At 61.5% G+C, this 57671-nt stretch carries 53 protein-coding genes and 4 tRNA genes (1 of these 57 running past the window's edge); 41 read left to right on the plus strand and 16 right to left on the minus strand.

Annotation, left to right across the window (positions count from 1 at the left end):
- Positions 1-306 precede the first annotated feature (306 nt).
- The 7 genes from BC443_RS01770 to BC443_RS01800 all read left to right on the plus strand — a co-directional run bounded on the left by BC443_RS01770 (position 307) and on the right by BC443_RS01800 (position 7339).
- Positions 307-1404 carry an ABC transporter ATP-binding protein gene (locus BC443_RS01770; protein ID WP_071230129.1) on the plus strand — a complete coding sequence of 366 codons (1098 nt, stop codon included), beginning with the start codon at positions 307-309 and terminating at the stop codon, positions 1402-1404.
- Between the two features lie 12 nt (positions 1405-1416).
- Positions 1417-2520 carry an ABC transporter ATP-binding protein gene (locus tag BC443_RS01775; protein ID WP_071230130.1) on the plus strand — a complete coding sequence of 368 codons (1104 nt, stop codon included), beginning with the start codon at positions 1417-1419 and terminating at the stop codon, positions 2518-2520.
- The gene (locus BC443_RS01780) at positions 2517-3380 is read left to right on the plus strand and encodes a sugar ABC transporter permease (protein WP_071230131.1); all 864 of its coding nucleotides are present in this window, start codon (positions 2517-2519) and stop codon (positions 3378-3380) included. The genes BC443_RS01775 and BC443_RS01780 overlap by 4 nt, the downstream gene beginning before the upstream one ends.
- Positions 3381-3387: 7 nt before the next feature.
- A complete protein-coding gene (locus tag BC443_RS01785; protein ID WP_071230132.1) occupies positions 3388-4188 on the plus strand; it encodes a carbohydrate ABC transporter permease in 801 nt (266 codons plus the stop codon).
- Between the two features lie 29 nt (positions 4189-4217).
- Complete coding sequence (locus tag BC443_RS01790; RefSeq protein ID WP_071230133.1) at positions 4218-4490, plus strand: DUF2160 domain-containing protein; 273 nt, start codon at positions 4218-4220, stop codon at positions 4488-4490.
- A 157-nt stretch (positions 4491-4647) separates the two neighbouring features.
- Complete coding sequence (locus BC443_RS01795) at positions 4648-6324, plus strand: ABC transporter substrate-binding protein (RefSeq protein ID WP_210766228.1); 1677 nt, start codon at positions 4648-4650, stop codon at positions 6322-6324.
- Positions 6325-6505: 181 nt separating this feature from the next.
- Positions 6506-7339, plus strand: coding sequence for an HDOD domain-containing protein (locus BC443_RS01800; protein WP_071230135.1), 834 nt, complete (start codon positions 6506-6508; stop codon positions 7337-7339).
- 36 nt (positions 7340-7375) lie between these two features.
- Here BC443_RS01800 and BC443_RS01805 read toward each other — a convergent pair whose 3' ends face one another.
- From BC443_RS01805 to BC443_RS01820, 4 genes are all read right to left on the minus strand, one after another.
- The gene (locus BC443_RS01805; RefSeq protein ID WP_071230136.1) at positions 7376-7849 is read right to left on the minus strand and encodes a GAF domain-containing protein; all 474 of its coding nucleotides are present in this window, start codon (positions 7847-7849) and stop codon (positions 7376-7378) included.
- Positions 7850-7981: 132 nt separating this feature from the next.
- Positions 7982-8782, minus strand: a complete 801-nt coding sequence (locus BC443_RS01810; protein ID WP_071230137.1) for a MetQ/NlpA family ABC transporter substrate-binding protein — start codon at positions 8780-8782, stop codon at positions 7982-7984.
- 150 nt (positions 8783-8932) lie between these two features.
- Positions 8933-9586: a methionine ABC transporter permease gene (locus BC443_RS01815; protein ID WP_071230138.1), complete on the minus strand. Its 654-nt coding sequence runs from the start codon at positions 9584-9586 to the stop codon at positions 8933-8935.
- On the minus strand, positions 9567-10610 hold the full coding sequence (locus BC443_RS01820) for a methionine ABC transporter ATP-binding protein (RefSeq protein WP_071230139.1): 1044 nt from the start codon (positions 10608-10610) through the stop codon (positions 9567-9569). The genes BC443_RS01815 and BC443_RS01820 overlap by 20 nt, the downstream gene beginning before the upstream one ends.
- A 277-nt stretch (positions 10611-10887) precedes the next feature.
- On the opposite strand from BC443_RS01820, the gene BC443_RS01825 reads away from it, so the two are divergent.
- Positions 10888-11478: a malonic semialdehyde reductase gene (locus BC443_RS01825; protein ID WP_071230140.1), complete on the plus strand. Its 591-nt coding sequence runs from the start codon at positions 10888-10890 to the stop codon at positions 11476-11478.
- Between the two features lie 101 nt (positions 11479-11579).
- On the opposite strand, the gene rutR is transcribed toward BC443_RS01825, so the two are convergent.
- Positions 11580-12236, minus strand: coding sequence for an HTH-type transcriptional regulator RutR (rutR, locus tag BC443_RS01830; protein ID WP_071230141.1), 657 nt, complete (start codon positions 12234-12236; stop codon positions 11580-11582).
- Positions 12237-12629: 393 nt separating this feature from the next.
- On the opposite strand from rutR, the gene rutA reads away from it, so the two are divergent.
- From rutA to BC443_RS01915, 17 genes are all read left to right on the plus strand, one after another.
- Positions 12630-13733, plus strand: a complete 1104-nt coding sequence (gene rutA, locus BC443_RS01835) for a pyrimidine utilization protein A (protein ID WP_071230142.1) — start codon at positions 12630-12632, stop codon at positions 13731-13733.
- Positions 13730-14515: a pyrimidine utilization protein B gene (gene rutB, locus BC443_RS01840; RefSeq protein ID WP_071230143.1), complete on the plus strand. Its 786-nt coding sequence runs from the start codon at positions 13730-13732 to the stop codon at positions 14513-14515. The genes rutA and rutB overlap by 4 nt, the downstream gene beginning before the upstream one ends.
- A gap of 2 nt (positions 14516-14517) precedes the next feature.
- Positions 14518-14904, plus strand: coding sequence for a pyrimidine utilization protein C (gene rutC, locus BC443_RS01845; protein ID WP_071230144.1), 387 nt, complete (start codon positions 14518-14520; stop codon positions 14902-14904).
- A gap of 36 nt (positions 14905-14940) precedes the next feature.
- Entirely contained in the window at positions 14941-15729 is a 789-nt protein-coding gene (gene rutD / locus BC443_RS01850) for a pyrimidine utilization protein D (protein WP_071230145.1), read from the plus strand.
- A 70-nt stretch (positions 15730-15799) separates the two neighbouring features.
- Positions 15800-16309, plus strand: a complete 510-nt coding sequence (locus tag BC443_RS01855; RefSeq protein ID WP_071230146.1) for a flavin reductase — start codon at positions 15800-15802, stop codon at positions 16307-16309.
- 69 nt (positions 16310-16378) lie between these two features.
- Positions 16379-17893 (plus strand): NCS1 family nucleobase:cation symporter-1, encoded by a 1515-nt coding sequence (locus BC443_RS01860; RefSeq protein WP_071230147.1) that lies wholly within the window; start codon positions 16379-16381, stop codon positions 17891-17893.
- Positions 17894-18447: 554 nt separating this feature from the next.
- On the plus strand, positions 18448-19074 hold the full coding sequence (locus tag BC443_RS01865) for a riboflavin synthase (RefSeq protein WP_071230148.1): 627 nt from the start codon (positions 18448-18450) through the stop codon (positions 19072-19074).
- A 134-nt stretch (positions 19075-19208) separates the two neighbouring features.
- The gene (locus tag BC443_RS01870; protein WP_071230149.1) at positions 19209-19760 is read left to right on the plus strand and encodes an adenine phosphoribosyltransferase; all 552 of its coding nucleotides are present in this window, start codon (positions 19209-19211) and stop codon (positions 19758-19760) included.
- Between the two features lie 66 nt (positions 19761-19826).
- A complete protein-coding gene (gpt, locus tag BC443_RS01875) occupies positions 19827-20315 on the plus strand; it encodes a xanthine phosphoribosyltransferase (RefSeq protein ID WP_071230150.1) in 489 nt (162 codons plus the stop codon).
- 18 nt (positions 20316-20333) lie between these two features.
- Positions 20334-21023, plus strand: a complete 690-nt coding sequence (gene ung, locus BC443_RS01880) for a uracil-DNA glycosylase (protein WP_071230151.1) — start codon at positions 20334-20336, stop codon at positions 21021-21023.
- 57 nt (positions 21024-21080) lie between these two features.
- Positions 21081-21710, plus strand: coding sequence for a uracil phosphoribosyltransferase (upp, locus tag BC443_RS01885; protein ID WP_071230152.1), 630 nt, complete (start codon positions 21081-21083; stop codon positions 21708-21710).
- Complete coding sequence (gene mobA, locus BC443_RS01890) at positions 21707-22327, plus strand: molybdenum cofactor guanylyltransferase MobA (protein WP_083387156.1); 621 nt, start codon at positions 21707-21709, stop codon at positions 22325-22327. The genes upp and mobA overlap by 4 nt, the downstream gene beginning before the upstream one ends.
- Positions 22317-22895, plus strand: coding sequence for a molybdopterin-guanine dinucleotide biosynthesis protein B (mobB, locus tag BC443_RS01895; RefSeq protein ID WP_071230153.1), 579 nt, complete (start codon positions 22317-22319; stop codon positions 22893-22895). The genes mobA and mobB overlap by 11 nt, the downstream gene beginning before the upstream one ends.
- Before the next feature lie 131 nt (positions 22896-23026).
- A complete protein-coding gene (moaC, locus tag BC443_RS01900; protein WP_071230154.1) occupies positions 23027-23860 on the plus strand; it encodes a cyclic pyranopterin monophosphate synthase MoaC in 834 nt (277 codons plus the stop codon).
- A 16-nt stretch (positions 23861-23876) separates the two neighbouring features.
- Complete coding sequence (moaE, locus tag BC443_RS01905; protein ID WP_071230155.1) at positions 23877-24338, plus strand: molybdopterin synthase catalytic subunit MoaE; 462 nt, start codon at positions 23877-23879, stop codon at positions 24336-24338.
- A complete protein-coding gene (moaA, locus tag BC443_RS01910) occupies positions 24335-25324 on the plus strand; it encodes a GTP 3',8-cyclase MoaA (RefSeq protein WP_071230156.1) in 990 nt (329 codons plus the stop codon). The genes moaE and moaA overlap by 4 nt, the downstream gene beginning before the upstream one ends.
- A gap of 160 nt (positions 25325-25484) precedes the next feature.
- On the plus strand, positions 25485-25775 hold the full coding sequence (locus tag BC443_RS01915) for an H-NS family nucleoid-associated regulatory protein (RefSeq protein ID WP_071230157.1): 291 nt from the start codon (positions 25485-25487) through the stop codon (positions 25773-25775).
- A 419-nt stretch (positions 25776-26194) separates the two neighbouring features.
- On the opposite strand, the gene BC443_RS01920 is transcribed toward BC443_RS01915, so the two are convergent.
- Positions 26195-27883, minus strand: a complete 1689-nt coding sequence (locus BC443_RS01920) for a ribonuclease J (RefSeq protein ID WP_348769665.1) — start codon at positions 27881-27883, stop codon at positions 26195-26197.
- Positions 27884-28156: 273 nt separating this feature from the next.
- On the opposite strand from BC443_RS01920, the gene purU reads away from it, so the two are divergent.
- A complete protein-coding gene (gene purU, locus BC443_RS01925; protein WP_071230158.1) occupies positions 28157-29005 on the plus strand; it encodes a formyltetrahydrofolate deformylase in 849 nt (282 codons plus the stop codon).
- Between the two features lie 17 nt (positions 29006-29022).
- Here the strand turns inward: purU and dinB are convergent, their stop codons facing one another.
- Positions 29023-30096 (minus strand): DNA polymerase IV, encoded by a 1074-nt coding sequence (gene dinB, locus BC443_RS01930; RefSeq protein ID WP_071230159.1) that lies wholly within the window; start codon positions 30094-30096, stop codon positions 29023-29025.
- Between the two features lie 19 nt (positions 30097-30115).
- Entirely contained in the window at positions 30116-30769 is a 654-nt protein-coding gene (gene lexA, locus BC443_RS01935; protein ID WP_071230160.1) for a transcriptional repressor LexA, read from the minus strand.
- 237 nt (positions 30770-31006) lie between these two features.
- Here lexA and BC443_RS01940 point away from each other — a divergent pair, with 237 nt between their 5' ends.
- From BC443_RS01940 to BC443_RS01950, 3 genes are all read left to right on the plus strand, one after another.
- Positions 31007-31675, plus strand: coding sequence for a TetR/AcrR family transcriptional regulator (locus BC443_RS01940; protein WP_071230161.1), 669 nt, complete (start codon positions 31007-31009; stop codon positions 31673-31675).
- Positions 31676-31762: 87 nt separating this feature from the next.
- Positions 31763-32779 carry a beta-N-acetylhexosaminidase gene (gene nagZ, locus BC443_RS01945; protein WP_071230162.1) on the plus strand — a complete coding sequence of 339 codons (1017 nt, stop codon included), beginning with the start codon at positions 31763-31765 and terminating at the stop codon, positions 32777-32779.
- A gap of 75 nt (positions 32780-32854) precedes the next feature.
- Entirely contained in the window at positions 32855-33427 is a 573-nt protein-coding gene (locus BC443_RS01950) for a hypoxanthine-guanine phosphoribosyltransferase (protein ID WP_071230163.1), read from the plus strand.
- Positions 33428-33515: 88 nt separating this feature from the next.
- On the opposite strand, the gene BC443_RS01955 is transcribed toward BC443_RS01950, so the two are convergent.
- Entirely contained in the window at positions 33516-34349 is an 834-nt protein-coding gene (locus BC443_RS01955) for a pyruvate, water dikinase regulatory protein (RefSeq protein ID WP_071230228.1), read from the minus strand.
- Between the two features lie 277 nt (positions 34350-34626).
- On the opposite strand from BC443_RS01955, the gene ppsA reads away from it, so the two are divergent.
- Positions 34627-36999: a phosphoenolpyruvate synthase gene (gene ppsA, locus BC443_RS01960; protein WP_071230164.1), complete on the plus strand. Its 2373-nt coding sequence runs from the start codon at positions 34627-34629 to the stop codon at positions 36997-36999.
- A gap of 124 nt (positions 37000-37123) precedes the next feature.
- Here the strand turns inward: ppsA and BC443_RS01965 are convergent, their stop codons facing one another.
- Both BC443_RS01965 and BC443_RS01970 read right to left on the minus strand, forming a co-directional pair.
- On the minus strand, positions 37124-38938 hold the full coding sequence (locus BC443_RS01965) for a glycerophosphodiester phosphodiesterase (protein ID WP_071230165.1): 1815 nt from the start codon (positions 38936-38938) through the stop codon (positions 37124-37126).
- 177 nt (positions 38939-39115) lie between these two features.
- On the minus strand, positions 39116-39715 hold the full coding sequence (locus tag BC443_RS01970; protein WP_083387157.1) for a porin family protein: 600 nt from the start codon (positions 39713-39715) through the stop codon (positions 39116-39118).
- 320 nt (positions 39716-40035) lie between these two features.
- On the opposite strand from BC443_RS01970, the gene BC443_RS01975 reads away from it, so the two are divergent.
- Positions 40036-40404, plus strand: coding sequence for a hypothetical protein (locus BC443_RS01975; protein ID WP_139284226.1), 369 nt, complete (start codon positions 40036-40038; stop codon positions 40402-40404).
- Between the two features lie 160 nt (positions 40405-40564).
- Here BC443_RS01975 and acnB read toward each other — a convergent pair whose 3' ends face one another.
- Complete coding sequence (gene acnB / locus BC443_RS01980; protein ID WP_071230230.1) at positions 40565-43168, minus strand: bifunctional aconitate hydratase 2/2-methylisocitrate dehydratase; 2604 nt, start codon at positions 43166-43168, stop codon at positions 40565-40567.
- A 487-nt stretch (positions 43169-43655) separates the two neighbouring features.
- Between acnB and BC443_RS01985 the strand changes: the two genes are divergently transcribed.
- Positions 43656-44318, plus strand: a complete 663-nt coding sequence (locus BC443_RS01985; protein ID WP_247643196.1) for a tRNA-(ms[2]io[6]A)-hydroxylase — start codon at positions 43656-43658, stop codon at positions 44316-44318.
- 101 nt (positions 44319-44419) lie between these two features.
- On the plus strand, positions 44420-48319 hold the full coding sequence (locus tag BC443_RS01990; RefSeq protein WP_071230167.1) for an AAA family ATPase: 3900 nt from the start codon (positions 44420-44422) through the stop codon (positions 48317-48319).
- A 111-nt stretch (positions 48320-48430) separates the two neighbouring features.
- Here BC443_RS01990 and BC443_RS01995 read toward each other — a convergent pair whose 3' ends face one another.
- Positions 48431-49153, minus strand: a complete 723-nt coding sequence (locus BC443_RS01995; protein WP_071230168.1) for a UDP-2,3-diacylglucosamine diphosphatase — start codon at positions 49151-49153, stop codon at positions 48431-48433.
- A 46-nt stretch (positions 49154-49199) separates the two neighbouring features.
- A complete protein-coding gene (locus BC443_RS02000) occupies positions 49200-49694 on the minus strand; it encodes a peptidylprolyl isomerase (protein ID WP_071230169.1) in 495 nt (164 codons plus the stop codon).
- A 184-nt stretch (positions 49695-49878) separates the two neighbouring features.
- Here BC443_RS02000 and BC443_RS02005 point away from each other — a divergent pair, with 184 nt between their 5' ends.
- Together BC443_RS02005 and cysS are read left to right on the plus strand one after the other, a co-directional pair.
- Positions 49879-51618, plus strand: a complete 1740-nt coding sequence (locus BC443_RS02005) for a glutamine--tRNA ligase/YqeY domain fusion protein (RefSeq protein ID WP_083387158.1) — start codon at positions 49879-49881, stop codon at positions 51616-51618.
- Between the two features lie 21 nt (positions 51619-51639).
- Positions 51640-53031 carry a cysteine--tRNA ligase gene (gene cysS / locus BC443_RS02010; protein ID WP_170835837.1) on the plus strand — a complete coding sequence of 464 codons (1392 nt, stop codon included), beginning with the start codon at positions 51640-51642 and terminating at the stop codon, positions 53029-53031.
- Positions 53032-53113: 82 nt separating this feature from the next.
- Here cysS and mtnN read toward each other — a convergent pair whose 3' ends face one another.
- Together mtnN and folD are read right to left on the minus strand one after the other, a co-directional pair.
- On the minus strand, positions 53114-53818 hold the full coding sequence (gene mtnN, locus BC443_RS02015; RefSeq protein WP_071230171.1) for a 5'-methylthioadenosine/S-adenosylhomocysteine nucleosidase: 705 nt from the start codon (positions 53816-53818) through the stop codon (positions 53114-53116).
- A gap of 57 nt (positions 53819-53875) precedes the next feature.
- Positions 53876-54733: a bifunctional methylenetetrahydrofolate dehydrogenase/methenyltetrahydrofolate cyclohydrolase FolD gene (folD, locus tag BC443_RS02020; RefSeq protein ID WP_071230172.1), complete on the minus strand. Its 858-nt coding sequence runs from the start codon at positions 54731-54733 to the stop codon at positions 53876-53878.
- Positions 54734-54979: 246 nt separating this feature from the next.
- Between folD and BC443_RS02025 the strand changes: the two genes are divergently transcribed.
- The 6 genes from BC443_RS02025 to clpP form a co-directional block, all read left to right on the plus strand.
- Positions 54980-55056: transfer RNA gene (locus tag BC443_RS02025), tRNA-Pro, on the plus strand.
- Between the two features lie 45 nt (positions 55057-55101).
- Positions 55102-55178: transfer RNA gene (locus BC443_RS02030), tRNA-Arg, on the plus strand.
- A 46-nt stretch (positions 55179-55224) separates the two neighbouring features.
- Positions 55225-55299: transfer RNA gene (locus BC443_RS02035), tRNA-His, on the plus strand.
- A 22-nt stretch (positions 55300-55321) separates the two neighbouring features.
- Positions 55322-55396, plus strand: a tRNA-His gene (locus tag BC443_RS02040).
- 306 nt (positions 55397-55702) lie between these two features.
- The gene (gene tig, locus BC443_RS02045) at positions 55703-57067 is read left to right on the plus strand and encodes a trigger factor (RefSeq protein ID WP_071230173.1); all 1365 of its coding nucleotides are present in this window, start codon (positions 55703-55705) and stop codon (positions 57065-57067) included.
- 84 nt (positions 57068-57151) lie between these two features.
- A protein-coding gene (clpP, locus tag BC443_RS02050; protein WP_071230174.1) for an ATP-dependent Clp endopeptidase proteolytic subunit ClpP crosses the window boundary here: on the plus strand, positions 57152-57671 show its 5' portion. 101 nt of this gene lie beyond the right edge of the window; the window shows 520 of its 621 coding nt (coding positions 1-520); its start codon is at positions 57152-57154; its stop codon lies off the right edge, out of view.

A 57671-nucleotide genomic window follows, 5' to 3' on the forward strand; every position in this document is an offset into this window, starting at 1 on the left:
CCCGCCATCCGTCGCTGAATAATCGTCACCGATCGCTTAAACGCCATTCGCTCCCGCCAGTCGTGTTGGTTTCCGAACAGGCGATGTTGGAAACTCGGCACTTTTCCCTATCACACCTGCCATGCATCGGTTGCCAGAGATTGGACATTGGTGTTTAAGACTAAGGTGTTAAATATTTTAATGGTTTATAAATCAAGGCGATAAACTTCTTTTCCCGGTGACGGTGCTGGTTTCTTTTTTGGTCGTATAGCTTTATGAAACGGCTGTTCTAGGATGCTCGAAAGAGAACAGGGAACGGCGCCACTCATGTCATTACAACTCGACAATGTGACACTGTCGGTGCGGGGCGAGACCTATATCGACAATGCCTGCCTGACGCTGGAGCCAGGATCGTTCAATGTGCTGCTGGGACATACGCTGGCGGGAAAGACGACGTTGATGCGGCTGATGGCCGGCCTGGATATGCCGGACCGGGGAACGGTGCGTCTCGGGGGGCGGGACATGACTCATGTGCCGGTACGCCAGCGCAACGTCTCGATGGTCTATCAGCAGTTCATCAACTATCCCACGTTGACGGTTTTCGACAATATCGCTTCGCCGCTCAAGCAGGCCAAGGTATCGCGCCAGGAGATCGCCCGGCGGGTCGAGGAGACCGCCGAGATGCTGGGCATCCAGCACCTGCTGGGGCGTTACCCGCAGGAACTCTCCGGCGGCCAGCAGCAGCGTACGGCGATGGCTCGCGCGCTGGTCAAGGATGCCGACCTGGTACTGTTCGACGAGCCACTGGTCAACCTCGACTACAAGCTTCGCGAGGCGCTGCGGGTGGAAATGCGCAAGCTGTTCGAGTCGCGTCATACCATCGCTGTCTACGCCACCACCGAACCCGCGGAGGCGCTGGCGCTGGGCGGCACGACCACGCTGCTGCACCAGGGCCGGATCGTCCAGAGCGGCCCCAGCGACGAGGTCTATCGCCACCCTTGCAACCGGGAAGCGGCGAGCCTGTTCGGCGAGCCGCCCATCAACCTGATGTCGATGACGATACAGGGCGACGAGTGTCGTATCGCCGACTTGCGTCAGCCGCGGCCGGACGTGTGGCGTTCGCTGCCGGCCGGCGAGTACCAGGTCGGTATCCGGCCGCACCACTGGTCGCTGCAGCCGCTCGATGAGCCTGCGTTTCGCCTGCCGGTCGTCGTTCGTGTGGCGGAGATCAGCGGCTCCGAGACGTTCCTGCATCTATCGCATGACCGGATCGACCTGGTGGCGCATTTGATCGGCATTCACGAGTTCGACGTCGACCAGGCTCTGGAGATGCAGGTGGCCTGTCGCCAGCTGTTCGTGTTCGAGCCGGACGGGGATCTGGTGCTGTCGCCATCCTCGCCGCGACCAACGCTTGCCAGCGTGTAAGGAGAGTCGGACATGGCGGAAATTCGCTTGGAGCAATTGGCGCACAGCTATCACGGCACCCCTTCGAAGCCGGCCGATTACGCGCTGAGGCAGATGGATCATGTCTGGGAGCAGGGCGGGGCCTATGCCTTGCTGGGCCCTTCGGGCTGCGGCAAGAGCACGCTGCTCAACATCATCTCCGGGCTGTTGGTGCCATCCGAGGGGCGGGTGCTCTACGACGGCAAGTCGGTCAACGACCTCAGCCCGCAGCAGCGCAACATCGCCCAGGTTTTCCAGTTCCCGGTGGTCTACGACACCATGACGGTGTTCGGCAACCTGGCGTTTCCGCTACGCAACCAGGGCCTTTCCCGTGACCGCATCGACCAGCGTGTGCGCGAGGTGGCCGAGGCGCTGGAGATCGAGCCGCTGTTGAGCCGCAAGGCGCACAATCTGACCGCCGACGAGAAGCAGAAGGTGTCGATGGGGCGCGGTCTGGTGCGCGACGACGTGGCGGCGATCCTGTTCGACGAACCGCTGACGGTGATCGATCCGCAGCTGAAGTGGCGGCTGCGGCGCAAGCTCAAGGAGATCCATCAGCGTTTCAACGTGACGATGGTCTACGTCACCCACGATCAACTTGAGGCTTCCACCTTCGCCGACAAGATCGCGGTGATGTACCAGGGCCAGATCGTCCAGTTCGGCACCCCGCGGGAGCTGTTCGAGAATCCGCAACATCCCTTTGTCGGCTACTTCATCGGCAGCCCCGGCATGAACCTGCTCGACATCGTCCTGGGCTCGTCAGGGGTCGAGCTCGGGGGGCGAACGCTGCCGGTGGATGAATCGGTCGTCGCGCAGCTGCGCCGAGGGGGCGAAGGGCGTCTGCAGCTTGGCATCCGGCCGGAGTTCGTGCAGCTCGTCGCTCCCGAGGTGTCGGCGCTGCACGGCCAGGTGGATCTGGTCCAGGACCAGGGCACCTTCAAGATCGTCGATGTGCGTCTCGACACGCCGTCGGCGCCCGTGATCAAGGCGCGGCTGGGGGAAGAGGAGCCCGTACCGGAAGGGCGTGTCGGGCTGGCATTCCCGGCGGCCTGGCAGCGCTTCTATCGTGATGACCGGCTGGTGGAGATCGCGCCATGAAACCCTACAACAACAAGGCCTGGTGGCTGGTGCTGCCCGTCTTCGTGCTGGTGGCGTTCAGCGCCATCATTCCGATGATGACGGTGGTCAACTACTCCGTGCAGGACATCTTCGACCCGAGCACGCGCTATTTCGTGGGGACGGAGTGGTATCGGGAGATTCTAGCGGATCCGAGGCTGCACGATTCGCTGATGCGACAGTTCATCTACTCGTTCTGTGTGCTGGTCATCGAGGTGCCGCTGGGCATCATCGTCGCGCTGTCCATGCCGAGGCGGGGGCTGGGCGTGCCGGTCAGCCTGATCCTGCTGTCACTGCCGCTGCTTGTGCCGTGGAACGTGGTGGGGACGATCTGGCAGATCATCGGACGGGAGGATATTGGCCTCTATGGCTGGATCCTCAACAGCCTCGGGCTCGACTACAACTACGCCTCCAACCCGCGGGATGCCTGGGCGACGGTGCTGGTGATGGATGTCTGGCACTGGACGTCGCTGGTCGCGCTGCTGTGCTACTCCGGGCTGCGTTCGATTCCGGACGTCTACTACCAGGCGGCGCGGATCGATCGCGCCTCGTCCTGGGCGGTGTTCCGCTACATCCAGCTGCCGAAGCTCAAGAACGTGCTGCTGATCGCGGTGATGCTGCGCTTCATGGACAGCTTCATGATCTACACCGAGCCGTTCGTGCTCACCGGCGGCGGGCCGGGCACGGCGACGACGTTCCTGAGTCAGACCCTGACCCAGATGGCGCTGGGCCAGTTCGACCTGGGCCGGGCCGCGGCGTTTTCGCTGATCTATTTCCTGATCATTTTGCTGGTGACCTGGGTGTTCTATACCGCCATGACGCATAACGACAACAAGGGATGACGCCGCCATGAGATTGCGTAAAAGCCTGGTGATGCTGGTCTATCTGCTGTTCGTGCTGGTGCCGATCTACTGGCTCGTCAACATGTCGTTGAAGTCGAACCGGGAAATTCTCGGCGGCCTCACCCTGTGGCCGGCGGCGCCGACGCTGGACAATTACCGAGTCATCTTCACCGAGCCGACCTGGTACACGAGCTATCTCAATTCCCTCAGCTACGTGTCGATGAACATGCTGATTTCGCTGCTGGTGGCGCTACCGGCCGCCTATGCGTTCTCGCGCTACCGCTTCCTGGGCGACAAGCACATGTTCTTCTGGCTGTTGACCAACCGGATGGCGCCACCGGCGGTTTTCCTGCTGCCGTTCTTCCAGCTCTATTCGGCGGTGGGGCTGTTCGATACGCCGATCGCCGTGGCGCTGGCGCACTGCCTGTTCAACGTGCCGCTGGCGGTGTGGATTCTCGAGGGCTTCATGTCGTCGGTGCCCAAGGAGATCGACGAAATGGCTTATATCGACGGCTATACCTTTCCCAAGTTCTTCGTTCGCATCTTCTTGCCGATGATTCGGCCCGGCATCGGTGTCACCGCGTTTTTCTGCTTCATGTTCTCGTGGGTGGAGCTGCTGCTGGCACGGACCCTGACTTCGGTCGACGCCAAGCCGATCGTGTCGCAGATGACCCGCACGGTATCGGCATCCGGCATCGACTGGGGCGTGCTGGCGGCAGCCGGGGTGGTGGCACTGCTGCCCGGCATCGCCGTGATCTATTTCGTGCGCAATCACGTCGCCAAGGGCTTTGCCCTGGGCCGCGTCTGATCGGCTTGCCGGAAAGGGAGGAGATCATCATGGGCTGGATGGCCTGGACACTACCGACGGCACTGTTCTTTTCGGCGATCGCGCTGATGCTGGTGGCGATGACGGTCTGGCAGACCGTATCGCCCGGGCGCGAACGCAAAGGGTTCCTGCCGCTGGTCACATCGCGCGGCGACCGGCTGTTCATCGGCCTGCTGGCATCGGCATACGTGCATCTGCTGGTGCTGGCATTGACCGACTGGCCGCTCTGGCTCGCCACCGGTCTCTGTATGGCGGGAATGGCAATCATCATGAAATGGGGGTAACGCACCGACCGGGATCATTATCTGCATCGGATAGCGCCACGACAGGAAAAAGCGAAGGATAACAAACGGGGTTAACGCTATGTTCGATATCAAGCACGCCAAATCGTCTCGCCGAACGCCGCTAGGCATCGGCGTCGGGGTCAGTCTCGCGGGGCTGATGGCCGTATCGGGAGTCGCGGTTGCCGATCAGTACCAGGACGCCGCCAAACGCTGGCTGGACGACGAGTTCTCGACCTCGACGCTCACGCCCGAGCAGCAGATGGCGGAGATGCAGTGGTTCATCGACGCCGCCAAGCCGTATCGCGGCATGCAGATTAATGTGGTTTCGGAAACGCTCACGACTCATAAATACGAATCCGAAGTGCTGGCCCGGGCGTTCAGCGAGATTACCGGTATCCAACTGACCCACGATCTGGTTCAGGAAGGGGACGTGATCGAGAAGCTGCAGACGCAGATGCAGTCCGGCCGCAATATCTACGATGCCTATGTCAACGATTCGGACCTGATCGGCACCCACGCGCGCTACGGCAAGGTGGTGCCAATCTCCGACATGATCGAGGGCGACGGGGCCGAGGTCACGTCGCCGACGCTGGATCTCGACGACTTCATCGGGCTCTCGTTCACCACGGGGCCTGACGGCAAGGTCTACCAGCTTCCCGATCAGCAGTTCGCCAATCTCTACTGGTTCCGCGCCGACTGGTTCGATGATCCGGAGATCAAGCAGCAATTCAAGGAGAAGTACGGCTACGAGCTGGGCGTGCCGGTGAACTGGTCTGCCTACGAGGATATCGCCGACTTCTTCACCAACGATGTCCACGATATCGACGGCGTACGCGTCTACGGCCACATGGACTACGGCAAGAAGGATCCCTCGCTGGGCTGGCGCTTCACCGATGCCTGGTTCTCGATGGCGGGAGCGGGCGACAAGGGCATTCCCAACGGTCTGCCGGTCGACGAATGGGGGATTCGCGTCGAGCAGTGCCATCCGGTGGGCTCGAACGTTACTCGTGGCGGCGCGACCAACGGCCCGGCAGCGGTCTTCGCGACCCAGAAGTACATCGACTGGCTGCACGCCTATGCGCCGCCGGAAGCGCAGGGCATGACGTTCTCCGAAGCGGGGCCGGTGCCGGCGCAGGGCAATGTCGCGCAGCAGATCTTCTGGTACACCGGCTTCACCGCCGACATGACACAGCCAGGCCTGCCGGTGGTCAACGAGGACGGCACGCCCAAATGGCGCATGGCGCCGTCACCGGTGGGCCCTTACTGGGAAGACGGCATGAAGAAGGGCTATCAGGACGTGGGGTCCTGGACCTTCATGGAGTCGACGCCCGAGAAGAACCGTCTCGCCGCCTGGCTCTACGCGCAGTTCGTGACGTCGAAGACGGTCTCTCTTCAGAAGACGCTGGTGGGGCTGACGCCGATTCGCGAGTCCGACATCCAGTCCGACGCGATGACCGAAGCCGCGCCCAAGCTGGGCGGGCTGGTCGAGTTCTATCGTAGCCCGGCGCGGCTGCAGTGGTCGCCGACCGGAACCAACGTGCCGGACTATCCCAAGCTGGCGCAGCTGTGGTGGCAGTTCATCTCCCGCGCTGTCAGCGGCGAGACCAGTGCCCAGGAAGCGCTGGACGGTCTGGCGGACGCGCAGGATCGAATCATGGAGCGCCTGGAGCGCGCCAACGTCCAGCCACAGTGCGGGCCGAAACTCAACGAGCCGCGTGATGCCCAGTACTGGCTGGACCAGCCCGGCGCGCCCAAGCCCAAGCTCGATAACGAAAAGCCGCAGGGCAAGACCGTTCCGTATGACGAGATGGTGAAGTCCTGGCAGGAAAGCTGAGCGAATCCTCGGCCCGAGGCTGCAACTCGAGATGTTCGCGTCGCCTGGGCGATGACCTTCCCGCCGGTTGTCCGGCGGGATTCTTTTGCTCCGCTTTCGCCCGCAGCGGCGCTATTGTGCGCCTGACCTCACGACTTTTGACCGGGTGATAGATACCATGGAGGGACAGCAGGAGTAGAACATGTCACTGAATTCGTTGTTCGAGCATATTCATCAGTTACCCAGCGTGCCCGCCGTGGTCACCGAGTTGATCGCCAGTCTGGATAACGACAAGATCAGTATTCACCGCGTCTCGACCACGATTCATAAAGACCCCAACCTGAGTCTGAAGTTGTTGCGCTCCGCCAATTCCGTGCGATACGGCATGGGACGAAACGTGGCGACGATCGACGATGCCTTGTTGTTGCTGGGCTTCGATCGCGTGCGCATGCTGGTCATCGCCTCTGGCATGGTCGGTTTGCTCAAGGAAGTGCCCGGTCTCGACCGTCAGGCGTTCTGGCACGAGTCGTTCATGGTTGCCAATCTCAGCCGTACGATCGTGCGGCATAGCCAGTTGCAAGACCTGGTGCCGGAGACCGCTTTCACCTGTGGCATTCTGCATCATGTGGGGTCGGCGTTGATGCACATCGGCCACCCCGAAACCATGCGGCGGATCGACGCGCTGGTCGCAGAGGGCGCGCCGCGAGCCGAACTGGAGGCCGATCAGTTCGGTTATACCTTCTGCGAGGTAGGGGCCGAACTGGGGCGTCGGTGGCGCTTTCCCGAGGCCATCTGCAACGCGCTGACCTATCAGGGCAAGCCGCTGGAATCCGTGCCGTTCTCGGCGTACGCCGCCGTCGTTCATCTGGCCATCGGCCTCTATCACAATATCGCCAATGGACGGCGTGAAGAGCATGCCCTGGGCGAGATGCCGCGGGACGTTCGTCGGCCGCTCGCACTGGATCTGCTTTCGCTTTACGAGGAGATCCTGCAGGTCATGCGCACGGATAACGAACTGGACGTTTTCCTGGATTGAGCCCTGAGTCGCCGTACGCGCCCCGTGGAGGGGCGATCAGACGATCGAGGCATTGGCGTTCAGATCGCTGGCCTCGGTGAATACGCGGCACAGGCGTTCGATACCGGCCTGATCCTCGGCGCTGAAACGTGCAGGAACGGGGCTGTCGATGTCCAGCACGCCCCATACCTTGTCACCGACGACGATCGGCACGACCAGTTCGGAACGCGACGCCGCATCGCAGGCGATATGATCCGGCACCGCATGGACGTCGTCGACGCGCTGGGTCTGGCGCGAGCGGGCCGCGGCGCCGCAGACGCCCTTGGAAAACGGAATCGGATTGCAGGCCGGCAAGCCCTGGAATGGGCCGAGAACCAGTGTCTCGGGTTGGCGCTGGAGATAGAAGCCGACCCAGTTCAACTCGCCTAGCGTCTGCGTCAAAAAGGCGCTGGTCTGGGCGGCGTTGGTCAACCAGTCGCGAGTATCGAGCAGGGCTTTCAACTGGCGTTCGAGGGAATCGTAGTCGGTCATCACGGGTTTCCTTGTCACGTGAACAGGGTGTCGAAACCAGAAACCAGCGCCCTGGGGCGCTGGTTTCCGATTCGCTACGGTGGCTGGCGAGAACCGGCCAGCGGATTCGCCGACCGGTGTCTGGCGACCGGCTTACTTCCAGCCGGGAACGGCGCCACCTTCGAACAGCGCTTTGGCCTTGTCGGCGACGGCGTCCGACTGGTAGGCCTTGACCAGTTCCTGAATCGCTTCGCGGTCCTGGTCGCCGCCACGCACCACGATCAGGTTGACGTAGGGGGAGTCCGGGCCTTCCTTGATCAGCGCATCATCCAGCGTCAGACCGGCGGGCTGCGTGAAGGTGCTGTTGATGAAGGCCAGGTCGACGTCCTGTAGCACGCGCGGCATCTGGGCGGCCTCGATCTCCTTGAACGAATAATCGTGCGGATTCTCGGTGATGTTGATCGGCGTCGCTTCCAGGTTTTTCGGATCGTCGAGCGTGATCAGTTCGAGGTTGTCCAACAGGATCAGCGCGCGACCTTCGTTGGTCGGATCGTTGGGTACGGCGATGGTCGCACCGTCGGGCAGATCGTCGATGCTGTCGTACTTGGCGGAATAGGCGCCGATCGGATAGACGAACGTCTTGCCGGCAATGGCGAAATCATAGCCGCGGTCGTTGACCATCGAGCGCATGTAGGGCTCGTGCTGATAGGCATTGGCGTCCAGGCTGCCATCGGCGAGCGCCGCATTGGGCGTGACGTAGTCGGTGAACTCGACGATCTCGACATCGAGGCCGTACTTTTCCTTGGCGACCTGCTTGGCCACCTGCATGACATCGGTCTCCGGACCGGCCATGGTGCCGACCTTGATGGTATCGTCGGCGGCGTGCGCGGTGCCGACGGCCAGCCCCAGGCTCAGCGCGGCGGCACTCAGTGTACGTGTCAGTGAAATCGGCATTGGCGAGATTCTCCCTGAAAGATGTGGCAATGCAATCGGAAACGACGTTGGCGCTCTTGTGGCGTCTCATGACCGCCGAAATATAACGGAATAACGGCGATCACGGTAATTCATTCTGGTTATTAGTCTAATCCGCTCTGCGCAAGCCCTTCACTTGTGATCGCTCTTGCGCACCAGATAGTCACCCAGGCTCTGAAACAACTGCACCATCACGACCAGCACCACCACGGTGATCAGCATCACGGTCGGGTTGAAGCGGTTGTAGCCGTAGCGGATGCCCAGGTCGCCGAGCCCGCCACCGCCCACGGCGCCCGCCATGGCGGAGTAGCTGACCAGGGCGACGATGGTGATCGTCAGGCCGTTGATGATGCCGCCACGCGCCTCCGGCAGCAGGACCTTCATGATGATCTGCATCGGCGTCGCGCCCATCGACTGGGCGGCTTCGACCAGGCCGGGAGAGACTTCGTTAAGCGCGCCTTCGACCAGCCGGGCGACGAACGGAATCGCGGCGATCGTCAGCGGCACGGCGGCGGCATTGGTTCCGATGGAACTGCCGACGATCATGCGGGTGAACGGAATGATCGCCACCAGCAGGATGATGAACGGCACCGAGCGCCCGACGTTGGTGACGATGCCGAGTATCGTGTTGACGGCCGGCTGAGCGAGGATCTGGCGCGGCCGGGTCACATACAGCAGCACGCCGAGGGGGACGCCTGCCAGCGCCGACAGAATGCCGGCGACGGCGACCATGTAGAGCGTTTCCAGCGTGGACTGCCAGACGAGATCAATCAGTGCGCTGGACATGACCCATTACCTCCACTTGCAGATCAAAGGATTCGAGCGTCGTCAGTGCCTGCCGTGTCTGCGAAGCACTGCCCATCAGTTCGGCGATCATCAGGCCGAGCGTACGCCCCTGAATGGATTCGACCTTGGCCTGGAGGATGCTGACATCAATGCCGTGTTCCCGGGCCAGGCGCGAGATCAGCGGAGTGGACACGCTGTCGCCGGAGAAGGTCAGCCGCACCACGGGATGGGTGGTTTCGCTGGGCTCGGGTTCGAGCCGCTCGATCAGCGCCTGGGGCGCTTCCAGCTTGAGGAAGTCGTTCAGAAACTCCCGTCCCAGTTGCGTACCCGGCGCCGTGAAGAAGTCGCCGACATCGGCGTCTTCGACCAGGCGGCCATCGGAAATCAGCCCCACGCGATGGCAGATGGTCTTCACCACCTCCATTTCGTGGGTGATCAGCAGGATGGTCAGCCCCAGCTGCCGGTTGATCTCCTGCAGCAGCGTCAGGATCGAGGCGGTCGTCTGCGGGTCGAGTGCCGATGTGGCTTCGTCGCACAGCAGCACCTTGGGGCGGCTGGCCAGCGCGCGGGCGATCGCCACGCGCTGCTTCTGCCCGCCGGAAAGCTGGGCCGGATACTGTTTCGTCTTGTCCGCGAGCCCGGTCATCTCCAGCAGCGGAAGGACGCGCTCGCGAATGGTCTGGCGCGACTGGCCCATCAGTTCGAGCGGCAGGGCGACATTGTCGTAGACGGTGCGGTTGGTCAGCAGATTGAAGTGCTGAAAGATCATGCCGCATTGATGGCGTGCCTGACGCAGCGCGGCGGCATCCATCGCGGTCAGATCCTCTCCATCGATGAGAACCCGGCCGGCGCTCGGGCGCTCGAGCAGGTTGACGCAGCGAATGAGCGTCGACTTGCCGGCGCCGGAGAGGCCGATGACGCCGTGAATCGTGCCTTTGGGCACCTGCAGGTCGATATCTTTCAGCGCCTGCACGGCGCCGGGCCCGCTGCCGTAGGTTTTGGAGACGTTGTCCAGAGTGATCATTAGGCGTGTCGAAAGCGTCTGTCTGGGAATCGGGAGAGCGGGTAGGGTGTCTCGCGCCATAGGGACTGCCGGCGCCAGCCCCGCTTCGATGAGGGCGCTAGTATACGGATCTCGCCGGACCAGAGCGACCGCTGGCGTCGGCATCGGTCGCGAGATACCGTAAGCGACGGCGGCCGGCTTGCCGCCACACAGTTTTCGCTCTCAGTGACAACTCTCTGCCTCAAAGGCTCAAGACTCTGTTTCAAGACACTTTTGAAAGACAACAAGGAGAAAGTCGATGCTGCCGTCACTCGATGATCAGGCCCTGAACCAGCTCTTTCTGGAAGCGCATACCCATAATGCCTGGCAATCGCGGGAAATTAGCGAGGAGACTCTGCGCAAGCTCTACGAGCTGGTCAAGATGGGACCGACCTCGGCCAACTGCTGCCCGGCGCGCTTCGTTTTCGTTCGCTCGGCGGCGGGGAAGGACAAATTGCTGCCGTGCGTCTCTTCCGGTAACGCCGAAAAGACGGCGACGGCTCCCTGCACGGTTATCGTGGCCTACGACAAGCGCTTCTATGATCAGTTGCCGACGCTGTTCCCGCACACCGATGCGCGCAGCTGGTTCACCGGGAGCGAAGCCTTCGCCGAGCAGACGGCGCTACGCAACAGTTCGATGCAGGCCGGCTATCTGATCCTGGCGGCGCGGGCAATGGGGCTGGATACCGGGCCGATGTCCGGCTTCGATGCCAAGGCACTGGATGAAGCGTTTTTCGCCGGTACCGATTGGACGACCAACCTGCTGGTCAATCTGGGTTATGGTGACGTTTCCGGCGTCAAGCCGCGTCTGCCGCGCCTGGCATTCGAAGAAGCTTGCCAACTGGCTTGAGCCAACGGACCAAACGATCGACTTTGCCGTGTAGAACCCCCGCTCGGTCAGTTCCGTCGGGCGGGTTTTATCGCAGCCACCAAAGTGCCGCCGAAGCCGCTTCAGGACTCCTTCGGCCGCGGCAGCAAGCCGCCCAGCACGATGCGCTGAATATTGTCGACCGTGGCTTCGAAGAACTCGGGATCAGCCAGCGTCTTGCCGGAGATCGCTTCGATCTGTACGGCAAAATCGGCGTAATGCTGCGTGGTGCCCCAGAGCAGATAGATCAGATGATGCGGGTCGACCGGCAGTAAGCTGCCGTGCGCTATCCAGCCTTCGATGACTTTCGATTTTTCCTCTACCAGCGCGCGCAGATCACTATGTAGTTCTTCCTTCAGCAGTGGCGCGCCCTGGATCATCTCCAGGCAGAAGAGCCGCGACGCCTGCACATGATCCCTCGACAGCTCGACCTTGATACGAATGTAGTGATTGATGGCCGCTTCCGGGGACTGGTCGGCATCGATGGCGCGTATCGGTTCCAGCCAGGTATTCAGGATTTGCTGCAAGACCGAGATGTAGAGCTTTTCCTTGGAAGGAAAGTAATAGAGCAGATTGGTCTTGGAGACGCCCGCCTGATCGGCGATGGCGTCCAGGCTGGCCCCGCGCAGACCGAACTGGGAAAACAGCGATAGCGCCGCATCTCGAATACGTTGCTTGCGGGCTTCACTGGCAGCGGCGCGGCCAGGGGAGACGGCGGCGCTAGGCGTGAGTGGCGTCATGGACATCCTGGTTGGTAAAGACCTGAATGGCGTGCCAATTCTCTACCCAAAGGCATCGAGCCGTGGCCATTACAGGTCGATAACATTCGCTGGCACTTTACCACGTCGGTTCGGGCCTGGCGCCATCGACCTCGGTCAACGACTCGGTCAGCGACGAGCCTCGCTGCGCACCGAAATTGCGCGAACGTGCCATTCCTTGCGTCATTGCTGAGCGACTTTTCTTTCTGGTTGGACCAAATGGTCTGACAGTCTGGTTGCGTCGCGTCCCAAGTCATTGAAAACGGATACGGTACGACGCGTTGGCACGTCTGTTGTAAAGGGATTGTCAGGTGTCGGGGCCGACAGAGGCCGGCGGCAGATCTCGATAATGAGAGCCGAATGACGAGGTGACTCATGCAACTAGGTGTCTTTATCCCTATCGGTAACAACGGCTGGCTGATTTCCGAAAACGCGCCGCAGTACATGCCGACCTTCGAACTCAACAAGGCTGTGACCCTGAAGGCCGAAAGCTACGGCTTCGAGTTCGTGCTGTCGATGATCAAGTTGCGCGGCTTCGGCGGCAAGACCGAGTTCTGGGAGCACGCGCTGGAGTCCTTCACTCTGATGGCAGGGCTGGCGGCCGTGACCTCGAAGATCAATCTCTACGCTACCGCGGCGACGTTGGTGATGCCGCCGGCGATTACCGCGCGCATGGCGGCGACCATCGACTCGATTGCGCCGGGGCGTTTTGGCATCAATCTGGTGACCGGCTGGCAGAAACCGGAATACAGCCAGATGGGGATGTGGCCGGGAGACGAGTACTTTGCCAAGCGCTACGCCTACCTCGATGAGTACACCACAGTGCTGCGGGATCTGCTGGAGACGGGGCGCAGCGATCTGAAGGGCGACTTTTTCCAGATGGACGACTGTCGCCTGAGTCCGCGCCCCGAACAGGGCGTCAAGATCGTCTGCGCCGGCCAGTCGAGTGCCGGCATGGCCTTCACCGCCAAGCACGCCGACTACAGCTTCTGCTTCGGCAAGGGGCTGAATACGCCGACGGCGTTTGCCGATACCGCCGAGCGTCTCAACGCGGCGGGCAGGGAATCCGGACGCGATATCGCTTGCTACGTGCTGTTCATGGTGATCGCCGACGAGAGTGACGAAGCCGCGATGGCGCGCTGGGAACACTACAAGGCCGGCGCCGATCAGGAGGCCCTCGACTGGATGGCCGACCAGGGCAGCCAGGACAAGAGCTCGGGCAAGGATACCAATGTGCGCCAGATGACCGACCCGACATCGGCGGTCAACTTCAATATGGGGACTCTGGTCGGCTCCTACGCCAACGTCGCGCGGATGCTCGACGAGATCGATACCGTCGAGGGCATCGGCGGCGTGATGCTGACGTTCGATGACTTTCTGGCAGGACTGGATATCTTCGGCGAGCGCGTGCAGCCGCTGATGAAGACCCGGGTCGAGGTTGTCAACGCACCAGCCGAGACAGCGGAGATGGCAGAATGAGCGGGCTCAAGCAGACGCCGGTGGTCCGCCGTGATGATGTCTCCGCCAACGACGAGATCGTGCTGGACGGTCGGCCGGAAGCGATCGCGATGCCGTGCTCCGAGACGGCATTGATCGTCGTCGACATGCAGAACGCCTACGCCACCCTGGGCGGCTATCTCGATCTGGCCGGTTTCGATGTCACCACCACCGGGCCGGTCATCGAGCGAATTGCCAAGGCGATCAAGCTGGCGCGCGCGGCGGGTATCCAGGTGATCTTCTTCCAGAATGGCTGGGATGCCGAGTACGTCGAGGCCGGCGGCCCGGGATCACCCAATTGGCATAAATCCAACGCGCTCAAAACCATGCGTCAGCGCCCCGAACTGCATGGGCAACTGCTGGCCAAGGGGACCTGGGACTACGCACTGGTCGACGATTTGAAGCCTCAGCCTGGCGATATCGTGCTGCCGAAGCCGCGCTATAGCGGGTTCTTCAACACGGCGCTGGACAGCATCCTGCGTTCGCGGGGTATCCACCACCTGCTGTTCACCGGTATTGCCACCAACGTGTGCGTCGAGTCGACGCTGCGTGATGGCTTCTTCCTGGAGTATTTCGGCACCGTGCTGGAGGACGCGACCTATCAAGCCGGTCCGCCGTCGGCGCAGAGCAGCGCCATCTTCAATATCGAAACCTTCTTTGGCTGGGTGTCGAGCGTCGAGGCTTTCGAGGATGCCTGCGCGGCTCGAACCGACGTCCGACAGCCACACGCTTCACCCATGACTTCATCAGCAGCAGGAGAGTGACCGTGCCCAAGACAAGTGTGATCCCCGCCGGTTCCGGTGCGCCTCTGGCCCCGTTCGTCCCGGGTAGCCAGGCCGACAATATCCTTTACGTTTCCGGCACGCTGCCGTTCGACAAGGAAAATAACGTGGTTCACGTCGGTGACGCTGCCGCCCAGACCCGCCACGTGCTGGAAATCATCCAGAGCGTGGTCGAGACCGCTGGTGGCAGCATGAATGACGTCACCTTCAACTCGATCTTCCTGCGCAACTGGGAAGACTACGCGGCGATCAACGCCGTCTATGCGGAATTCTTTCCCGGCGAGAAGCCTGCCCGTTACTGCATCCAGTGCGGGCTGGTGAAGCCGGATGCGCTGATCGAGATCGCTTCGATCGCGCATTTGCCTCACTGAGTCGTTGATTGACGCTTTGCCGGGAGGATCTCGTCAATGCACTACGAAATACTGGGACGCACGGATCCCGACGCCCCGACGATTCTGCTCTCCGCGGGATTGGGTGGCGCCGGTCGTTTCTGGGAGCCGCAGCTGGCTTCGCTGGAGACGACACACCGGGTGGTGATCTATGACCACCTCGGCACAGGCAAGAGCCCGGCCGAGCTACCGATCGGTTACGCGATCGATGACATGGCGCAGGAGGCGCTGGCCCTGCTCGACCGATTGGACATCGAGCGCGTCGATTTCATGGGGCATGCCCTTGGCGGGCTGGTCGGGCTGCAGATGGCGCTGCTGGCGCCGGCCCGGCTCGATCGATTGGTCGTGATCAACGCCTGGAGCCGTGTCGACGTCCAGAGCGAGCGCTGTTTTCGGGTACGCCTGGCGCTGCTCCAGGACAGCGGCGTCGAAGCGTATCTGCACGCGCAGCCGCTGTTCCTGTATCCCGCCGACTGGCTGTCCGCCAATCACGACAGGCTACTGATCGAAGAAGCCCATGCCCTCGAACATTTCCCGGAAAAGCAGAACGTGCTGGCCAGAATCGGCGCACTGTCGGCCTTCGATGTCGATGCTCGGCTAGGAGAGATCGATACGCCCACGCTGGTGATTGCCTCGCGGGACGATCTGCTGGTCCCGTACACGCAATCCCGGCACCTTGCCGAGGCATTGCCCAACGCACGGCTGGAAATGTTCGACTATGGCGGGCACGGCCTGACGGTGACCGTTCCGGCGGCGTTCAACGCTTCGGTAGAGCGATTCCTGACAATCCGATCACCACTCCGATGATGTGATCGTCACCGTTGAGAGACAGGAGGAAGGTTCCATGATGACGTCGTTACGAAAACCTGAATATGCCATGGAAGCACCAAGTACGGTTTCGCCATCGGAGTTTCGCGAGGCAATGTCGCATCTGGCTGCCGCGGTCAATGTGGTAACCACCGATGGCCCCGCCGGGCGCGCCGGCTTCACGGCGTCTGCCGTGTGCAGCGTGACCGACGAGCCGCCGACGCTGCTGGTCTGCATCAATCGCAATGCTTCGGCCTATCTCGCCTTCGCGGACAATTCAACGCTCTGCGTCAACGTCCTGAGCGCCGATCATCAGGACGTCTCCAACGCCTTCGGCGGCAAGACGCCGATGGCGGAACGCTTCGCCCACGCCGAGTGGACGACGCGGGAGACCGGCGCGCCGGTGCTGGCGGATGCATTGGCGCATTTCGAATGTCGGATCAGTCAGCGCGTGCGGGTCGGCACGCATGAGGTGATGTTCTGCGAGATCGTGTCGATGGCGACCTGTGACGAGAGCCAGTGTCTGCTCTACTTCGACCGCCGCTATCACCAACTTCCCAGGCTGGTCGCCAACGGTTGAAAGCCGCCGCGCCACGGGCTGCGGGAGTCTTTTCTCGCATCGCAATAAACAAGAGTGGGGGGTAAAACAATGACAATCTCTACATCCCGCATGGTCGAGCGTGACGGCAAGGTCGAACTTGCGCTCGGCGACGACGTCCGCGACAGCGCCTGTTTTAACCACGACATCGCGCCGACGACAGCCAGCGAGCGAACCTGGTCGAAATGGAACATCGCCGCGCTCTGGGTCGGACTTTCGATCTGCGTGCCGACCTACACCTTGGGTGGGGTGCTCACCGCCTATTTCGGGCTGAGTGTGGGCGAGGCCTTGGTCGCGATTCTGCTGGCCAACGTGATTCTGTTGATTCCGCTGACGTTGAACGCCTTTCCCGGGACCCGCTACGGCATTCCGTTCCCGGTCGTGCTGCGCTCGTCATTCGGCATTCGCGGTTCGAACGTTCCTTGCCTGATCCGCGCGCTGGTCGGTTGCGGCTGGTTCGGCATCCAGACGATGTTCGGCGGCCTGGCGATTCATCTGCTGCTATCCGCGATCATGCCACCGTGGCAATCGCTGGACGGCTGGGGACAAGTTCTCGGCTTCTTCATTTTCGCGGCGATGAATCTCTGGGTGGTGATTCGCGGTGCGGAGTCGATCAAGTGGCTCGAGACGCTGTCGGCGCCGTTGCTGTTGCTCGTCGCCATCGGGTTGATGGTATGGGCGCTGCCGCACGTTTCGCTGAGCGAGTTGATGACGCAGCCGCCGTCGCGCCCGGAAAGTGCGTCGGTAACGACCTACTTTCTCTCGGGACTCACGGCGATGGTCGGATTCTGGGCAACTCTGTCGCTGAACATTCCGGATTTCAGCCGCTTCGCCAGGAGCCAGAAAGATCAGATCGTCGGGCAGATCATCGGGCTTCCGCTGACCATGTTCTTCTTCGCCGCGTTGGGGGTGGTGATGACGGCGGCGTCGGCTTCGCTGGTAGGTGAGACCGTCTCCGATCCAGTCACGTTGATTGGTCACATCGATAGCCCCGTCTGGGTATCGGTCGCCATGGTATTGATCGTGATCGCCACGATCTCGACCAATACGGCGGGTAATATCGTTTCGCCGACCAATGATTTCCAGAACCTCGCCCCCAAGTTGATCAATCGCACGGGCGGCGTGCTGTTGACCGGATTGGTCGGTACCTTGCTGATGGGATATGACCTGCTGCAGAAGGCGGGGGTGATCGTCTCCGACGTGACGCTTGAGAGTCTCTATTCCAACTGGCTGCTGGGCTACTCGAGCCTGCTGGGGCCGATCGCCGGGATCATGGCGGTGGACTACTTTCTGATCAAGCGTCAGCGTCTGGACGTGGCCGCGCTCTACCGCGATGACGGACGCTACCCGGCAATCAACGTGGCCGGCTTCATCGCCTTCGGCGTACCGGTGGCGTTGACGCTGATGTCGTTGACCACGGGGCTGTGGCAGTGGTTCTACGACTATGGCTGGTTTACCGGCTCGCTGCTGGGCGCAGTGGTCTACTACGTCGCCGGCAAGACGCTGGATCATTCACGAGATGCGCCTTATGACATTCACACGGCGGACTCTGCCACGGTTGGTTAGGGTCTGTTGACGTTTCAGCGCGAACCGCGTTGCTGCGCCAAATGGCGCCAGGCCAGGCGCGGGATGCAGAGAAGGGTGGTTCCCTTTTCCAATCCCGCAACGCCGCATGGCGCCATTTGCCGCGCAACCCGAAGGGCCGGGCCAGTTTTTGCACGGTGCTGCGTTATTCGTCGTTCATTTGGAATGACCAAACTACGCTCCTCACGCCTTGCCCCGCACAAAAACTGGCTCCGGCGCGGCCGTGCATGAAACGTCAACAGACCCTAGATAGGCTGACCAGTTGAATGTGCTGGCTGGTCGAAACGAAAAAAGGCCACCCGTTCGGGTGGCCATCAACGCTGGACACACCCTTTTAGCGAGATTGCCCGGAGACCGGCGCGCCTGCAATCGGGAACAAATCGGCGCGATGAATTGCGGGCAATCTTAGAGTCAGTCGGCGAGGGCGTCAATTTCCTGGCGGGCAGCGGTGGCGTGCTAGAATTCCCGCTCTTGTGGGTCGCCGAGGGCGTCTGCCGTCGGCGGCTCGTCATCCGCTTCAGGCGAGGGAGAGGTTCATGTTTACCGGGATCGTGCAGGATGTGGGGACCGTGGTGGCGATCGAGGAACGTGAGCAGTTGCGCACGCACGTGGTATCGATGGCGCCGGCGATGCGCGAAGGTCTGACGCTGGGCGCATCGATATCCCACAACGGTTGCTGCCTGACGGTGACATCCATCGATGGCGACAATGTCAGTTTCGATCTGATGCGGGAAACCCTGCGCCTGACCAACCTGGGCGATCTCGCCGCGGGGGACCGGGTCAATCTCGAACGGGCGGCACGTTTCGGCGACGAGATCGGCGGTCATTCCATGTCCGGCCATATCATGGGAATGGCCAGGCTAGTGGAGATCGACGAGGCGCCCAACAATCGCCGGTTGTGGTTCGAGCTGCCAGCGGCGCTGGCGCGCTTCGTGTTCGACAAGGGCTACATCGGCATCGATGGCATCAGCCTGACGATCGGCGCGGTGGAGGCCGAGCGTTTCTGCGTCAACCTGATTCCCGAAACGCTGGCGAGGACGACGATCGGCGAGCGCTTGCCGGGGGATCGGGTCAACATCGAGATCGACCCGCAGACCCAGGCCATCGTCGAAACGGTGGAGCGCGTGCTGGCTTCGCGCGATCATTCGACTGGCGGGGCGTGACGATGAGAGCGGTCGTCGCGACAGGTCGCGCCGTGGCGTTGGCTTGGGTAACATAGACGCCTTTGCGCCAGGATCAATCGTTTTGCGATTTATCGTTCTTCGGTGCGCCGTGTTCGGTCAATGGAGTTTCTTCGATGAGCAGCAGTATCTACGGCGACTATATCAAGTCGGTCATCCGCACAGTGCCCGATTGGCCTCAGCCCGGCGTCAATTTTCGTGATATCACGCCGCTGCTTCAGAACAGTGCCGCGTTTCGCAAGCTGATCGACAGCTTCGTGCATCGCTATCAGGAGCTCGAGGTCGATGCCATCGCGGCGATCGACGCGCGCGGGTTCATCGTCGGCGCGCCGCTGGCCTACGAGCTGGGCTGCAGCTTCGTGCCGGTGCGCAAGAAGGGCAAGCTGCCGTTTCGAACCATCAGCGAGACCTACACGCTGGAGTACGGCGAATCGACGGTCGAGCTCCATGCCGATGCGTTCCGCGAGCGCGACCGTATCGTACTGATCGACGACATCATCGCCACTGGCGGCACCATGCTGGCAGCCGCGTCGCTGATCCAGCGCAGCGGTGGCCATGTCGTCGAGACGGCAACCATCCTCGATCTGCCGGAACTGGGCGGCTCGGCCAAGATTCGTGAGGCCGGCTATAGCGTCTTCGCGGTTTGCAGCTTTACCGAAGACGAGTAGGAACGAAACAAAAGGCCCGCCGCCGCCATCGCCCGATGGCGGCCCGATCAACAGGTTGGACCCGCCATGACCGTCAATCGCTATCAGCACCATTTCACCGTTTCCTGGGATCAGATCCATCGCGATGTCCGGGCGCTCTGTCATCAGCTCGTCGAGCGGGATTTCCAGGGCATCGTCGCGATCACGCGCGGCGGTTTGATTCCGGCGGCATTGATCGCCCGCGAACTCAACATCCGTCTCATCGATACCGTCTGCATCAAGAGCTACGACGAACAGTCCCAGGGCCAGCTGGATGTCATGAAAGGCGTCGACCATGATGGCGACGGCTGGCTTCTGGTCGATGACCTGGTGGACACCGGCAAGACCGCCCGGGCCGTGCGCGAGATGCTGCCCAAGGCGCATTTCGTTACCGTCTACGCCAAGCCGGAAGGGCGACCGCTGGTCGACCAGTATCTGACCGAGGTGGCCCAGGACTGCTGGATTCAGTTCCCCTGGGATCTGGGACATGCTTACGTCGAGCCGCTGGTGGATCAGGTGCGTTCGCCAAAACCCTGACCGATGCGGAGCGAGTCGATGTCTCAATCCCCGTTACCCGATAGCTGGAATGCCTACCTCGGCGAGGAATTCGGCGCGCCTTACATGCAGGCGCTGCGTGCTTTTCTCGCCGAGGAAAAGGCGGCCCACAAAGTCATCTATCCTCATTCGTCCCACTGGTTTCGCGCTTTCGAGTTGACGCCGCTGGCACAGGTCAAGGTGGTGATACTGGGGCAGGATCCCTACCACGGGCCCAATCAGGCTCACGGGCTCTGCTTTTCGGTACGCCCGGGCGTACCGACGCCGCCATCGTTGCAGAACATCTACAAGGAGTTGGCAACGGATGTCGGCACGAGTCCGGTCAATCACGGTTTCCTCGAAAGTTGGGCTCGTCAGGGCGTGATGCTGCTGAATAGCGTGTTGACGGTGGAGCGGGGCAATGCCGGCTCCCATCGCAATCGCGGCTGGGAAACCTTCACGGATCGCGCCATTCAGGCTATCAACGAACACTGCAACGGCGTGGTGTTCCTGCTTTGGGGCAGTTACGCCCAGAAGAAGGCGAGCTTCGTCGATCGCGGCAAGCATCTGGTGCTGCATGCCCCGCACCCTTCGCCGCTATCGGCGCATCGCGGTTTCTTCGGCACGCGTCACTTCTCGCAAGCCAACGCCTTTCTCCAGGCGCGCGGCGCGACGCCCGTCGACTGGCAATTGCCCGTCAGCGTCGCCTGACCCCCGGCTCGTCGCGTACAATACCGGCGTTTCCTCCATTTAGACGAAGGCGCCATCATGAGTGTGCATCCCATCTCCCATCCGCTGGTCAAACACAAGCTTGGACTGATGCGGGCGGCCGACATCAGCACCAAGAGCTTCCGTGAGCTGGCTTGCGAAGTGGCGAAGTTGCTGACCTACGAGGCGACCCAGAACCTGGAGATAGAGCCGGCGACCATCGAAGGCTGGAATGGCTCTCCGATCGATGTCGAACAGATCAAGGGCAAGAAGGTCACCATCGTCCCCATTCTGCGTGCCGGACTGGGGATGCTCGATGGCGTGACCGATCTCATTCCCAGCGCGCGTATCAGCGTCGTGGGGCTCTATCGCAACGAAGAGACGCTGGAACCGGTTCCCTATTTCGAGAAGTTCGTGAGCGACCTGGACGAACGTCTGGCGATCGTGATCGACCCGATGCTTGCCACCGGTGGGTCGATGGTGGCGACGCTGGACATGCTCAAGCAACGCGGCTGTCAGCAGATCAAGGTGATCGTGCTGGTCGCCGCCCCGGAGGGGATCGAGCGGGTGCAGAAGGCCTACCCCGATGTCGAGATCTATACCGCCTCCGTCGACGAGCGTCTCGACGAGAATGGCTATATCGTCCCTGGGCTGGGTGATGCCGGCGACAAGATCTTCGGCACGCGGTGATCGAGCGTGCCGAGGTCACGGGGGTGCTGCTCGCGGGAGGGCGCGGGCAGCGCATGGGAGGTGTCGACAAGGGCTGGCTGAGCCTCGGAGGCATTCCACTGGTTCAGCATGCGTTACAGCGCCTCTCGCCGCAGGTCGGTCAGGTCGTCATCAGTGCCAACCGTCACGTGGATCGCTATCGGCATCTGGGCTACCCCGTGGTTTCCGATCCGATGCCCGACTATCCGGGGCCCTTGGCCGGCGTGCTGGGTGCCCTGCAGACGGTTTCCACGCCCTGGGTACTGCTGGCGCCCGTGGATATGCCCTGGCTACCGGCCGACATGCTGAGCCGCCTGGCGAACGGGATCGGTGAAGCGGATATCGCGGTCGCACATGATGGCGAGCGGCTGCAGCCTCTGATCGCGCTGGTGCGCAGCTCGCTACGAGAGGATCTGTCGCCATGGCTGGCGGCGGGCGGCGGCAAGGTCGTCGCCTGGTATGATCGGCATCGCTGGTGTCAGGTCGACTTTTCGGCCCACCGCGCACGGTTGGCCAATCTCAACACGCCGCAGCAGCATGCCTGGGCGGAACGGCATGAAGTCGACGTGAATGCGTCGCAGGGCAACCATGACGAATAGCCGCGCCGAAGCGCTCGAATGCGATATCCCCTTGCTGGGTATCGCCGCCTGGAGCGGCACCGGCAAGACGACACTGCTGGAAGCCTTGCTGCCGCGCCTGCGCGAACGAGGCTGGCCGGCGGCCGTGATCAAGCATGCCCACCATGAATTCGATGTCGATAAGCCCGGCAAGGACAGCCACCGCCTGCGCGAAGCGGGAGCCGCGCCGATGATGGTGGCGTCCGGCCGCCGTTTTGCGCTGATGATGGAAACGCCCGATCGGCAAGAACCCGATCTGCCGCTGCTGATAGCGCAGGTTGCGGCCCTGAAACCCGCACTGATTCTGGTCGAAGGCTTCAAGACCTGGCCGATCCCCAAGCTGGAGCTGTATCGCGGTGACCACGGCCAGCCGCTGGCCGCCGGTATCGACCCCTGGGTTCAGGCATTGGCCTGCAAGCCCGAAGAGATGCCTGCCGAGATTCTCGATCGGTTGCCGGCGGGACTGGCACGTCTGGACCTGGATGATCTCGACGGCATTCTTGACTGGATCGTCGATTGGGCAGCGGGACAGCGCATCACAAAGCGCTGAATGGCAGCGGTGCAAATGGCTGAAACCATGGAATGTCCCCGAATCTTGCCCGATGAATGACAGGCGTCGTTACGCCATCCACACTACACTCAACGTTTGACCCAATGACTGGAAAGCGAGGCGAATTCAGCATGACGCTCACGCATCTCAACGCGCGTGGTGAAGCGCACATGGTCGATGTCGCCGACAAGCAGGAGACGCGGCGGGAGGCCCGAGCCCGTGGCAGCGTTCATATGCAGGCAGCGACGCTGGCGCTATTGTCCGAAGGCGGGTTGCCCAAGGGCGATGTCCTGGCTACGGCGAGAATCGCCGGCATCCAGGCTGCCAAGCGGACGCACGAACTGATACCGCTCTGTCACGCATTGGCATTGTCGAAGGTCACCATCGAATTCACGCTGGACCCGGCCGAGAACTGCGTCCATGTCGAGGCATTCTGTCGGCTCAATGGCCGTACTGGCGTCGAGATGGAAGCACTGACGGCGGTCTCGGTTGCGTGTCTGACGCTCTATGATATGTGCAAGGCGGTCGACAAAGGCATGACCATCGATGGGGTGCGTCTGGAAGAGAAGCGCGGCGGACGTTCGGGGAACTGGTCGCGGGAGCCGATGCCCGAGCCGGCGTCGGTGACAGGCAATGATCCGTCAGCGGAAGCGGAAGTGTCGGCGGAAGCGGAAGTGTTGGCGGAAGAGTCGGCTGCGATATCGCCGACGAGCGGAGTGAAGATTCAGTTTCTGGCGGAACTGCGCGAGCGCTTCGAGACTGCGGAGTGTGTGCTGGAATGGGCCCGGCTTCCTTCCCGTGATATTGCCGGCGTCAAGCTGGCATTGATCAACCAGGATCCGAAGTACAAGGCGTTGCTGAATCAGCGTGTCCTGTGCGCGCGCAACGAAGCCATGAGCCAGAACGAAGCCGCGGTTGCGCCGGGTGACGAGATCGCGTTCTTTCCACCGGTTACCGGCGGCTGAGCGAGAAGGAATCGCCATGAAGATTGTCATCAACGTACAGGAAGACGCTTTCAACACCGAGGTGGAACAAGCGCGCCTGACGGAAGGGCGTTCCGATATCGGTGCCATCGTCAGCTTTACCGGGTGGGTCAGGGACTTCAACGAACGACCGGATGTCTCCGCGCTGACGCTGGAGCATTTTCCCGGCATGACGGAAAAGGCGCTGCATGTGATTGCCCGCGAAGCTGGCGAACGCTGGGCGCTCCAGGGCGCCACCATCATTCATCGTGTCGGACGTCTCGAGCCAGGGGATGCCATCGTGCTGGTCATGACCGCCAGTGCGCACCGCCGAGCGGCGTTCGAGGCGTGTGATTTCATCATGGATTATCTGAAAACACGGGCCCCTTTCTGGAAAAAGGAGCATACCGATAGCGGCTCTTATTGGGTGTCCGAACGGCAAAGCGACCGCGAAGCCGCGAGTCGCTGGGAGCATTCATGACCGTTTTGATAGACAAGTTCTCGCGCCAGGTTCGCTATGTCCGAATCTCGGTGACGGATCGGTGTGATTTTCGCTGTGTCTACTGCATGAGCGAAGAGATGACCTTCCTGCCTCGGACACAGGTTCTGTCGCTGGAAGAGCTGTCGCAGGTGGCGCGAGCCTTCACGGAGCTGGGCGTGGAAAAGATTCGCCTGACCGGTGGCGAGCCTCTGGTGCGCAAGGGAATCGATGATCTGGTAACGGATATCGGCACACTGCCGGGGTTGAAAGACTTCGCCATGACGACCAACGGTGCCGGGCTGCGTCGTCATGCCCGGGCGTTACGTGAAGGTGGCATGACACGTCTCAACGTCAGTCTGGATTCGCTGGACCCGGAACGTTTCAAGCGACTGACGAGAACCGGGGATTTGGCCAAGGTCATCGACGGTATCCATGCGGCGCAGGATGCCGGTTTCGAGTGTATCAAGCTCAATGCGGTCATATTGCGCGGTCGCAATGACGACGAGGTTCTCGACCTGGTGGCCTTCGCCCGCGAAGAGCAACTGGATATCAGCTTCATCGAGGAAATGCCGCTGGGTGATGTATCGGATCATTCCCGTGGCGAGACTTTCTATTCCAGTGACGATGTTCAAGCCTCGATCGAGTCTCGTTACGCTTTGATTCCATCTCCGGAAACGACATTAGGCCCCTCGCGTTACTTCCGGATGCCCGATAGTGATAGCCGGGTGGGCTTCATCTCGCCTCATAGTCATAACTTCTGCAGTACCTGCAATCGGGTTCGCGTGACGGTCGAAGGGCGATTGCTGCTCTGCCTAGGCAACGAGCATTCGGTGGATCTGCGTGCCACCTTGCGTCAGTATCCAGGAGAGCTGGAACCCTTGAAGGAACAGATTGTCACAGCCATGGATTTGAAGCCGGAGCGCCATCATTTCTCGACCGACGGTGATGTACAAGTCGTCCGGTTCATGAATATGACCGGAGGTTAATGCGCTTTTTTCCGGATGCCCAAGACATTTGTTCGACAAAAGGCACGCGAATTACGCGTGCCTTTTTTGATTTAATTTCTTGCCAAAAAGGGCAGCAAGAATATACTTTCATCAAAACAGCCGGTGTAATGCCGTGTCGGAATCTAGCAAGGAGAGGACGATGTCCACCGAATCACTGGAACGCATTGCTCGTAATAAGAATGTTGCTCGAGCTGCAGCGCGTCAGCTGAGCATGGAGCAATTGCACAAGCTTTCCGAAGTCATCGGGGAAGTGATCGAGCAGAAGCAGCAGGAAGATCAGGAACGCCTGAAAGAAGAAGCCGACAAGCAGCAGAAACTGGCCGAGATTCGCGAGGCGATGAACAATGCCGGATTATCGATGGATGATCTGGTCGGCGAGCAGCCGCGCAAGCGTCGGGGCCGCCCGCCCAAGAATGGCAGCAAGGGCTGATCCGCGCGTAATGTCACGTCGCATGGGTTTGCCTGAATAGTGTATTGCCTGAATGGTGTAACGCCTGGATTGGTATATCGCCTGGATTGGTATATCGCCTGGATTGGTATATCGCCTGGATTGGTATATCGCCTGGATTGGTATATTGCCAGGATGGCCACACGCGACATGGCTGCCGGCTAAGTGAACGCATCGAGCCGCCATGTATTCGCCTTATAGAAAACGCGTCTGCTATAAAGCAGACGCGTTTTTATTGGGGCCCACCTGATGCACATCTGCATGGCATCAACCAGATTGTTTTCGTTTTCTGAGGCGTCTGATCTCGCTATTTCGAAACGCGCTCGTGTTCTCGCGGAGATGTCGCACGGATATGTAGAGTTCGGCTCATGTCCGTTTTCATGATTATGGCGTCTACCGCGTTAGCGTGAGGAGGCCGTGCGAACTTCATGCTCCGGCTGGGGGTCGGCCGGCATCAGTTGAAGATGAATTTCCGGCAAGGCGGGGAGACGCTCGTGTAGCCAGTCGCGCAGCGGGCCGAAGAGTTGCTGTCGAAGTTGCAGTAGCGTATCCGCTCTGATCGCGTCTATTCGTTCATCCAGCCAGTCTGCCAGGGCATCCTCGTCCAGAGGCAGTGATATCTCGCTATCCCACATCAGCCGGCCGATTCGGGTCCAGCCCGTTGCGGTCGGCAGTACATTCAGCGCAATCGACAGCGAATGCGCATGCTGACGAGCGGAAACCGGATGCGTGCGCTCACCGGGACGGGCGCGCGAGACAATCAGTTGCGGTCGTAGGTGGTGCTGAGCTCTGGGTAACAACGCTTCCGCTTCCAGGGCAAGAACGGCGCCGTTCTTGACCAATTGGGGGACATCGATGCCGAGCTCGGACGCCAGTTCGCGATGAGCTTCCTGGTGCGAGGCTTCCCCATGTACCGGCAGCAGCAGTTTTGGCTGTATCCAGCGGTAGAGTTGACGCAACTCTTCTCGCGCCGGATGCCCCGAGGCATGAAGGGCGGGGTCGGTATGTTCGTCATGCACGTTGACGCCGAGCCGCTTGAAGCCGGCCTTGAGCCGTTCGATGGGGCGCTCGTTGCCGGGGATGGCCCGGGCCGAGAATATGACGTCGTCGTCCGGTTGCAGGTCCAGGGCAGAGTGTCTCCCCTGAGCCATGCGTGACAATGCCGAACGGGGTTCCCCCTGGCTGCCGGTGGCGATAATCAGGACTTCCTCTGGGTGGAGATAGCCGAGATCGTGAGCCGGCACTCGGGGCGGGAAGTCATCCAGGTATCCGAGTTGCAGGGCAATCGACACCATGCGCTCCATCGAACGGCCCAGCAGTGCCGCTCGGCGTCCGCTGCGTTCTGCAATATCGCCCAGCGCCTTGATCCGGGCGATATTGCTGGCGAAGCAGCTGACGACGACACGACCCCGGCAGTTCCGGATCACTGCCTCCAGCGCACTGGCGGCTTCCGCTTCACTGCGCGAGTGGCCTTCCACATCGGCGTTGGTGGAATCCGCCACCACGAGATCCACCGGGGCCAGCGCCTGGAATTGGGCCGCGGATAACGGTGGGCCGATGAGCGGGCGCTCGTCCCGTTTCCAGTCGCCGGTATGCAGAATGCGATGGCGAGGCGTGATGATCGAAAGGGCGCAGCTTTCCGGTATCGAATGCGTCACCGGTAAAAAGGTGACTTCGAAAGGGCCGGTCGTCACGCTGGCACCGGGCTGGACGGGCTTGAGCGCGTCGGTCTTCAACCCCTGTTCGATGAACTTGGCTCGCAGCAGCTCGATGGCCAGCGGGGTGGCGTAGACGGGGCAGTTCCAGCGTGGCCAGATCCAGGCAAGGGCGCCAAGGTGATCCTCATGGCCGTGGGTGATGTAGACGGCAGAAGGCACCATCGCGTGGGCTGCCAGATGCTCGACATCGGGAATCTGGAGGGGTTGATCCGGCAGATCCTGACGAATCATCATGCCGCAGTCGACGGCTATCCAGTCGTTTTCGTAACCATAGAGCGACAGATTCATGCCGATCTCACCGCAGCCTCCCAAGGGATGGAACAGCAGCGGTGGGTAAGTGCGGGGGCGGATCTGTGCGCGCGGACGGAACATCGTCATCCTTAAAGGGTGAAATCTGGCTTCACTATAAGTCATGCCTCTCGACCCGCTCAAACCCATCGCGGCGCTGGCTGGCGCTCGGCATTGGGGTACAATGCCGCTCTCATTGACGTGGCAGGCCATGTCGGGGCGCTGAACGGGGTTTCAGGGTGTTTCCGAACCAGGGCGTGTTTTCGAGTCAACGCGTATTTTCGAATCAAGGCTTGTTTTCGAGCCAACGCATATTTTCGATTCAAAGCGTATTTGCAAAGAGTATTTCCGAGAGCCATGCCGCACAATTACCGTTTGATCGTTTCCTGCCCCGATCGCGTGGGTATCGTTTCGCGTGTGTCGGGTTTCATCGCTGCCCAGAACGGCTCGATCATCGAAGCCAATCAGCACTCCGATCTGGATACGGGGCGCTTTTTCATGCGTTACGATATCCAGTCCAACGCCTTGAGTGCCGACGCTTTCCGGGCTTCATTCGCGCCCATTGCCGGTGAGTTCGAGATGGACTGGCGACTGAGCGATTCCGCCCATCGCCCGCGAGTGGTGATCATGGTGTCGCGGGAATCCCACTGTCTGGTCGATCTGCTCTACCGCTGGTCGGCCGGGGAGCTCGACTGTGATATTCCTTGTGTGATCTCCAATCACGAGGACCTGCGGCCTTTGGTGGCGTGGCACGGCATCCCGTTCCATCATGTGCCGGTCGACCCTCGGGACAAGGCTCCCGCCTTCGCCCGTACCGAACGCCTGATCGAGGAGGCCGAAGCGGACAGTGTGGTCCTTGCCCGCTACATGCAGATCCTGCCGCCGGATATCTGCCAGCGCTATGCCGGCCGCGTGATCAATATCCATCACAGCTTTCTGCCGTCTTTCGCCGGCGCCAAGCCCTACCATCAGGCGTTCGAACGTGGCGTCAAGCTGATCGGCGCGACCTGCCACTATGTCACCGAAGAACTCGATGCAGGGCCGATCATCGAACAGGACATCCAGCGCGTATCGCACTGCCATACGCCGCAGGACCTGGTGCGTCTGGGTCGTGACGTGGAAAAATCGGTGCTCTCTAGGGGATTGCGCTGGCACCTGCAGGATCGAGTACTCATCCACGGCAACAAGACCGTGGTGTTCTCGTGATGCCTATTGCTTGAGGCTCAAGGCGACACCGAGCCGGGATCGGTGTCGTCGAACAGCCCGAGCTGGCGCTGGTCCGGTTCCGGCATCAGGCGTACCCCCACGCCCAGCAACCGAACCGGCCGCTCTCCCCGACGCCAGGCGCTCTTCAGCAGTTCATGGAACCGTGCGTGGACGATACCGCGAGCGCCTGTCTCCTGCGTCGTGCTGGCAAAGTCATTGAAACGTACCTTGACGAACTGCTTGGCAATGGCCGGGTCGCCGTGCCGTGCCAGGCGGTCGTGGAGCTTCTCGATCAGAGGCTCCAGCGCCAGGTGGCAATCGGCGAGACCGGGAAGATCGTGGTCGTAGGTGGTTTCGACGCTGACTGATTTGCGTTCGCGGGAGACGTTGACCGGCCGCTCGTCGATACCGTGAGCCAGCTCGTACAGTCTCCGGCCGAACTTGCCGAACTGATCCAGTAGCCGGTCCAGTGGCTGGGTTCGCAGGTCGTGGCAACTGGCGATTCCCATGGCATCGAGTTTGGCGGCCATCGCCGGACCGACACCGTGAAGCTTCTTGACGGGGAGGTCGGTGATGAAAGACTCCGTTTCCTCCGGCGGGATCACGAACAGGCCGTCGGGCTTGTCCCAGTCGCTGGCGATCTTGGCCAGAAACTTGTTGGGTGCGGCGCCGACCGAGACGACGATTCCCGTTCGCGCGAGCGCCTCTTGCTTGAGCCAGCGGGCCATCCAGGTAGCGCTGCCCTGGAACTGGGTGACCGCCGTGACGTCGAGATAGGCCTCGTCGAGGGAGAGCGGCTCGACCAGCGGCGTCAGCTCGTGAAAGATGGCCTGAATCTGTCGCGAGACTTCGCGATACTTGTTGAAGTCTGGCGACAGCACTTTCAATTGCGGGCAGAGACGCACCGCTCTCGCCGTGGGCATCGCGGAGTGTATGCCGTACTTTCTGGCCGGGTAGTTGCAGGTAGCGACGACGCCGCGTCGATCGGCGCTACCGCCGATCGCCAGGGGAATATCTTTCAGGGCAGGATTGTCACGCATTTCCACGGCAGCATAGAAGCAGTCGCAGTCGGCATGCAGAATCTTGCGCATGGAACCGGAGGCGGGCGCCTCAATGCAGGCCGGAGCCGTTGCCGCCGCGGATGACGCCGACCCCCAGCCCCTCGATCTCCAGATGCTGGTGTTCGAGATCGACCACGATCGGCGCGAAGTCGGCATTCTCGGCGCTCAACGTGACGTGACTGCCCTCGCGCTGGAAGCGCTTAACGGTGACCTCGTCGTCTATCCGGGCGACGACGATCTGGCCGTTGCGTATCTGCTGGGTGCGGTGCACGGCGAGCAGGTCGCCGTCGAAGATGCCGGCATCCTTCATCGAGAGGCCGCGCACGCGAAGAAAGTAGTCGGCACTGGGTGAAAAGTAGTCGGCCGGCAATGGGCAGTAGCGATCGATATGCTCGGTGGCGAGAATCGGGCTACCGGCGGCCACGCTGCCGATGATCGGCAAGCCGGGAGACTGGGGCTGGGACTCCGCGGGCTCGATTTCGTTGCCATTGGCCGGCAGCCGGATACCGCGGGAAGTCCCGGGGATCATGCGGATGACGCCTTTTCGATCCAGCGCCCGCAGGTGTTCCTCGGCAGCGTTGGGAGAGCGAAAGCCCAGGGCCCGAGCGATTTCGGCCCGCGTCGGGGGGTAGCCGAATTCGCTCATTGTCTTGACGATGAAGTCATAGACGTTTTGCTGCCGTGCGGTGAGCGGTCTCGCCATTGGTTTCTCCCGGGCCTGTGTCATCGTTATGGTCATCGATCAGGCGTGTTCATGTATACAGCCTGGAATTGTATCCAGTCATTGCCGGCGTGGGAAGTCCTTCGCGGCTCGCGTTGGCAGCCGCGTGGCCCTGGCCCGATCAAATGCTGGATTGTGCCGTCCGTTGCGGAATGATTAGAATCATAATCGTTCTAAGTCGCTGTTCTCTGGTTGCCGTTTTCTGGCGCGAGGTATGACATGGCCCAACCCGATACCGTCACGCGTATTCTCGATACGGCGGAGGTCCTTTTTGCCGAGAAGGGTTTCGCTGAAACCTCGCTGCGCAACATCACCACGCGGGCCAAGGTCAATCTGGCTGCGGTGAATTACCATTTCGGATCCAAGAAGTCGCTTATTCAGGCGGTGTTTGCCCGTTATCTCGATCCGTTCTCGGAACGTTTGAATGCGGCGCTCGATGACCTGGAAGCCCGCTATCAGGGCAAGCAGGTGCCGCTGGAAGTCCTGCTGGAACAGCTCGCCACCACGGTTCTGGAAGTCCCCGCCGAGCGCAACAGCCTCAAGGTATTCATGAAGCTGCTGGGCCTGGCTTATGCGCAGGCCCAGGGCCATCTGCGGCGCTATATCCAGGAACACTATGGCGACACGTTTCGCCGCTTCGTGGGGTGCCTGCGTCTGGCAACGCCGGATCTTCCCGACGCCGAGCGATTCTGGCGTCTACATTTCATGCTGGGCACCGTGGTCTTTACCTTGTCCGGCCTGGATGCCTTGCGGGATATCGCCGACAGCGAATACCAGGAGCACATGTCGATACGGGAGCTGATCCGGCATCTCCGTCCCGTGGTGGTCGCCGGCATGCAGGCGCCGCTACCCGAGTCGTTGGAGAAACTCGGCTCGGCCGCCGAGTAGACCAATGGGCCCCGGTAGCGGGCTGCCTCTGTCATGCATCCCCCGTGTCGTCTAGAATCGGGCGCTCAATGGTCTCAGGTGTTTGCTATGACTCAACCTCTCGGTCCGGTCATGCTGGATGTCGAAGGCACTCGGCTACGTGATGAAGAGCGGCAGTTGATCTCTCGTGCAGAGGTTGGCGGCGTACTGTTGTTTGCTCGAAATACACCGGACGTTGCCACTACCCAACGGCTGATCGGCCAGATCCGCAAATGTCGTCCCGATATCCTGGTCGCCATCGATCAGGAAGGTGGTCGGGTGCAGCGATTGAAGGAAGGAGTGACACAAATTCCGTCCATGGCCACGCTGGGGCGGCAATTCGCCGAGTCTCCCGAAGCGGCGCTGACGCTGACGCAGGACACTGGCTGGCTGCTGGGCATGGAGATGGCGGCCTGCGGCTTCGATGTGACCTTTGCCCCGGTTCTGGATCTCGACGACGACCAGTCGCCGGCCATCGGTTCGCGGAGTTTTTCGCCGGATCCCGAGGTGGTGACAGCCTTGGCTGGCGCGTTCATCGAAGGGCTCCACGAGGCGGGAATGGTGGCGATCGGCAAGCATTTTCCCGGCCATGGCGGAGTGCGCCAGGATTCCCACTTCGATGTCGCGGAAGACCCACGCTCGCTGGCGGAGCTGCGCGAGCACGATCTGATTCCTTTCGCCCGGCTGGCCGGCAAGCTGGATGGCATCATGCCGGCGCATGTCATCTATTCGGCCTTCGATGATCGGCCGGCCGGATTCTCGCCCAGTTGGCTCGGCATGCTGAGGGAGGAGCTGGGTTTCAAGGGCACCATCTTTTCGGATGACCTGACCATGGCCGCGGCGCACGCCGCCGGATCGCCCCGCGAGCGGGCCGAGGCTGCCTGGAGCGCCGGCTGCGACATGGCCGTGATCTGCAACGCGCCCGATGCGGCGCGCGAAGTCGTTGCTGCCTGCGAAGGCCGACAGGCCCAGCGTATCGCCAAGCTTCGCTATGCACGCGCGCGTCCCAGCCTCGAATCGCTGGCCGCCATCTCCCGGTGGCGGCGCACCCACGTACGTCTGGAAGCGCTCAGCGAATCCGAATGACGTGCACCGTTTTTCGTTCTTCGGCGGCAGTATCCGATGGTCTGCCGCCGCTCATTGCATGGTGAATCATAAACGATGACTCAATCCCCACCGATCGATGCCCTGAGCTCGATGCAGGAAGTCATGGACAGTGCGGACTGTCTGATCGATCAGGCACAGGTCGAGCGAGCGCTGGACCGCATGGCGGCCGATATCACGCGCGAACTGGGAGACAAGCTGCCGGTTTTCTACTGCGTCATGAACGGCGGTCTGATCACCACCGGGCATTTGCTGACGCGGCTCGGGTTTCCCTTGGAAGTCGATTACCTCCACGCCACGCGCTATCGCGGCGGGATGCGAGGCGGCGAGCTGTTCTGGCGGGTGTCGCCGGAAGTGCCCATGGCCGGTCGTCACGTGGTGATCGTCGATGACATCCTCGACGAGGGCGCGACACTGGCGGCGATCCTGGATTACTGTCGGCAAGCCGGCGCGGCGAGCATTTCGACAGCGGTGCTGGTCGACAAGCGTCACGATCGCAAGGCATCCCCCGATCTCAAGGCCGACTATTGCGGGCTGGAAGTCGTCGACCGCTATGTCTTCGGCTTCGGCATGGACTACAAGGGGTACTGGCGTAACGCGCCGGGAATCTTCGCGCCCAAGGGGATGTGACGGCACGCCCGACCCGTTGGCGAATCGCCAGCCCGGCGTGCTCGGGGGCTGCCATTTCCCAATCTTCTCCTGCTCCGATTCGGCCCGCTCAGCGCGGGCTGAATCGTCTCTGCAGTCCGGTCTCGTTCATCATCCGCGTCGAGATCTCCTCGATCGAAAAGCGGGTGGTATCGATGTAGGGAATGTTGTGACGCCGGTAGAGCGCTTCGGCCTGGCCGATCTCCTGCATGCATTGGTCCATCGAGCAGTAACGGCTGTCGGGCCGACGTTCGGTACGAATGGCCGATAGCCGACGAGCATCGATGGTCAGCCCGAACAGCTTATGGCGATGCTTGGCCAGCGATGGCGGCAGGTTGAGGATGCCGTTGTCGTCCAGGTCGTCTTCCGTCAATGGATAGTTGGCTGCACGGATGCCGAACTGCAGTGCCAGATAGAGCGAGGTCGGCGTCTTGCCGCATCGGGAGACGCCGATCAGGATTACGTCCGCCTCCTGGTACTGGTGCGTGCGCGCGCCGTCGTCGTTGTCCAGCGCGAAATTCACCGCCTCGATCCGATGCATGTAGACATCGTCGCGGCCGATCGCATGCGTACGGCCAACGGTATAGGTCGAATGAGTCTCCAGTTCTTCTTCCAGCGGAGCGAGAAAGGTGGAGAAGATATCGACCTTGAATGCCGATGCCTGGGAGACGATGTCACGAATCGCCTGGTCGACGATGGTATCGATGACGATGGGGCGCATGCCGTCGCGTTCGCCGGTCGCTTCGATGATGCTGACCAGCGAACGTGCCTTGTCGAGGGTGTCGATGTAGGGCTTGGTGACCTGGATGAAATCCGTATTCTCGAATTGCGAGAGCAGGCTGCGACCGAGCGTTTCCGCGGTAATGCCGGTACCGTCGGAGATGAAGAAAGCAGTGCGGGGCATGGCATTCATCCGTGTGTGTCGAAGGCTCATTGTCGGCCGAAATTCCCTGTTCGGGCAACTCGCTGGCATTCTGGGCGCGGCTTGCCGTGGCTGACTACAGGAATCCTGAAAACCTCGGGATTCTTGTAGAAATACTCCAAACTCTACGCCCTTAAACTTCTGGCTAAGCCGAAAATCGCCTGTTAGCTTCTGGCCCATCGAGGTGCAGCGGAACGCGCCATATACCGTTGAAGAAGGTCCGTGGACCATGGCCGGACGAGACGACCAGGAGATGACTTTGGAACCGTTCATCATCACTTTCGAGCAATTGGGAATGTCCGACGTCGAGCGCGTCGGTGGCAAGAATGCGTCGCTGGGAGAGATGATCTCCAACCTGGCGGACGCTGGCGTCACCGTGCCGGGCGGGTTCGCGACCACGGCGCATGCCTATCGCGAATTTCTGGCCCATGACGGCTTGAACGATCGAATCAACGCAGAGCTCGCCAGGCTCGACGTCGACGACACCGAAATGCTGGCCAAAGTGGGTGAGAAAGTCCGGCAGTGGGTGATCGACACGCCGTTGCCGCCCGCCTTCGAAAGTGCGCTGGCCGACGCCTATCAGACGCTGCAGGCGAAGCACCCCAATCTCAAGGTGGCGGTGCGCTCTTCGGCGACGGCAGAGGATCTGCCCGATGCCTCGTTCGCCGGGCAGCAGGAAACCTTTCTCAATATCGACGGCTTCGACAACGTCAAGCGGGCGGTCCACGAAGTCTTTGCCTCGCTGTTCAACGACCGCGCCATCTCCTATCGTGTCCACCGCGGCTACGCTCACGAGAACGTGGCGCTTTCCGCCGGTGTGCAGAAAATGGTGCGCTCCGAGACGGCAGCGTCCGGCGTGATGTTCACGCTTGACACCGAATCCGGCTATCGGGATGCGGTTTTCGTCACCGGTGCCTGGGGGCTGGGCGAGACGGTCGTGCAGGGCGCGGTCAACCCTGACGAGTTCTACGTTCACAAGCCGACACTGGCCGCCGGCAGGCCTGCCGTGCTGCGCCGTACGCTGGGTTCCAAGCGGATCAAGATGGTCTACACCGATGACGCCGCGGCGGGGCGGTCGGTCAAGACCGTCGATGTCGCCCATGCGGACCGTCAGCGGTTCTGCCTGAGCGATGAAGACGTGATGGAGCTGGCGCGCCAGGCCGTGACCATCGAACAGCACTATGGTCGGCCGATGGATATCGAATGGGCGCGTGACGGCGACGACGGCAAGCTCTACATCGTCCAGGCCCGGCCGGAAACGGTGGTGTCGAATCTGGAAGGCGGCACGCTGGAGCGGTTCACGCTCAAGAGCAAGAGCCGCGTGCTGGTCGATGGCCGCGCCATCGGTCAGCGCATTGGCCAAGGCAAGGTCAAGCTAGTGGAATCGCCGGAAGACATGCACAAGGTGCAGACCGGCGACGTGCTGGTGACCGACATGACCGATCCCGACTGGGAGCCGATCATGAAGCGGGCCTCCGCCATCGTCACCAATCGCGGTGGTCGAACCTGTCACGCGGCGATCATCGCCCGCGAACTGGGCATCCCGGCGGTAGTCGGCTGCGGCGATGCCACCGAACTGCTGGAAGACGACATCGAGGTGACCGTCTCCTGCGCCGAGGGCGACACCGGCCATGTCTATCAGGGCAAGCTCGAATTCGACTGCCAGACCACCAGCGTCGACGCCATGCCGGAAATTCCGTTCAAGATCATGATGAACGTTGGCAATCCGGACCGGGCCTTCGCCTTCGCGGGGCTGCCCAACGAAGGTATCGGGCTGGCGCGGCTGGAGTTCATCATCAATCGCATGATCGGGGTGCATCCGCGGGCGTTGATGGACTACGACAAGCTCTCGCCTGACCTGCAGCAGACCATCGATCTCCGCACGGCAGGCTATGCCGATCCGGTCAGCTTCTATGTCGACCGGCTCGTCGAGGGGATCTCCACCCTGGCGGCGGCGTTCTATCCCAAGCGCGTGATCGTGCGGCTGTCGGACTTCAAGTCCAACGAATACGAGAATCTGATCGGCGGCAAACTCTACGAGCCGGGCGAAGAGAATCCGATGCTCGGCTTCCGTGGCGCCTCGCGCTACATCTCCGACGATTTCCGCGCCTGTTTCGAGCTGGAGTGCCGGGCCTTGAAGCGCGTTCGCGACGAGATGGGACTGAACAACGTCGAGATCATGGTGCCGTTCGTGCGCACGCCCGCCGAAGGCAAGGCCGTCGTCGATCTGCTCGAAGCCAATGGTCTCAAGCGTGGAGAGAACGCTCTCAAGATCATCATGATGTGCGAGCTGCCGTCCAACGCGCTGCTGGCCGACGAGTTCCTCGAGCACTTCGACGGCTTCTCCATTGGCTCCAACGACCTGACACAGCTGACGCTGGGACTGGATCGCGATTCCGCCATCATCGCGCATCTGTTCGACGAACGGGATCCGGCGGTCAAGAAGCTGCTGTCGATGGCGATCCAGGCCTGCAAGGCGCAGGGCAAGTATGTGGGGATCTGCGGTCAGGGCCCGTCGGATCACCCGGAACTCGCCAAGTGGCTGATGGAGCAGGGGATCGATTCCGTGTCGTTGAATCCGGACGCGGTGCTGGAGACCTGGTTCATGCTGGCGGGCGAAACATTGGGCTGAGCCCGACGGCAGAACCACCGAGCCGGCGCGAGGATATCGTGCCGGCTTTTTCCTGCGCAGACATATCGTTCAGGCCGTTGGCGTTGGCGTTGGCGTTGGTGTCGGTGCCGCGAGCCGCGTTGCCTCAGGTGCGAATCCAGTTGCGCAACTTCACCAGCAGCAGTTCGCCGTCGGACATCTCGCGGCGCGCTTCCAGAATGTCGGTCAACGCGTCAGGGCGGTCGGTAATGATGTTGTCGACGCCCATGTCGATATAGCGCGACATGTCGCCAATACCGTTGACGGTCCATACCGCGACTTCACGGCCCGTGTCGTGGATGGTTCTCAGCAAGCTCGGTGTGGCCTGAGTGTGGCGCAATCCGATGATGTCGGCATCGGTAGTATTGAGCGCGCCAGGCAGCACGAACTGCATAAAGAGCGTGGTGCGGATGTCGTCGTCGATCGTCTTGACCCGTTCGATGACCTCCGGCGACAGCGAGGCAAGGACGGCCCGGTCTGTCATGTCGGCGGCGTTCAACTGCGCGATCACCTTGCGGGTCAGTTCCTCGGCCGTGCCGGGGGCGGGCTTGAGCTCGACGTAGAGCCCGATACGGCCCCGCGCGTTGTCGAGAATCTGCTGAAAGGTCGGGATGCGTTCGCCGACGAAGGCATCGCCGAAGTAGGATCCCACGTCGACCTGCTCGATCTCCGCCAGCGTCATGTCGCTGATCCGGCGGTCGACGCCGGTCAGGCGGCTCAGATTATCGTCGTGGGACACGACGATCCGGCCGTCACCGCTCAGACGCACGTCCAGCTCCAGATAGTCGGCACCGTCGGCAATAGCCTGGTTCATCGATGCCAGCGTATTCTCCGGCGCTACCAGCGAACTGCCGCGGTGGGCGGTGATGGTGACATGGTCGTTGATCTCGAAGCCGTGCAGTATCCAGCCCGCCTGGCCGAGCGCAAAGATCAGCAGCAGGATCTCTGCGCCCCAGGCGATGACACCGGAACGGTGGGGCGTCGCGGCGGGGCGAAACACGGTGGCGCGTCCCACGGCGCGGTGATAGAGCGTGATCACCAGCATGCTGTTGGCCGCGATACCCAGGAACGTGAGCGCGATGGTGGCGACGATATACAGCGCCAGATAGGTCAGCATGGCAGGTACCAGCACGCTGTTGCGTTCCGGTAGATGGCCGAGCAGTACGCCGCCCAGAGCATTGAAGCTCAAGGAGAAAACGATCGGTATGGCTGCCACGAGCAGCGCGATGCCGACCACCAGCAGTGCCATGGGGAGACGTCGCCCCTGGGTCAATTCGCGGCTGCGCTTCAGTGCGGCAACGGGCTTGAGGTCGTCGAGCATCATCGCCGGCAGCGCCAGGAACCAGCGAAAATAGAGAGCGGCGCTCAGCAGGACGAGGATCAGGAAGATGGGTGTGGCGACGGCCAGGAACTCCCACAGGACCGGCGGTTTGAGATGAATCAGGATGTAGGGTTCGATATCGCCGAGCATGGCATCGTAGAGATGAGCCAGACCTACGGCAAACGGCGCGGCCAGCAGCAGATGGCTGCCTACCTGAAGAAAGGTGAGCGTCACCAGCGCCGGGAATCGGCGCAGCAAGTGCCATAGCGAGCCCATGGCCGCCCGATAGCGGTTGCCGGCCGGGTTCGAGACGACGAGCATCATCCCGGCCTGTTGAAGGAAGATCACCAGAAAGCTGAGCCCAGTCGCCGTGAGCAGCCAGAGTAATCCCCAGGGCGAAAGCGCAACGTCCATGATCTGACCGTTGCTGAGCACCGGGCGGCCGATGCGGTGAAGCAGGCCGGAGAGGGTGTTGGCCGACAACGGCACCCAGACGGCCGATGCCAGCAGCGTGAAGAAGAGATGGAAAGCGACCAGCGAACGTAGATGGGCGCGAATCTGTCGGGCGATGTCCTGAATCAGTGATCGAGGGGCTAGCATGGCTTGGAGGCGGCGTTCCTTCCTGAATCGAGTGAGCGCGGCGGAATGACCGCAAGGATGAATGGATTGTCAGTGTTGTCGTCAAACCGTCATCCGCGCAAGTCCAGGCTTGTCTGGCATCGAACGAAAAAGCCGCCCTTGGCGGGCGGCTTGAGACGGTTCCGGGACAAGCACTGCCTAGAACTGCCAGCCTACCGAGGCGGTGAACGAATCCACTTCGTAATCGCTGTCAAAGTCGTAGCGTTCGTATTCCGCACGCAACAGCAGCGGATGGAAGTTGAGCTGAGCGCCGGCGCCGTAAACGGGATCGATGCCGTCGTTGTCGTCCAGATCGATCGAGGCGTTACCAAGATGACCATCGACATCGGTTTCCCACTTCGCCATGCCCGCCTTGGCGAAAAGCTCGAACCAGTCGGTAATCGGCAATTTCCCGACCAGGCTGAGGCCATAGGCCTTGCTCTCGAGGTCCGTGTTCGATACACCATTTCCCTTCAGCTCGACCTTGCCGAGATCGGCGTAAAAGGCCTCGGTGGCGAAATAACGGCTGTATTCGTAGCCGACGAACGCCTTGTAGACGTTGTCGTCGTCATCGACATCGAAATCGTCGCTGCCGGATTCGATGAAGTCGCCGACATCGCTGTCGTCGTTCTTCAGCGAGCTGAAACCGGTCCCCACGCCAAGATAGAGGCCGTCGGCGTTGGCGGCCTGGGCCGGCGGGGCCAGGGCAATCAACGATACGGAAGCCAGGGGGAGAGCGAACAAAGCCTTGAATTTCACGTTGTAACTCCTTGTGGAAACTGTCGCGGTCCGTGTGTCTATAGCGATATCAAGCCTTTAGCATGAATGGTCTGCTCGGCCAATCATGAGAAGGTATGCAAATCACGATTTGACCAGACCGTGGCGCATATTGTCAGAACAGCGATGAGACGCATAGCCTTACGTACTCCCCGTGATGACAGGAATGGCCCGGGCAGACATCGAAATCGGAATGACAGCCGCTGGAGAGCAGGATAATCATCACGCCTTGCTTGTGCTTGCCAGAAGCTTTCCCATGGCCGACAGTCACTTGTATCAAGTTTCCCATCAGGTCGAATGCCATGTTCTCTACTATCAAACGATGGTTGCCAGCTGTCCGGGCGCATAGCAGGAAGCGCATCATCATCTGTGGCAGCGACAGCGCTCACTATGGGCTGTTGCAACGACTTCGCTCGCATTGCGATGTCCTCGCGCTCGTCACCACCGAGCCCTGGCAGCACAATATTCGTCTCGATGACGTGCCGCTTCGCTATCCCAGCGAAGTGCCATCTCTCTACCGTCGTCTATCCATCGACTGCCTGGTCATTGCCACGGAAGACGATCGCCTGGAAATAGAGCGTGCCACTGCCGACGATGCGCATTGGCAGCCACAATGGCGTATCGGCGAGTCGCTACTGGAAGAACTCGATGCCGGAGACAGGCGGCGTTAGTTCCCGGCTCGCGGTCTGCTCGGTACCTGCAAGACGAAACCGGGCGTCTGGTGAGGTGACGAGATGAGGAGATGACGGGAGGAAGAGACAAAAAAACGCCCCGCATGGCGGGGCGTTTCGGTGACCTCTTCTTGAAGCTGCGAGCATCGGAAGAGACGTGTCAGGCTTCCTGGGCGACCGGAATGACAGTAGCGGCCGCTTTCTGGAAATCCTCTATCTCATGGAAGTTCAAGTAGCGATAGATTTCTCCCGCCATGGCATTGAACTCGCCCATGGTAGCCTTGTACTCATCGACCGTTGGCAGGCGGCCTTCGACGGCAGCGATCGCCGCGAGTTCTGCCGATGCCAGATAGACATCAGCGCCGTCGCCCAGACGGTTGGGGAAGTTACGGGTAGAGGTGGATACGACGGTGGATTTCGGCGCCACGCGTGCCTGGTTACCCATGCACAGCGAACAGCCCGGCATTTCCATGCGCGCGCCAGCCTTGCCGTAAATACCGTAGTAACCTTCCTCGGTCAGTTGATGTTGGTCCATCTTGGTCGGCGGCGCAAGCCATAGTCGTGTCTTCAGGCTACCGGCGGGCTGCTTTTCGAGCAGTTTGCCGGCGGCACGGAAGTGACCGATGTTGGTCATGCACGAACCGATGAACACTTCATCGATCTGCGTGCCGGCCACTTCGGAAAGCAGTCGCGCGTCGTCCGGGTCGTTGGGCGCGCACAGCACCGGCTGGTCGATCTCGGCCAGGTCGATCTCGATGACCGCGGCGTATTCAGCGTCGGCATCGGCACGCATCAGGCTCGGGTCGGCCAGCCAGGCTTCCATCGCCTCGATGCGGCGCTCCAGCGTGCGGCGATCGCCGTAGCCTGCGCTGATCATCCACTTCAGCAGCGTGACGTTGGAGTTCAGGTACTCGGTAACGCTCTCTTCACCCAGCGTAATGGTACAGCCCGCTGCGCTACGCTCGGCGGACGCGTCGGAAAGCTCGAACGCCTGCTCGGCGGTGAGATCTTCCAGACCTTCGATTTCCAGAATACGGCCGGAGAAGATGTTCTTCTTGCCGGACTTGGCCACGGTCAGATGGCCCTGCTGGATGGCGTAGTAGGGAATCGCATGGACCAGGTCACGCAGGGTGATGCCCGGCTGGCGCTCGCCCTTGAAGCGCACCAGTACCGATTCCGGCATGTCCAGCGGCATCACGCCCGTTGCGGCGGCAAAAGCGACCAGGCCCGAGCCCGCCGGGAAGGAGATGCCCATCGGGAAGCGGGTGTGGGAGTCGCCGCCGGTGCCGACCGTGTCCGGCAGCAACATGCGGTTGAGCCAGGAGTGAATGATGCCGTCGCCGGGACGCAGCGAGACGCCGCCACGGTTCATGATGAAGTCGGGCAGGGTGTGATGCGTCTCGACGTCCACCGGCTTCGGGTAGGCCGCCGTGTGACAGAAGGACTGCATGACCAGATCGGCCTGGAAGCCGAGGCAGGCCAAGTCCTTCAGCTCGTCCCGCGTCATCGGGCCGGTGGTATCCTGGGAGCCGACGGTGGTCATCTTCGGCTCGCAGTACATGCCCGGACGCACGCCGTCCATGCCGCAGGCCTTGCCGACCATCTTCTGTGCCAGGGTGAAGCCCTTGCCGGTGTCGACCGGCTGCTCCGGCTTGCGGAAGATGTCGGAGCCCGGCAGCCCGAGTTCGTTGCGGGCCTTCTCGGTCAGGCCGCGACCGATGATCAGCGGAATACGACCGCCGGCACGGACTTCGTCGAGGATGACCTGGGTCTTGAGCTGGAAAGTGGAGACGACTTCGTCGCTGTCGTGCCGGGTCACCTTGCCTTCGTAGGGATAGACATCGATGACATCGCCCATTTCGAGCTTGTCGACGTCCATTTCGATCGGCAGGGCGCCTGCGTCTTCCATGGTGTTGAAGAAGATGGGCGCGATCTTGCCGCCGAAGCAGAAACCGCCGGCGCGCTTGTTGGGCACGTGGGGAATGTCGTCGCCGAAGAACCACAGCACGGAGTTGGTGGCGGATTTGCGCGAGGAGCCGGTGCCGACCACGTCACCGACGTAGGCGACCGGGAAGCCTTTGGCCTTGACCGCTTCGATCTGTGACATCGGCCCTTTGGTGCCGGCGACTTCCGGCTCGATGCCGTCGCGCGGGTTCTTGAGCATGGCGTTGGCATGCAGCGGAATGTCCGGGCGTGACCAGGCATCCGGGGCAGGAGAGAGATCGTCGGTATTGGTCTCGCCCGGCACCTTGAACACAGCGATGCTGATTTTCTCGGGCAGGGCCGGCTTGGCGAGGAACCATTCGGCTTCGGCCCAGGATTCGAGCACGCCTTGAGCAATGGCGTTGCCGTTCTTGGCACGTTCGGCGACATCGTGGAAGGCGTCGAACATCAGCAGCGTGTGCTTCAGCTGTTCGCCGGCTTCCTGAGCGAGTTCACTGTCGTCGAGCAGTTCGACCAGCGTGGCAATGTTGTATCCGCCCTGCATGGTGCCGAGAAGCTTGACCGCATGGATCTTGTCGATCAGTGGCGAGGTCGCTTCACCCTTGGCGATAGCGGTGAGGAAGCCTGCCTTGACGTAAGCGGCTTCATCGACGCCCGGTGGTACGCGATCGGTGATCAGTTCGAGGAGAAATGCCTCTTCACCAGCGGGCGGCTGCTTCAGCAGCTCGACCAGTTGGGCGGTCATTTCGGCGTTCAACGGCTTCGGCGGCACGCCTTCGGCGGCGCGCTCCTCGACATGTTGGCGGTAAGCTTCAAGCACGGTGGAGAGCCTCATCTAGTGTTAGAGCCCGCATGAGCGATGTGTTTCGTAGCCGCGACTTTGTAACCGTTATATGGGTACGTTTCGGTCGGCAACAGATCGGCTGCGGTGGGCGCAGCGAAGTCTACGTGAAACTGTCGACAATGTTAAGGAGCCGTCATCGTTCGGGCGGAACAGGGGCAGGCGGAGAAAACCGCGAAGAAAGTCAATGTCACCATGGTCGAGCAGATGGGTGTCGAAGTCTGGTTGGCCAGGCGCTACCATGGAGCGAAATTTCATCGAATCCACTTTGATTCAACGCACCGGAACCTGAGTGTTTCATCAGGCTCCAATCAACGATCTGGTGACGGATATCGCTCGCCGCGGTTCTGTCCCGTTTTTCGGCGAATCGCGCCGTATCCGACACGCGGTTCGAATCGTCGTTACCCGTGTGCGCCGCTTTTATTCATGTACTCGGCATTGCCTGTCGAGTGCTCGACGAACGTCAATGACTACCGAACGAATGACTGCCCATACCGATTGCATTACCGATGACCTGCTGTCTGCCGAGCTGCTCGACTTTCTGCCATGTGAAACCCCGAGGCGCTGGATAGAGGCGGCGCTGGAAAATCCCGCACTGTTGCTGATCGACCACGCACAGTGCGAAAAGAAGGCGGCGTCGACGGCCATGAGCCTGATGTTTCGCTACGTGGATCGCCCCGAACTCCTGACCAAGATGTCCCAGCTCGCCCGCGAGGAGCTTCTGCACTTCGAGCAGGTGGTCGGGCTGATGCAGGAACGGGGCGTCGACTATTCCCACATTCAGGCGTCGCGCTATGCCGAGGGCCTGCGCGAGCACGTGGCGCGCGAGGAGCCGCACCGGCTGATCGACATCCTGATCGTCGGGGCCTTCATCGAAGCGCGTTCCTGCGAGCGTTTCGCCAGGTTGATTCCTCACCTCGATGAGTCGCTTGCCAAGTTCTATCGCTCGTTGGTGCGGTCGGAAGGGCGCCATTTCGAGGATTACCTGGGGCTTGCCGAGCGCTATGCGGGAAAGGAAGTGGTCGCTGAACGGGTGGCCCGCTTTGCCATTCACGAACAGGCCCTGATCGAAGGCGAAGACGCCATGTTTCGCTTTCACAGCGGCGTGCCGGCAGCCCGTGCCTCCTGATCACCGCTTTGGAACCATGGCTCTCGAGCCATGGCACGACGACGGCTGTCTCGTTCGTGGCCACCGGGCGGCTGTACCTCTCACCGGATGAATGGAAAGCAATGAACCCAGGTCCAGCTACAACAACAATTTCGCTCTTCGGACACTTCGGTTATCAGCAGGGCGAGCGGGCTCTGACGCAGTTCAGCTATGACAAGGTGAAGGCGCTGCTGGTCTACCTCCTGATGCAGGAAACACCGGTCAGTCGTGCCGCTCTGGCTGAGATGCTGTGGCCGGATCAGGGCGTCAAGTCCGGCCGAACCAACCTTCGCCACGCCTTGCACTGTCTGCGTCACAGCCTCGGTGATCTTGCCGAGGTATCCCTGTCCGTCACCCGGCAGACGATCGCCTTCGATCTGCCGGCTTCCGTCGTCTGGGATCTCCGCGCGGCGGACGAGCTGCTTCAGCAGCCGCCCACCGTGGCGACTCTGGAGCAGTTGCTCGACCATTATCGGGGCGATCTGCTGGCGGAGCTTCATCTGGGGCAGTGTGTCGCTTTCCAGCAGTGGCTGGTGCGTACGCGAGGCGAGTGGCGCCAGCGGCTGATCGAATACGCGGAGCGGGTTCTGGAGGCTGCCTCGGCGCTACCGGAGGCGTTGCTACGGACCCTGATTCATCGTATTCCCGACTACTGCCCCTTTCATGAGCGTCTCGTACGACAGCTCGCCGAGCATGGACAGTTTGCTGCTGCTCGGGAACAGTTCAACGCCTTCCTGCAGCACCTGGCGCTTTCGGGACAGCAGCCGGAGCCCGGCTTTTTGCAGTTGGCGCGATTCTGGTCGGAAGTGCCAGCGCAGGGAGTGGCCAGCGCCGACTGGCTGAGTCAGGCGGGCTCGCCCGCCGCTCAAGCGGCGCAGCCGGGTGCTTTGGGTTACGTCGCCCAAGACATCGATTACCGCCAGATTACGGTGATGGCGATCGCTCTCAGGCCGGTGGATGCCGGCAACGATCTCGGCCGGGCGCTGGCATGCCTGAAAGCGCAGGGGCGACTGTTTCAGTGGCTGGAAACCCAGTGCCGGCATCTAGGCGGTTTCTGGCAGACCGCCGTGGGCAGCGGGATCGGCCTGGCGTGTTTTGGTACTCATGGGCCGACGCATCAGCTGGCCGAACTGGTGGCGCTGTTCGAACACTGCCGACAAGGCTTGGCCCGCGAGCTCGACAGCGTTTGGGAAGGTGATGATTCGCCCCCGCGATTCACGCTGACGGCCGGACTGGATAGCGGGCGAGTGATCTGGTTGCCGGAGCGACAATCGATCGACCCGTTCGGTGACGTGACACAAGTGGCATTGGCCATGATGGCGGCAGCGCAGAGCAGCGAGCTGGTGATATCGCTCAATGCCAGCCAGCATCTGCCGCCCGCGTTCGATCTGCAATCTCGCCTGACACCGCGTCTGATCAGCAGTGACGGTCGTGTCCAGCGACGTGGGCTGGTGCTGGGCGTGGAATCCTCTAGACGCGAGGCCTTGCCGCCCAGCCTGATGGGGCGCGAGGCGGAGCTGCGCCAGTTACGGGATGCGCTGGCTCGGGTTTCCCTGGGGCTACGCCAGAGCCTGCTGGTGCTGGGAGATACCGGCATCGGCAAGTCCGCCTTGATGATCCATTTCCGTGAATACCTCCAGCACGAGGACGTCGCGGTGTTCTGGCGGCCCACGACTCGGCTGTCCAGCCAGACCTCGTACGGGCTGATCCAGTCGCTGCTCGGGTGGTATCTGGAACAGGAGCCGGATGGCGAAGCGCTCGGCCAGCTGATCGATCGCACTGCTGTACTGCAGAAGATCGACAGCGAGCGCCGGCGGCTGCTGATCGATGTGCTGGGCCGCGAACCCCTGGCGCGCGAAGATGCCGACGAGGCAGTGGAGCTGGTCACCCAACTGGTCCAGGCATTGATTCTCGAGATGGCCTTCCGTCGTCCGCTGGTGATCATCGTCGATGACCTGCAATGGCTGGACGAACCCTCTCTCAAGGTATTGCTGAATTTGCAGGCCAGACTGCCGATTCATACCGCTTCGTTGCTGATAGCCTCGCATCAGAATCGTGAAGTCCCTCCGATCAGGTTGAACTGGGATCAGCAGGTGATTTTGGGGCGTCTCGATGGTCGCCAATCAGCGGATATGCTGGACTATCTGGCACGTCGTCACCGACTCAAGCTCGGACCCCGGCTGCGCGATCAGTTGATCCAGCGCTGCGAAGGCGTTCCGCTCTACCTGCAGGAGATTTGCCGCCGGTTGGAGATCGATCGGCGCGAAGGTCGACGGCTAAATGTCGACAGTCTGCCGAGCGGGTTGCTGGGATTGCTGGCCAGCCGTATCGATCAGTTGCAAGGTGACCGCCAGGTCGCCCACATGGCAGCCATCTTTGGCCGTCAGTTCGAAGCCGGCATGCTGCGCGATTGCCTGGAAGTCGGTGACGATGCGCTCAAGGCTGCGCTGGAGCAGATGCGGCGGCTGGAGATCATCGAACCCTGCGAAACCTGCCCTTACGATTTCCAGTTCACGCATCCGTTGCTGCAGGAGGCAGCCTATCTTTCCTGCCCGCAGGACGTGCGTATCGCCCTGCACCAGCGGGTGGTCGAGGTGATCGAATCGCGCTATCCCGCCTGGATCAGCCGTCACCCCGGCGACTTCGCCGAGCACCTGAGGCGAAGCGGTGACCCGGCCCGTGCCGCGCGCTATTTCGAAATGGCCGCCCGGAGCGGGCTCAAGGTGAGTGCCAATCGCACGGCGCTGAGGCTGGCGGAGTCCGGCCTGGCCTGCCTGAACGAGGTGTCCGCCGGCGGCGCCGAGCGTCAGATCAGTCTGCTGACCGTCAAGGGGCAGGCGTGTTATGCACTGGAGGGCCACGGATCGCGAGCGGCGCATGAGAGTTTCCTTCAGGCTCAGGAGCTCTGGCAGGGCGCAGACCTGGATGACGAGGCTGCCGACGACCAGGCGTTTCTGGTGACCTGGGGGCTCTGGGTCGGCGCCAGCCAACGCCACGCCAACCGCGATGCGGAGTTGCTGGCCATGCAGCTGCGCGAGCTGGCCCAGCGCATCGACGACCCCCGTTACCAGCGCCTGGCGCTCTATGCCCGGGCTCACGGAGAGTACTGGAGCGGCAGGATATCGCTTGCCTACGAACATCTCGACCAGATCGACCCGTTGAATCAGCCGATGGTGCTGGAATGGTTGCCATACTCCGATCATCCGCAGGTGGCGGCAGCCTGCTACCAGAGCTGGGCGCTCTGCCTGCGCGGCGACTACCTGCGCGCGGAACAGCAGATGGAGACCGCCATTCGCTTGGCCGAGTCGGTTCGCCATCCGGGATCGCTGGCCCTGGCACTGATTTTTGCCGCCTCGCTCTACCGGCAACTGGGACATATTCACCTGGCCACTGAGCGCGGTCGCCGAGCGCACGAAATGACCCGGACCGAGGATCTCCAGCGCTGGCATTGGGAGGCCGACTGCGTACTGGGTTGGAGCCAGTCGCTGGCGGGGGAGGCGTGCGGCCTGAAACGAATCGAGGCCTGCATCGCGCAGTTGAGCGAGCTGACCGGCCGGGAGCCGCATCAACGGCCTTTGCTGTGGTACGGCGACGCCTGCCTGGCGCTCAACGATGTCGCGCTTGCTGTGACGTATCTGGAGCCTTGCCTCGACCAGGCGCGAACCCGACGTTCGCTGATGATGCCGCAGCTTGCGCTGCAGATGGCTCGCGCCAGGCATCGCATGGGGGGCGACATGCAGACAGTTGCGGCCCTGATCGAGGAGGCGAGAATCTGGGCGGTCGAGGCGGGCAGCGCCCATATGGAGCTGAAGAGCCTGGAAATGTGGCTCTCGTTGGTCGATTCCGGCGATAAGGAAAAGCAGCAAGCGCTGCGCTATCGACTGGGAGAAGTGGCGCTGTCCGATGCGCCGGTTCTGACTCGCTGGCGGACGCTTCTGGACAACGTCAGCGCCCCGACCCGTGCGCCGGATTATCAGCTCTAGCCGTGACTCACGACAGCTTCCTTGCCTGGATCTGTGCATGGAAAAAGCGCCCGGCTCGACATTCGAACCGGGCGCTTTCAGGGCTGCCGTCGAAAATCTGTATCGAACTCGTCAGAGCGCAAACGACTCGAGCGTCAGCGTGTCGTCTTCGACTCTCAGCTGCCATCCCACGCCGGGACGCCAGTCGCCGATGACGTAGCGTTTGGCCGGCTCGCCACCGACGGTGAGATCGTGGACGGCCGGGCGATGGGTATGGCCGTGAATCATGACCTTCACCTCGTGAGCCTGCAGGGTCTCGACGACGGCTTCGGGAGTGACGTCCATGATGTCTTCGGCCTTGTTGGTATTGGCTTCGCCGGACTGCTGCCGTAGCTGCTTGGCCAGCGCCAGACGCTCCTCGACCGGCATCGCCAGTATCTGCGCCTGCCAGGCCGGATTGCGCGCCTGCTGGCGGAAGGCCATGTAGGCTTCGTCTCGGGTACACAGGCTGTCGCCGTGCATCAGCAGGACGCGCTGACCCGCAAGTTCGACCACCGTCGGGTCGTCGAGCAGGGCGCAACCGCTATCCGCAGCGAATGACTCGCCGATCAGAAAATCCCGGTTGCCATGCATGAACGCCAGCCGCGTACCGGCATCGCTGCAGGCCTTCAGTTCGGCAATGATCTGCTGCTCGAACTCGCCACGGTAGTCATCGCCGATCCAGGCTTCGAACAGATCGCCGAGGATGGTCAGCGATGATGCCTGTCGGGCCGGACCGCGAAGGTAGTCGATGAACCCCTTGGCGATGTCCGGCTGGGAGGGGTGAAGATGGAGATCGGCAATCAGCAGTTGCATGCGAGAGATCGTTCCTTTCGATAGTCGGCCAATATCGGGATGAAGATCAGGCCGTGACTTCGGCGCGTTCGATGATGACGTCTTCCGTGGGAACGTCGCTGTGCATGCCACGACGCCCGGTAGCGACCTGGCGGATGCTGTCGACCACGTCCATGCCTTCGACCACGCGGCCGAACACGCAGTAACCCCAGCCCTGCAGGCTCTTGTCGCGATGATTGAGGAAGTCGTTGTCGCCGACGTTGATGAAGAACTGCGCGCTGGCCGAGTGCGGGTCCTGGGTGCGTGCCATGGCAACGCTGCCCTTCTGGTTGGCCAGGCCGTTGTCGGCTTCGTTCTCGATGGGCGCACGCGTGGACTTCTGCTCGAAGTCGGTGTCGAAGCCGCCGCCCTGGACCATGAATCCGTCGATCACGCGATGGAACAGCGTGCCGTCATAGTGGCCGTCCTTGACGTACTGCTCGAAGTTGGCGGCAGTTTTCGGAGCCTTGTCATGGTCGAGTTCGAGTTTGATGACACCGTGGTTGGTATGCAAGACGATCATCGGAAATCCTGAGCGATTCTGGGCTGTCGATAGGTGGCGGCCGGCTTGGCGCCGGCCGCGGGCGTCGCGCTATAATAGCGGTTTTGGGCCGGCGGGAGAAACCGCTGTCCCTGCGTGTTAACCTGCCGTCATCCGGGCCGCATCTTTGGCCGATCATTCGAATTACAGAGGTTGCCTGCATTCCATGAGCGTCGAAAGCAACACGAGCGCCGAGAGCCCCAACGACAACGCCGAGACCCAGCACGGTGCCGATACCCAGCAGGGCGCGCCGAACTTCTTGCGTAACCAGATTCGGGACGAGATCGAGTCGGGCCAGGCCAAGACGATCGTGACTCGCTTCCCGCCGGAGCCGAACGGGTTTCTGCACATCGGCCATGCCAAGTCGATCTGGGTCAATTTCGGCCTGGCGGAGCAGTTCGGTGGGCGATGCCATCTGCGCTTCGACGACACCAATCCCGCCAAGGAAGAACAGGCGTATATCGATGCCATCCAGGAGGATATCCGCTGGCTCGGGTACGAATGGAGCGGGGCGGTGCGCTTTGCGTCCGACTACTTCGATCAGTTGTACGCCTGGGCCCAGCACCTGGTGCGGGAAGGCAAGGCGTACGTCGACGATCTCTCGCCGGAGGAGATCCGCGAATATCGGGGCACGCTGACCGAGCCGGGCCGCCCGAGTCCGTATCGCGATCGCAGTGTCGATGAAAATCTCGACCTGCTCGAGCGCATGCGCCTGGGCGAGTTCGACGAAGGGGCGAAGGTGCTTCGGGCCAGGATCGACATGGCCGCGCCGAACATCAACCTGCGCGATCCGATCCTCTACCGCATTCGCCATGCGCATCACCACCAGACCGGCGATGCGTGGAAGATCTATCCCTCCTACGACTTTACCCATGGGCAGTCCGACGCCATCGAGGGCATCACGCATTCGCTATGCACGCTGGAGTTCGAGGACCATCGACCGCTGTACGAATGGTTCCTGGACCAGTTGCCGGTGCCGTCCAGACCCCGGCAGACCGAGTTCGCACGGATGAACGTCAACTATACGGTGACGTCCAAGCGAAAGCTCAAGCTGCTGGTCGATCAGAACGTGGTCGATGGCTGGGACGATCCGCGCATGCCGACGATCTCCGGGCTGCGCCGCCGGGGCTATACGCCGGCGTCGCTGCGTAAGTTCTGCGACATGACCGGGGTCAGCCGTGCCGCCAACGTGGTCGATATCGCGATGCTGCATTTCGCCATTCGTTCGGATCTCGAGGACAACGCGCCCCGGGCCATGTGCGTTCTCGACCCGCTGAAGGTGGTGTTGACCAATGTCCCGGCGGATCACGACGAGGCTTTCGAGGTGCCCGGGCATCCGGCGCGCGAGGACATGGGCATGCGCCGGCTGCCATTCACCCGCGAGATCTGGATCGATCGCGACGACTTCATGGAAGAGCCGCCGAAGAAATTCTTCCGCCTGGCGCCCGGCAAGGAAGTTCGCTTGCGCAACGGCTATGTCATCCGCTGCGACGAGGTGATCAAGGGCGAGGGCGGCGAGATCGAGGCACTGCACTGCAGCGTCGACTTCGACACGCTGGGCAAGAATCCGGAAGGGCGCAAGGTCAAGGGCGTCATCCACTGGGTCAGCGCGGAACATGGCGTGCCGGTGGAGGTTCGGCTGTACGACAACCTGTTCCTCGACGAGGCGCCGGACCGTGACAAGGACGCCGATTTCCTCGAGCACCTGAACCCGGAGTCGCTGATTGTCGTGGAAGGGATCGCCGAGCCGGCGCTGGCGAAGGTGGAACCCGAAGCGCGCTACCAGTTCGAACGCGTTGGCTACTTCTGTGCCGATCGTCACGCTTGTCGCGATGGCAAGCTGGTGTTCAACCGCACCGTGGGGCTCAAGGATAGCTGGGCCAAGATTCAGAAGAAGCAGAGCTAAGGTAGCGAGAACATGAGCGCGCTGGAGATCTACAACACGCTGACGCGACGCAAGGCGGCGCTGGAACCGATCGAGCCCGGCAAGCTGCGGATGTACGTCTGCGGCATGACGGTCTACGACTACTGCCATCTGGGCCATGCCCGCGTCATGGTGGCGTTCGACGTGATCACTCGCTGGCTGCGTCAGACCGGACTGGACGTGACCTACGTTCGCAATATCACCGATATCGACGACAAGATACTCAGGCGCGCGGAGGAGAATGGCGAGTCGATATCGGCATTGACCGAGCGCATGATCGCGGCGATGCACGAGGACGAAGCGCGGCTCGGCGTGCTGCGCCCCGATGCGGAGCCACGTGCGACCGGCCACATTCCCGAGATCGTGGCGATGATCGAGCGCCTGATCGAAGGCGGTTATGCCTATGCGGCCGACAATGGTGACGTCTACTATCGTGTCCGGCGCTTCGCCGACTACGGCAAGCTCAACAATCGCAACCTCGACGACATGAGAGCGGGCGCGAGGGTCGATGTCGACGCGCACAAGGAAGATCCGCTCGATTTCGTGCTGTGGAAAGCCGCCAAGCCAGGTGAAGCGAGCTGGTCGTCGCCATGGGGCGACGGGCGGCCCGGCTGGCATATCGAGTGTTCGGCGATGTCGACCTGTTGCCTGGGCGATACCTTCGATATTCATGGCGGCGGGCCGGACCTGACTTTCCCGCATCACGAGAACGAGATCGCTCAGAGCGAGGCGGCGACGGGCAAGCCCTACGTCAACGTGTGGATGCACGCTGGTGCGGTGCGCGTCAATCAGGAGAAGATGTCCAAGTCGCTGGGCAACTTCTTCACCATTCGCGATGTATTGGAAGTGCACGATCCGGAAGTGGTCCGCTACCTGCTGGTCGCGAGCCACTATCGAAGCCCGATCAACTACGCGCCGGAGTCGCTCAGCGAGGCGCGCAAGTCGCTGGAGCGCTTCTATCATGCGCTCGATGGCGTCGAGCTGGCCCACGGCGATGTCGAAGGAGTCTACGCCGAGCGATTCTCGGCGGCGATGAACGATGATTTCAATACGCCGGAAGCACTATCGGTACTGTTCGATCTGGCCCGGGAGATCAACCGGTTGCGCGATGCCGAGCCGGCCCATGCCGGGGCGCTGGGGCAGGAGCTCAAGCGACTGGCCAGTGTGCTGGGGCTGCTTGGGCGCGAACCGGCCGAATTCCTCAAGGCGGGGGCTGCCGGTCTGCCGCTGAGTGAAGCCGAGATCGAGACGCGTATCGAGGCGCGGGCCGCGGCCAAGGGCAATCGGGATTTCGCCGAGGCCGATCGGATCCGCGACGAGCTGGCAGCATTGGGTATCGTGCTCAAGGACTCTCGCGAAGGTACCCGTTGGAGTTTCGAGGCGCCTCCGGCCTGATGCTGTCATGGCCTTGAAACGACGAACCCCGCCAATGGGCGGGGTTCGTCGTTTTGGGGGCGTCATGATTCGGGAAACGGGATCATTGCCCGGCCAGGCGAGCGAGGATCGCATCGACCATCTTGGCGGAATGCGTCGCGGCCCGTTCCAGGAAGGCGTCAAAGGAGAGTTCGGACTGCTTGCCGGCGATATCCGACAGCGCCCGAATGACCACGAACGGGCACGCGAACAGATGGCAGGTCTGGGCAATCGCGGCGGCTTCCATCTCTACTGCCAGCATCTGGGGGAAATGTCCGCACACGGTGTCGACCCGTGTCGGATCGGCCATGAAGCTGTCGCCGGTACAGATCAGGCCTTCGTGGACGCGTAGATCCCCGAGGCTTTCGATGCAGGCGCGCGCGGTCTCGATCAGCCCGGGATCCGGGGCAAAGCCTGCCGGCATGCCGGGAACCTGGCCCATTTCGTAGCCGAAAGCGGTGACGTCGACATCGTGATGGCGCACCTCGCTGGAGATGATCACGTCGCCGACTTCCATGGCCGCACCGAAGCCGCCGGCAGAGCCGGTGTTGATGATGGCGTCCGGCTGGTAGTGGGTCATCAGTTGCGTTGCGCCCACCGTGGCATTGACTTTGCCGATGCCTGACTGGAGTAGCACGACCCGAAGCCCGTGGCGCTCACCGACATGAAAAGTGCCGCCGGGATGATGTTCGATGCGGGCGTTTTCCAGCTGGGAGGCGAGCAGGGCGACTTCCTGCTCCATGGCGCCAATGATACCGATAGTCTGCATGCGTTATCCGTCCTGGTCCGTCAGATCAGTGCGTAGAGTTGAGGTGTCGTCGGTGCGTCATTGTGCATCGTGAAGTTCGGCCGCTTGCAGGGTGTTCTGCAACAAGGTGGCAACCGTCATCGGTCCGACACCGCCGGGTACCGGGGTGATCCAGCTGGCGCGCTCGGCTGCGGTGTCGAAATCGACATCGCCCACCAGGGTGCCGTCTTCCCGACGGTTGATGCCGACATCGATGACAATGGCGCCGGGCTTGACCCAGTTGCCATTGATCAGGCCGGGCTTGCCGGTAGCAACCACCAGCAGATCGGCCTGTCGGACCTTGTCTTCCAGCCCCTGAGTGAATCGATGACAGATCGTGGTGGTACAGCCGGCAAGCAGCAGTTCCAGCGCCATCGGCCGGCCGACGATATTGGAAGCGCCGACGATGGTGGCGTCCAGCCCCCGGAGCGGGATCCCGCTCTGTTCGAGCAGCGTGATGATACCCTTGGGCGTGCAGGGGCGCAGCAGCGGCAACCGCTGCGCCAGGCGGCCCAGGTTGTACGGATGAAAGCCGTCGACATCCTTGTCCGGACGAATGCGCTCGAGCAAGGGGTTGGCATCGAGATGTGCGGGTAGCGGAAGCTGTAGAAGGATGCCGTCGACGGCAGGGTCGGCGTTCAGGCGATCGATCAGCGCTTCCAGGTCCTGCTGCGTCGTGGTGGTCTCGAGCCGGTGGCTGAAGGAGAGAATGCCGGCGTTCTCGCAGGCTCGGTGCTTGTGGCTGACGTAGACCTCCGAGGCCGGATCGTGGCCGATCAGTATGACGGCCAACCCCGGGCGACGCAGCCCGCGCTGGGTTCGATGTTCCACGTCGACTTTCACTCGATTGCGGATTGAGCCGGCAATGGCCTTGCCATCGATCAACTGAGCGGTCATCGACTTTCCTTTCTGAGTGCTGAGGGGGTCGGCGGAAGGCCGACTGAGATCGGCAATTTTCGCACGCCCAGAGATGCAGTCAACGCGCGACGGGGCGTCAGTGCCATTTGCGGCATTTTTTGATGCTGCGCTGCGAGATGCAATCGAGGTTAAGTGCACGTAAGGGCTTGACCCGACAGAAAGGATCCGTAGAATACGCAGCGCATCGAGGGGCTCGTAGAGTCATCGGGCACGAATGGCATCAAACGGGGTATAGCGCAGTCTGGTAGCGCGCCTGCTTTGGGAGCAGGATGTCGGGGGTTCAAATCCCTCTACCCCGACCATGATGATACCGCTCGTGTCGGTGAAAATGCAGCCGGTGTTGGAATGCGCCTATAGCTCAACCGGATAGAGCAACGGCCTTCTAAGCCGTAGGTTGCAGGTTCGAGTCCTGCTGGGCGCGCCACTCGTTACTTGGTGATGTGGTCCCGGTCGATGCGAAAATCGGTATGGTGGGTGTAGCTCAGTGGTAGAGCCCCGGATTGTGGCTCCGGTGGTCGTGGGTTCGATCCCCATCATCCACCCCATGCCGATCAGCTTTGAGAAATGGTGGGTGTAGCTCAGTGGTAGAGCCCCGGATTGTGGCTCCGGTGGTCGTGGGTTCGATCCCCATCATCCACCCCATTTCTTCCTCGGTGATAGTCCTTTCTTTTCGGTACTGCCTCTCTTTTACTGCGCGTCGCCATCTCTGTCGAATGTTGTGGTTCGATGTTCGAGATGCGTGTCAGGTTAGCCTTAAGTCGATATTTATGGCTTCGGGCTTGTATTTCGTCCCGATTGGCACCATTTACCGCCCTAGTCTGCTTGCCAGTAGGCATGGGGATTCATAAAATCGCCCCCTGTTTAGAAATGAGCGCTTTGAAATGACAGTTTTGAAGCCTGGTTTTTGAGTTGCAATCACAGAACGCCCCCGTCGGTAGAGGATCATCTATGCAAGTTTCCGTTGAGACGACATCCCAGATCGAACGTCGCATCACTGTTCAGGTTCCGGCAGCCGAGGTTGACGAGGCCGTTGCTGCTCGCCTGCAAGACACCGCCAAGCGCGTTCGTCTGAATGGCTTTCGTCAAGGGAAGATCCCGATGGCGGTCGTGCGTCAGCGCTACGGTCAAGACGTGCGCAACGAAGTCGTCAGTGAGCTCATGCGTCAACACTACGTGCGGGCGATTACCGAGCAGAGCCTGAACCCTGCAGGCTATCCGTCGATCGAGCCCAAAATCGATCAGACTGGCAAGGATCTGGAGTTCGTTGCCACGCTGGAAGTCTATCCCGAGATCGAACTGAAGAGCATCGACGGTACGGTCGTGGAGCGTCCCAAGACAGAAATCACGGACGCCGATATCGACACCATGATCGAAACGCTGCGCGGTCAGCGGGCCAAGTTCCAGCCGGTTGAGCGCGCGGCGGAAAATGGCGATCAGGTCAAGATCGATTTCCAGGGATTCCTGGGCGACGAGCCGTTCGAAGGTGGCGCCGCCGAAGGGCATGAGCTCGAGCTGGGGTCCAACCGTTTCATCCCCGGCTTCGAAGAACAGCTGATCGGTGCCAAGGCTGGTGAAGAGAAGCGCATCAGCGTGACCTTCCCGGAAGATTACCAGGCCGAACATCTGGCGGGTCAGGAAGCGACCTTCAAGGTGACGGTTCATGAAGTCTCCGCCAAGGCGCTGCCGGAAGTCGATGCCGACTTCATCAAGGAATTCGGTGTGGAAGACGGCGATGCCGACAAGTTCCGTGCCGAGATCAAGAGCAACATGGAGCGCGAGGTCAAGCAGGCGGCGCAGAATCGCGTCAAGCAGCAGGCTCTCGATGCGCTGCAGAAAGCCAATGACGTCACCGTGCCCCAGTCACTGGTCGGCCAGGAGACCGAGGGCCTCAAGCGTCAGGCGGCTCAGCAGTTCGGTCTTGGCGAAGACTTCGATGTCAGCCAGTTGCCCAACGAGCTGTTCGCCGACCAGGCCCGTACTCGTGTCAAGGTCGGTCTGCTGCTGGCGGAAGTCATCAAGCAACACGAGCTGGACGCCAGCGACGACGAGATCCGTGCTCGCGCCGAAGAGTTGGCATCTCAGTATCAGCAGCCCGAGCAGGCCGTCGAGCAGTACATGCAGAACGACGAGCTCAAAGGGCAGATCAAGTCGGCGGTGCTGGAAGACAAGGCCGTTGACAAGCTTCTCGAGCAGGCCCAGGTTAACGACGTCAGCATGAGCTACGAGCAAGTGCTTCAGGCGGCTCAACAGGCCGAGCAATCGGCTGAAGAAGCTGAAGAAGACGAGGCCGAGGAAAGCGATTCCAAAGCATGATGGGTGCTTGGTAAGCGAGCGGCCCGGCCGAAGCCGGGCCGCTAGTCGATGGGCCTGACAATCACCAGCTGTAAGGAAATCGCGATGCGTAACGAGTTCGACATCAGTAATGCTGGCGGCCTGGTCCCGATGGTGGTGGAGCAGAGTGCGCGCGGCGAGCGGTCGTACGATATCTACTCTCGTCTGCTCAAAGAGCGTGTCATCTTCCTGGTCGGCCCGGTCGAGGACTACATGGCCAACCTGGTCGTGGCACAGCTGCTGTTCCTGGAGTCCGAAAATCCTGACAAGGATATTCATCTCTATATCAACTCGCCGGGTGGTTCAGTGACGGCGGGCATGTCCATTTATGACACCATGCAGTTCATCAAGCCGGATGTCTCGACGGTCTGTATCGGCCAGGCGGCCAGCATGGGTGCGCTGTTGCTGGCTGGCGGCGCGAAGGACAAGCGCTTCTGCCTGCCGCATTCGCGCATGATGATCCACCAGCCGCTTGGGGGTTATCAGGGGCAGGCAGCGGACATCGAGATCCACACCCGTGAAATCCTGACCATTCGCCAGAAGCTGAATCGCATCCTGGCGAACCACACGGGTCAGGATATCGACA

This window comes from Salinicola sp. MIT1003 (assembly GCF_001858555.1).
In the GTDB taxonomy this organism is placed as follows: Bacteria; Pseudomonadota; Gammaproteobacteria; order Pseudomonadales; family Halomonadaceae; genus Salinicola; species Salinicola salarius.

Excerpts from the sequence above, each read along its gene's own strand:
- moaE (WP_071230155.1), top strand. The coding sequence starts at position 23,877 with ATGAAGATTGTCATCAACGTACAGGAAGACGCTTTCAACACCGAGGTG.
- BC443_RS01855 (WP_071230146.1), top strand. The coding sequence starts at position 15,800 with ATGGAAGCACCAAGTACGGTTTCGCCATCGGAGTTTCGCGAGGCAATG.
- BC443_RS02000 (WP_071230169.1), bottom strand. The coding sequence starts at position 49,694 with ATGATCGTCTTGCATACCAACCACGGTGTCATCAAACTCGAACTCGAC.
- BC443_RS01975 (WP_139284226.1), top strand. The coding sequence starts at position 40,036 with ATGTTCTCTACTATCAAACGATGGTTGCCAGCTGTCCGGGCGCATAGC.
- BC443_RS01955 (WP_071230228.1), bottom strand. The coding sequence starts at position 34,349 with ATGCCCCGCACTGCTTTCTTCATCTCCGACGGTACCGGCATTACCGCG.
- BC443_RS01825 (WP_071230140.1), top strand. The coding sequence starts at position 10,888 with ATGCTGCCGTCACTCGATGATCAGGCCCTGAACCAGCTCTTTCTGGAA.
- ung (WP_071230151.1), top strand. The coding sequence starts at position 20,334 with ATGTCTCAATCCCCGTTACCCGATAGCTGGAATGCCTACCTCGGCGAG.
- moaC (WP_071230154.1), top strand. The coding sequence starts at position 23,027 with ATGACGCTCACGCATCTCAACGCGCGTGGTGAAGCGCACATGGTCGAT.
- folD (WP_071230172.1), bottom strand. The coding sequence starts at position 54,733 with ATGACCGCTCAGTTGATCGATGGCAAGGCCATTGCCGGCTCAATCCGC.
- BC443_RS01770 (WP_071230129.1), top strand. The coding sequence starts at position 307 with ATGTCATTACAACTCGACAATGTGACACTGTCGGTGCGGGGCGAGACC.
- upp (WP_071230152.1), top strand. The coding sequence starts at position 21,081 with ATGAGTGTGCATCCCATCTCCCATCCGCTGGTCAAACACAAGCTTGGA.
- dinB (WP_071230159.1), bottom strand. The coding sequence starts at position 30,096 with ATGCGCAAGATTCTGCATGCCGACTGCGACTGCTTCTATGCTGCCGTG.
- BC443_RS01800 (WP_071230135.1), top strand. The coding sequence starts at position 6,506 with ATGTCACTGAATTCGTTGTTCGAGCATATTCATCAGTTACCCAGCGTG.
- BC443_RS01790 (WP_071230133.1), top strand. The coding sequence starts at position 4,218 with ATGGGCTGGATGGCCTGGACACTACCGACGGCACTGTTCTTTTCGGCG.
- mobB (WP_071230153.1), top strand. The coding sequence starts at position 22,317 with ATGACGAATAGCCGCGCCGAAGCGCTCGAATGCGATATCCCCTTGCTG.
- BC443_RS01795 (WP_210766228.1), top strand. The coding sequence starts at position 4,648 with ATGGCCGTATCGGGAGTCGCGGTTGCCGATCAGTACCAGGACGCCGCC.
- nagZ (WP_071230162.1), top strand. The coding sequence starts at position 31,763 with ATGACTCAACCTCTCGGTCCGGTCATGCTGGATGTCGAAGGCACTCGG.
- BC443_RS01860 (WP_071230147.1), top strand. The coding sequence starts at position 16,379 with ATGACAATCTCTACATCCCGCATGGTCGAGCGTGACGGCAAGGTCGAA.
- BC443_RS01965 (WP_071230165.1), bottom strand. The coding sequence starts at position 38,938 with ATGCTAGCCCCTCGATCACTGATTCAGGACATCGCCCGACAGATTCGC.
- BC443_RS02005 (WP_083387158.1), top strand. The coding sequence starts at position 49,879 with ATGAGCGTCGAAAGCAACACGAGCGCCGAGAGCCCCAACGACAACGCC.
- BC443_RS01990 (WP_071230167.1), top strand. The coding sequence starts at position 44,420 with ATGAACCCAGGTCCAGCTACAACAACAATTTCGCTCTTCGGACACTTC.
- BC443_RS01870 (WP_071230149.1), top strand. The coding sequence starts at position 19,209 with ATGAGCAGCAGTATCTACGGCGACTATATCAAGTCGGTCATCCGCACA.
- lexA (WP_071230160.1), bottom strand. The coding sequence starts at position 30,769 with ATGGCGAGACCGCTCACCGCACGGCAGCAAAACGTCTATGACTTCATC.
- BC443_RS01775 (WP_071230130.1), top strand. The coding sequence starts at position 1,417 with ATGGCGGAAATTCGCTTGGAGCAATTGGCGCACAGCTATCACGGCACC.
- BC443_RS01985 (WP_247643196.1), top strand. The coding sequence starts at position 43,656 with ATGACTACCGAACGAATGACTGCCCATACCGATTGCATTACCGATGAC.
- BC443_RS01785 (WP_071230132.1), top strand. The coding sequence starts at position 3,388 with ATGAGATTGCGTAAAAGCCTGGTGATGCTGGTCTATCTGCTGTTCGTG.
- moaA (WP_071230156.1), top strand. The coding sequence starts at position 24,335 with ATGACCGTTTTGATAGACAAGTTCTCGCGCCAGGTTCGCTATGTCCGA.
- rutB (WP_071230143.1), top strand. The coding sequence starts at position 13,730 with ATGAGCGGGCTCAAGCAGACGCCGGTGGTCCGCCGTGATGATGTCTCC.
- rutR (WP_071230141.1), bottom strand. The coding sequence starts at position 12,236 with ATGACGCCACTCACGCCTAGCGCCGCCGTCTCCCCTGGCCGCGCCGCT.
- rutD (WP_071230145.1), top strand. The coding sequence starts at position 14,941 with ATGCACTACGAAATACTGGGACGCACGGATCCCGACGCCCCGACGATT.
- BC443_RS01815 (WP_071230138.1), bottom strand. The coding sequence starts at position 9,586 with ATGTCCAGCGCACTGATTGATCTCGTCTGGCAGTCCACGCTGGAAACG.
- BC443_RS01995 (WP_071230168.1), bottom strand. The coding sequence starts at position 49,153 with ATGCAACTGCTGATTGCCGATCTCCATCTTCACCCCTCCCAGCCGGAC.
- BC443_RS01820 (WP_071230139.1), bottom strand. The coding sequence starts at position 10,610 with ATGATCACTCTGGACAACGTCTCCAAAACCTACGGCAGCGGGCCCGGC.
- rutA (WP_071230142.1), top strand. The coding sequence starts at position 12,630 with ATGCAACTAGGTGTCTTTATCCCTATCGGTAACAACGGCTGGCTGATT.
- gpt (WP_071230150.1), top strand. The coding sequence starts at position 19,827 with ATGACCGTCAATCGCTATCAGCACCATTTCACCGTTTCCTGGGATCAG.
- purU (WP_071230158.1), top strand. The coding sequence starts at position 28,157 with ATGCCGCACAATTACCGTTTGATCGTTTCCTGCCCCGATCGCGTGGGT.
- BC443_RS01950 (WP_071230163.1), top strand. The coding sequence starts at position 32,855 with ATGACTCAATCCCCACCGATCGATGCCCTGAGCTCGATGCAGGAAGTC.
- BC443_RS01915 (WP_071230157.1), top strand. The coding sequence starts at position 25,485 with ATGTCCACCGAATCACTGGAACGCATTGCTCGTAATAAGAATGTTGCT.
- BC443_RS01940 (WP_071230161.1), top strand. The coding sequence starts at position 31,007 with ATGGCCCAACCCGATACCGTCACGCGTATTCTCGATACGGCGGAGGTC.
- BC443_RS01805 (WP_071230136.1), bottom strand. The coding sequence starts at position 7,849 with ATGACCGACTACGATTCCCTCGAACGCCAGTTGAAAGCCCTGCTCGAT.
- BC443_RS01780 (WP_071230131.1), top strand. The coding sequence starts at position 2,517 with ATGAAACCCTACAACAACAAGGCCTGGTGGCTGGTGCTGCCCGTCTTC.
- BC443_RS01865 (WP_071230148.1), top strand. The coding sequence starts at position 18,448 with ATGTTTACCGGGATCGTGCAGGATGTGGGGACCGTGGTGGCGATCGAG.
- tig (WP_071230173.1), top strand. The coding sequence starts at position 55,703 with ATGCAAGTTTCCGTTGAGACGACATCCCAGATCGAACGTCGCATCACT.
- mtnN (WP_071230171.1), bottom strand. The coding sequence starts at position 53,818 with ATGCAGACTATCGGTATCATTGGCGCCATGGAGCAGGAAGTCGCCCTG.
- BC443_RS01920 (WP_348769665.1), bottom strand. The coding sequence starts at position 27,883 with ATGTTCCGTCCGCGCGCACAGATCCGCCCCCGCACTTACCCACCGCTG.
- BC443_RS01810 (WP_071230137.1), bottom strand. The coding sequence starts at position 8,782 with ATGCCGATTTCACTGACACGTACACTGAGTGCCGCCGCGCTGAGCCTG.